The organism is Enterococcus bulliens (genome assembly GCF_053761865.1).
In genome coordinates, this window is sequence record NZ_JBSMXK010000004.1 from 1 (window position 1) to 57,671 (window position 57,671).

The following is a 57,671-nucleotide window of genomic DNA, read 5'->3' on the forward strand; positions in this document are numbered from 1 at the left end:
ACAAGTGCCTTTAAGAAACTAAAAGAATACGGCTTTTATCAAGGGACAGAACATCGTACCATTAAATACCTGAATAATTTGATTGAACAAGACCATCGTCCAGTAAAGAGACGCAATAAATTCTATCGAAGTTTACGCACTGCCTCTACCACGATTAAAGGTATGGAAGCCATTCGAGGATTATATAAGAAAACCCGAAAAGAAGGCACTCTCTTCGGGTTTTCGGTCTGTACTGAAATCAAGGTATTATTGGGAATCCCAGCTTAAATCATAGATACCGTAAGGGATTTTATTCTTTATTTAAAACTTTGCAACAGAACCCTCTGATAAAAGCAAGTCGAGTATTCTTTTTTCTTGTTATTTTAGCTTTGTTATTTACAGCTTACTGAACTTAAACACTTATTAAGTAGGATTTTTGATCTTATTTTCTTTTTTTTATTCACTATATGTTTTTTTATTCAATGATATACTACATGAAAAAAATTTTTTTATTGACAATAAATAGATCGTTATCTATATTTAAAAAGAATTCATTACATAGATAATGATCTATCTATAAAAAAGGAGACGAATTATGGATTACATCTTACAAGCAAAGCTTTTTAAGGTATTAGCAGATGCAAATCGTTTAAAAATTATTGACCTACTCTCTTGTGGCGAGTTATGTGCTTGCGATTTATTAGAACATTTTACCTTTACCCAACCGACACTCTCGCATCACATGAAATTATTAGAACAAGCAAATTTGATCCTGATAACAAAAAAAGGAAAATGGTGCTATTATCGTTTGAATGATTCCGCATTCTCTAAAATTCAAACCGATATGAATCAGTTAGTTTCGAATTCGACACATTGTGTGTGTCACACAGAAACATGTCAGGAGGAGCAACATTGTGACTAAAAAATTAAGTTTTTTAGACCGTTATCTTACCTTATGGATTTTTTGTGCCATGGGCATAGGGATTACAATTGGCTATTTTTTCCAAAGCGTTCCTAAAACGATCGATGCACTCTCACTTAGTACGACCAATGTTCCTTTAGCTATTGGATTAATTTTGATGATGTATCCTCCTTTAGCAAAAGTGAATTACCGAAAGATCGGTCTTGTCTTTAAAGATTGGAAAACATTGCTCCTTTCTTTGGTTCAAAACTGGATCATTGGTCCTTTTTTGATGTTTTTCTTGGCTATTATTTTTTTACGTGATTATCCAGAGTATATGGCTGGTTTGATTATGATTGGTTTGGCACGCTGTATTGCGATGGTCATTGTATGGAGCGACTTAGCTCAGGGCGATCGTGAATATACTGCAGGCCTAGTTGCGTTCAATTCACTGTTTCAAATTTTCTTTTATCCTTTATTTGGCTTTTTCTTTTTGACTTGGCTACCGAATTTACTTGGTTTAGAAGCACATGCCTTAAGTATTACTATGATTGAAATTGCAAAAAGCGTCTTTTTCTATTTAGGGATCCCTTTTCTAGCAGGTTTTTTGACCCATATTGTCTTAACTAGAATCAAAGGGGATGAATGGTACTACCGTGTATTTATTCCTAAAATCAGTCCAATTACCTTAGTGGCGCTTTTGTTTACGATCGTCATGATGTTTTCGGTAAAAGGCGATAAAATTATTGAGCTACCACTTGATGCACTACGTATCGCCATTCCGTTATTGCTTTATTTTATTTTGATGTTCTTTGTCTCTTTCTTTTTATCCAAACGTTTGGGGACAACTTATCCTGTGGCTGCTTCGTTATCCTTTACTGCTGCAAGTAACAATTTTGAACTGGCAATCGCTGTCGCAGTTGGGGTATTTGGTATTCATTCGGGTGAGGCTTTTGCGGCCGTGATCGGACCTTTAGTCGAAGTGCCCGTATTGATCGCCTTGGTCCACGTCGCCTTAAAATTAAAAACAGTGTTTACACCAACTAGGAGTTGATTCTATATGAAAAAAATCTATTTTTTATGTACGGGAAATTCATGTCGCAGCCAAATTGCAGACGGTTTGGCACAAAAAATTTTCGATCCTAACATTTGGGAGATTCGTAGTGCGGGAATTGAAGCTCACGGACTCAATAAACGAGCGATTCAAGTCATGGCAGAAATCGGTATCGACATCAGCCAAAACAAATCAGAAGTCATTGATGTAGACTTTTTAAATGATGCACAATACGTGATTACCTTATGCGGCAATGCTTTAGATAATTGCCCTGTTATTCCAGCTCATATCACACATGAGCATTGGGATCTGCTTGATCCGGCAAAAGCCGTGGGTACAGAAGAAGAAATCATGGAGGTTTTTCGCACTACACGTCATGAGATCCAATCACGTTTAAATCGATTAGCCGAAAAGACTCAAGCGTGACATCCAGTTAGTTGCAGCTTTCATCAAAAAAATGTATAGTAAAGACGTAATGTATAGTAAAGACGTACTTGATTTCATGATTTAGGAGGGATCCTTGATGACTATTTCATCATACATCGTACGGCCAAAGAATGCTTTGGCTAACAAATCAATTCTTTGATGGAAATATTTCCTCAAAGAAGAAAAGAGGAAATTATATGACAACAATTACCCCCGCTGAATACTGGTACGCGAAAGAACAAATCAAATCTTTGATTGGCGCGTATCATTCTGTAAATGATAAACGCACGATTCAAACACAACAAGCCTTGATCTATGAACGTACTGCAGCAATTTTTGAGCGTTCTAGCGAGTTGGCACCCTTTTGGGATAAATTTTTGGATATTACCACAACTAGAGAACAAGCTGAACAGTATTTTGAAGACATGAAACATTACGTGATTCCGATGGACTTACCATCTACGAAACAAATCGATAAGTTGTTTCGTAAAGTTAAAAAAATGCACTATCCTGATTTTGAGCAGCTAGATGCACGCGAGTTATCGTATCTTGGCTGGACAGAACCGGGAACCAATCGTAAATTTATCGTCCGCAAACGTGACGGTCGTTTTGAAGGGGTCTATGGAACCTTTAGTACCGACATCAAAAAAGGACACTGTGCGATTTGCAACCATATTAGTGCTGTGGGCTTCTTTTTGGCCACAACGAAAACTTCTGGTGATGGCACGTACACGAAAAACGGTAACTATATTTGTAGCAATAGCGAGCAATGTAATCGCCAAGTGACCCAACACGAAACGTTTGATCGTTTCTTTGAAAGTGTTTCATTGAAAAAATAATTAAAAGCGTTCCTAATGATTAGGAACGTTTTTAATTTTTCGTAGACTTCAAATGAAGAGTAAGAAAAGAGCGAAAAACTTATGACAAAAGAACCAATTTTAGTTTTTGATGTGAATGAAACATTACTCGATATGCAACCTGTCGCGACCATCTTAACCCGAATCTTTACACGTCCAGATGCCTTTCGTTTATGGTTTGATCAATTATTGATCTATTCTGAGACCTTTGCTTTAACAAAAGAACCTGTTTCTTTTTCCGAAATGGGCAAAGCCACATTTTTGATGTTAGCTGATTACTATGAAGTCACGTTAACAAAAACCGAAATTACCGAGTGGCAACAAGCTTTTGCTTCGATGCCTCCTTATGCGGAAGTTACACAAGCATTGTCTACTTTAAAAAAAGCTGGATTCAAACTCTTTACCTTGACCAATAATCCAGTCAGTGTTCAGAAACAACAATTGTCTCACTGTGCGATTGAACACTATTTTGATGGCTTTTACTCTACACAAGCAGTGGAAAGCGTGAAACCTGATCCACTAACCTACCACCATGTAGAAGCAGCCTTACAGATCCAACCTAGTGATTTTATGATGATAGCTTGCCATATTTGGGATACGATTGGTGCTGCAAAAGTTGGATGGCAAAGCTGCTTTATCAAACGACCAAATAATGCGTTGCTTCCACTTGGTCCACAGCCCGACCTCGTTTTTGAAACGTTAGCAGAGTTTGCTGAATTTATGATTACTACTTATGCGTAATTCTAGTTTAGATTACTCACATCATTTAGTTAAAAGGAGCTAAATCAAATGAACTTAGAACAACTCAAAATGCAATTTCAATCAGGTATCATCGTATCGTGCCAAGCTTTACCTGGAGAAGTCTTTTATAATGAAGAATTTAGTTTGATGCCTTATTTTGCTCAAGCTGCTGAACGCGCGGGTGCTGTGGGCATTCGTGCCAACTCCATACGTGATATCACAGCGATACAGCAAGTGACAAAATTACCGATCATTGGGATCATTAAGCGTGACTACCCACCGCAAGAACCTTTTATTACCGCAACGATGAAAGAAGTCGAAGAATTAGTGCAACTTGATCTAGCTGTTATTGCGCTAGATTGTACACTCAGAGAACGCTTTGACGGACTTCATGTATCCACTTTTATCCAAATGATCAAACAGCGTTATCCAAAACAAATCCTCATGGCGGATATCGCGACTTTCAACGAAGGCGTAAATGCCTACCAAGCTGGTGCGGATTTTGTCGGTACAACGTTAAGTGGTTATACAAAAGACCGTCCTTATCAAGAAGGACCGGATATTGAATTGATCACACGATTACTCGATGAGAATATTCCCGTAATTGCTGAAGGTCGGATCCACACCCCGTCGCAAGTTCAACAAATCAAGAATCTTGGTGTTTCTGGTATTGTTGTCGGGGGTGCGATTACACGTCCAGAAGAAATTGCTACCCGCTTTATTTCAGCATATAATACCCGTTAGACTAAAAAAATCCCCAACGTTGATTCGTTGGGGATTTTCGTTACCGCTGAATATTAAGCTTAGGATATTGATGTTTTATTTGATTGATTGCTTGTTGTAACGTTTCTTTTCCAGTTTTGTCTAACACATATAGATCAGTTAGATCCAATGATTCATAAGGAGCAAAATTAGTATCTGCTAAATATTCTGTGAGTGTGTGGGTCGAAGCAAAAAACAATTGTCCTGAAATGTGAACCTTTTTTTGTTCTTCATGGATGTGTAATTTTGAAACTTTGCTAATAAATACTAAACTACTTGTGATCACTCCAACTAAAATACCAATAGCTAAATTATGCGTATAAACGACAATGACGACCGTTAACACCATCACGATCGTATCCGTCAACACGATTGTTTTAAGTGAACGAATACTATCCCAATCAAAGGTTTCAAACGCAACAGTCATCATGATTCCAATCAATGCTGCTGTCGGAATTTGAACCATAATACTTTTTAGGCCTACTACCAATACGAGTAACGCTGAACCAGCAACAAACGTCGACAATCGACCTTTCCCACCTGATTTGACATTGATTACTGCTTGCCCGATCATCGCACAACCAGCTTGTCCCCCGAAAAAGCCAGTAATCATATTGGCAATTCCTTGAGCTTTTACTTCTTGTTGACTATCTCCTTTTGTCTGCGTCATGTCATTTACTAAAGGTAATGTCAACAATGATTCGATCAAACCAACCATTGCTAAAGCCAATGATGTCGGCAAAATAGTCCACAGTGTTTCAAAAGTAAACGGCACTTGCGGTAATCCGATCTGCAGTCTCATTCCATTCATCTCTCCAAGGTCACCCACTTGTTGTAGAGGATAGTTTGAAAACATCGCAATCAAAGTCATCGCTACGATAATAATCAATGCTGGTGGAACGATCTTGATCCATTTAGGTAAACTAAACATCAACACGATCGTCACTAATGCCATAATATACGTAGCAGTCGTTTGATTAGCTAATTGTTGGACTTGTGCTAAAAAAATCAAAATTGCTAACGAATTGACAAAGCCTAACATGACTGACTTTGAAATAAATCGCATCAATCGATGAATCCCTAAATACCCTAATATGAGCTGGATCCCTCCAGCTAAAATCGTTGCAGCGATCATATAAGATAACCCATGATCTTTGACTAAACTGACCATTACCAAAGCCATAGATCCCGCTGCTGCTGAAACCATGGCTGGTCGCCCACTCGTAAACGATGTGATCAAACATAGCAACACTGAAGCAAACAGCGCTGTAATTGGGTTGACACCTAAAATAATAGCAAATCCAATTACTTCCGGAATTAATGCTACTGCTGTGACTAATCCAGCAAATACATCTTCTTTAACTTGACCAAACCAATCATCTTTTTTTAAATAAATCACTATTTTTCCCCTTATTTTACAATTAATACTGGAGTGTCTACATGGGTCGATACTTCATGACTGACACTTCCTAAAACAATTTCTTTTAACCGTTTACGTCCTCTAGTTCCCATAATAACTAAATCAAAGGTATGCTCTTGAACGTATTCAATAATTTTTTTTGCTGGGTCCCCCACTACAATATCAATTGTATCGTGTTCAACTAAATCAGCCAGTTCTTTTTCAACGGTTTTGATGCGAATCCGTTTTTTTTCTTCAATGGTTAATGACAAATCAAGGCACTCATCTTTTGCCTTGGCAACTTTCAATACTTTTAAAATCGTAACCCGTACTTCGGGAAACACACGCTGGAATTTCCGAGCTTCTTTAACGGCATTCAATGCGTGTTGTGATCCATCAAATGCAACTAAAATTGTTCTCATTTTGCTAGCTCCTTTAGACTAATAGAAATATCCTACCACAGAACGTTTCAGTTTCAAACCTTAATTTCTAAAAATCTTATTTTTTTCAGAAAAGAAATGAATCTGTCCATTTTGGGATACGATTTCTGTATGTAACGTATGCTTTTAAAGAATTGGTTTATCCTGTAGACAATCGCTATACTAATAAATAGAACTAGGAAAGGATGAGTAAGATGAGTTTAACTGTCATGATTACCTATACTGGAAAGGAGCAAGCAGCAAAGCAATTTATGGAGGAGATGTTAGCGAGTGGTTTAGTAGAGCAAATCAAAGCACAACCTGGAAATGAGCGTTACGACTACTATCTTCCTGTCAATCAACCAAATGCTGTCTTATTGATCGATCGTTGGACAACTCAAGAAGCATTAGATCTTCATCACCAATCCAATATGATGCAAAAAATCGCCGCCTTACGCAAAAAATATCACTTGCGCCTTCATGTTGAAACATTTACGTCAAAACCTAACTAAAGTGACAGCAGTACGCAGTCCCAAGAAATAAGCCGAATCATTCCGATAATAACTTCTCTTTGTCTATTTCAGTAATGATTCAACTCATTAAGAATGAAATACCTTTATGCAATTGTTAAAGGGATATGACAGTCTATTGTCATATCCCTTTTTTAAATCGTGTCTAAATGTGTCAGCAAACAAAATTCACCTAGTTCGTTCCCCTCTAAAATAATTGGTTCGCAATTGTTTATTTTGATTTGCGTTGTTTGTTCTTTTGATAACCCCAATAATGCACGTAGCATCAGTCGCGTTGCTACAAAATGTGAAAAGACACTAATCGTTTGTTCACTCGATAGTGGCAAATCGGATAAAAAGGCTGTCACACGTTGATCCACTTGTGCATAGTTTTCGCCTTCAGGTGCTGCAGTCGTAAAACTATGTTTGAATTCTTCAGTATTGATAAACGTACGGTACTCACTTAATTCGAGTTCCGATTTCCCATTAAATCGTCCCAATGATCGTTCATTGATCCGTTGATCTCGTTTTATATCCATTCGATTTGTTGCTAGCTGTGCAGTTTCAAAAGCACGTGTCAAATCAGACGAAAAAATCGCAGTACTTTGTTGAATCTCTGGATGTTTTTGTAAAGCTCGTGCTTGTTGTTGGCCTTTTTCAGTGAGTAAAATATCCGCTTGTCCGGAAAAAACTCGGGTATGCGGCTGTTCTTTATTTAACGCATTGAATTTCGATTCACCATGTCGAATTAAAATTAATTTCATGATACACTCCATTTCGTTTTGCTGTTCCTATGCTAACCCTAGCAAACTTTTTATTTGATTTCAATCTTTTTCATTGTGTTTGCGATAATATAAACCAAATTTCAATCGACTTAAAGATTTTTCTTCCTTATTTAGGATAAAAAATTAAATAATATCGTTATTTAATCTCATCTATTCCCTAGAGTTTAAATTGTATCTTTCTTTAATTTCTGTGTTAGAATGGGATTGAAAAGTGGAGTATCAAAGCACACTAGATTTAAAAATACATAATAAACGTTATATATACATAGGCTTCTTCATTTTTCACAAGAAGACAATGACTCTAAACATGTTAATAAGAAAGGAGAAAATAGCGTGAATGCCTTTAAGTTAAAACAAGGATTGGATGTGGAAAAACCTGGGATCGTCAATTGGTTTAATGTGAACGGCTACGCACTTGATGACTATAAAACTGGACGTGTTCAAATCGAAGACAAGCAACAATTCATTAAAGAACAACTCCATCGTTTTGCAAAAAATGAGAATTTTGTCCTTTTTTCAAATTCGATTCAAGATCTTGACTATAGTTTTATTATTATTGACAACGACGACGAACATGGATCATTTCAGTTATTTAGTGATTTTTCAGAAGTCGTAGCGGTGTTTGATAATGTATTGGCAAAAATGAGTTGATGAGGCTCAAGGGGGATATTATGGAACAATCAAGCTTTGATCCGATACTACCAGATGAGATGCACACACTGATTTTAGGAAGTGCACCTGGAAAACGGTCTCTTATAAAACAACAATATTACGCTCATAAAGGAAATGCCTTTTGGCCGTTGGCATTGAAATACTGGCAACAAGAACCTACGCATGATTATTCAAAAAAGATCATGCTATTGACGGATCATCGTATTGGATTATGGGACGTTTTTGGTCAATTTGTACGTAATGGCAGTATGGATCATCAATTTCAACAAGTTACCTTACAACCATTGGCACAGCTATTTGAAGCTTTTCCGATCTCACTTGTGATCCTCAATGGGAAGACCGCGACAAAAACGTATCAAACGATCACAACCACTATCCCTACTCAGTGGTTGACCTTATCGTGTCCTTCTACAAGTGGGGCCAATAACCGACAACAAGAATTACGTCAAAAACAATGGTTCCTAGCTTATCGTATCAGCGAATTACTCGATGATTTCAATAGACAAGGCTTACGGGTCTATTTTGGTCATACACCTTTTATATGGCAATATGTGAAACACTTACGTACACTCGTCTTTATACAAGAACAAAATATCGATCCTCAAGATGAATTTGACGAGTTAACGTCAGATGAACACTACGATTATTTTTTAGTGATGGATCAAGAACTGCCTGTAGCGACGATTCGCTTCCAATTAACAGACACTACAATCCAGCCTGATCGCTTTTGCATCGCAAAAACATACCGCAACAAAACAATCGGTACTCGTTTGTTATCCTTATATGAAACATATGGACATTTTTTAAACGCTACGAAAAGTCAGTTGATTGCAGAATGTCAAGCGCTACCTTTTTATCAAAAAATGGGCTATCAAGTCATCGATGCTCCTCATGTTGTAGATGGGATCTTATGCCAAATGATGCAAAAAACATTATAAAAAACAACTAACAGAAGTGGCTAGCTAAAAGAACGACTTTTGTTATAGCTTTTAATCAAAAAGAGGGTGTGACCAAATTTGGTCACACCCTCTTTTTTGATTAACCTTGACTTGAATTTTTCTTATGTTTACGAGCTTGTCTTGTTTGTTGACGACGTTCGATTTTACGTTTTTGTTGCTTCGTTTTATCAATTTCCCATTGGATTTTTTTCTTATAGCCCGGTTTGATTTTTTTCTTTTTCTTTTTGACTAAACCAATCAACGTCGGGTCTAGTTCGTCGGCTTTTTTCTGTTCGCGTTTTTTACGGCGATTGCGATCATAAGTATCTACGATCTCATCTTGTTTGATTTCTTTTGGTTGGAAGTCAACACCTAGATCTTCAATCGCACTGATCAACTCATCTTGGCTTGGTTCGTACAACGTAATAGCTGTTCCGTGTAATTGATTGCGTCCTGTACGTCCTACACGATGGATAAAGAAATCTAAATCTTCAGGGATATCTGCATTGATGACGTGAGAAACTCCTTCGATATCGATGCCACGTGCAGCAAGATCCGTTGCTACAACGAATTGATACTCTAGATTTTGAACTTGACGCATCACACGTTTCCGCTCACGTGGTGGAATTCCACCGTGGATTTTTGCCACTTTCAAGCCTTTTTCACGCAAATACGTCGTGATCTCGTCTGCTCGTTGTTTCGTATTGGCAAAGACGATCGCTAAGTACGGTTGGCCGGTCGTTAAGAGTTGATAAATTAAACGGTCAGGGTTTTTCCCTTTTGTGGAGATCAACCAGTTCTCAATTGTATCGGAAATGACCGCTTGTGCTTTAATCTCTTCGATTACTGGATTTTGCATGTATTTTTTTAAAAATGGGCGTAATTTTTCTGGAATTGTCGCTGAGAATACAAGCATCTGAAGTTTTTCAGGTAAATGAGACGCAATCTTGTCGACTTCTTCTAAAAATCCCATATCTAATGTCATGTCCGCTTCATCGACTACAAACACCGATGCCGTATGTACTTTTAACGCACGTTCATTGATCAAATCTAAAATTCTTCCTGGTGTTCCAATTACAACTTGTGGTTGATGGCTAGCTAAACGCTCAATTTGACGTTTTTTATCTGTACCCCCGACAAAATTCGTAACACGAATCTCTGGTGTAGCATGAGTAGCCAACTGTTTCGCTGCTGCATAAATCTGCGTGGCCAATTCACGACTTGGTGCAGTAATCACTAATTGAACTTCTTCTTTATTCGGATCAATGTTATCAAATAACGGCAATAAAAATGTATGTGTTTTTCCACTCCCTGTTTGGGACTGACCAACAACACTTTTGCCTTTTTGGATCACTGGAATCAACTTTTCTTGTACTGGAGTCGGTTGTGTAAATTTCTTTTCAGCAAGTGCTTCGTAAATAAACGGCTGAAATGCAAATGTTTCAAATGACATTTGAGCACCTTCTTTCTTTTAACATCTTTTGGATTATACCATATTCTCAAACAACTTCCTATTTTGTTTCCAAATTGTTCATACTTATCTCGCTTGTCTGTGATTTTTTCTCATAAAACAAACGACGTTCTTTGTTCAAAATCGCCCAACCAATCGAACCTACAAATAAAAGTTGGATAAGCAATAAAAAGAGCGTCATCATGAGTAAAATCACTAATCCCATTCCCTCAGTCGTAGGGATATAAGGATTAATCAACAACAATAGTTGTGCCAAACTACCATAAACCCCATAAAGTAAGCCATAGCGAACTACACAATCTTTTAAGCTAGGAGGTGTGCCTGTTGTCGTTACAACACGAATTTTGACGATCTTTTTGCCGAGCGTATACCCTTTAGTCAGGTATGTGACTCCAACAAAATACAACATGATCGTACCCAGATACGTCCAGTAGCTCGTCGTCCAGTTCTCATTCGTTGTCAGATGGGTCACATGCAACACGATCGCTAAAAGTGTACGAACACTATAAATCGTTCCACAATCGATCAAGAAGGCAACAAAACGTCTTGGATACGTCACAATGTGCCCTAATTCTTTTGACTTTTGATCCATTTCCTTGCGTGTTGGGAATAAGATCATCACAAGTGGTGCGCAGAAATAGCCAATCACACCGCCTAACGTATTGTGAAGTAGATCATTGACGTCAAACAAACGATAAGGTCTTGGATAGATGAAATACAGTCCTGTCAATTGAGTCGTTTCAAAAAATAGCGACCACAAAAAAGAATACACGATGACTTTTTTCAATGAAAAGCGGAAGTAATAACGTAGATAAACACCTAACGGGAAAAAGAATAATAAGTTAAACAAAGGTTCCAACGTTACCGATTGTTTTAAAGCGGGTAAATACGTATGAATATCTGTCGGTCGCCACACGGTTTGTGCTAAAAAGTCTTGCAGTGATTTTCCTAACATCAACTCATATTTTGGAGTCGTTAGTTGCGCGACTGCTTCTCGACTTGGTAGGGGCAAGATCGCTAAAAAATAAGAACATAGTAGATAAAAGACAAATGAATACAACACGACGGCACGGATAAACAAAAAGCGACCGTACTTGCGGTATTGTAAAATAAAAAACGGGAACGAAATCAGAAATGCTAGAATCGGGAATACAAAAAGTGCAATCTTAATTGGTTCAGCATACGCAGTAAACATAAGCTTCCTTTCTATTTACAGAATTCACAAGGGTTTTCATTTTTACAAAAAAAGAGTATTCTTATACTGGAGGTGTTGGCATGTTATATCCTATTTTTGCATTTGGAATCCCAGTTTTTCTGTTGGGGTTGTATTGTTTATTTTTAGGGATCCGTCATTATTCAACGATTCCTTATTTGAGTTTTGTCTTAGTGATTATTTCAGGCTTTTTAATCGTATTGAGTATTCAAATTTTAAATGAAGCAGATCGCATCAGTAAACAACACGCTATTGCTACATATGGATACGACCCTTCGCTGTTATGGTTGGCATTGATTACAGGGATCGTATTATTCGTGATTAGTTGCGTGATTGTCTACAAAGAGTGGCGCACTACGTAATACATGGAAAAACCAGACTAAACATAGTCTGGTTTTTTTAATTCTCGATAAACTCATAATATACAAGTTCTAATGATTGAATCGTAGGCAACACCGCTAAAACAGATAGGTCGACTTGAATCAGCCATTCTGCTAAGGTACGATACAAATTGTCTTCTAAAGCTTGTTCGATAAAAGGCAACAGCTCTTCTTCATCTCCTTGCGTTTGGTTGACAATTGCATATACTTGGTGAAACACACGCATATCTTGAATACGAAAATAACTTTCTTGATATTTGTAAACAGCTAATTGATACGTACGATCTAGTAATTGTACATTGACAACAAAGAAACACTCGGACACATGCGGCAATACAGACAATAATTCTTGGGGCTTCATCGCTTGTTGAAAAAACATGGTATCCTCTCCTTACTTCCATTATATGAAAAGCGTGAAGAAAAGAAACTAAAGTGACTTATATTCTTATCTTTTTAATCGAAATCGATCTCATGATAAAATTCTGTTAAAAATTCTTGCATGAATCGTTCGCGACGTTTTGCCTCTTTTTTTCCAGTTTGTGTATTCATTTGATCTACTAGTAAAAAAAGTTTCTCATAAAAATGATTGATCACCGTTGTCTCCTTGCGATACGTAGCTTTATCTTGATGCAAATTGACTGCAATCGTTTCATCATAAATCGGATGACCGTTGCTTCCCCCATAATAAGCCGTTCGTAAAATACCATATGCTCCCAACGCATCCAAACGATCGGCATCTTGAACAATTTGTCCTTCCATTGTCAATACGTGTTTTTGAGCTAAATTCGCTGAAAATGACATGTGTTCAATAATTGAAAAAATAGCAGCTATTTCTTGTTCTGTCGCAATCGTTGCTAAAAATACGCGTAAGTGCTCTTTAGCGACGACACTATCTGATACGACTTTATCATCGATCACATCGTGCAAATAGGCTGCACTTAGTGTGATAAAGTGATCTGCTGTTAGATTGTCTTGATCGAGGATTTTTTTCGCCCAATAGGCGACACGCGACACGTGCGCGTAGTCATGTCCTGTCTGATCGTGTGCCAACTGTTGTTTGGCATAATCTTGGACTGCTACTAATCGCGACATGAATCATTTACCTGATACACAGTAAAGTATAAGTCACGCATATAATCTAGTAAATACTGTGGATTTAATGGTTCCTTTGTGGCATTGACAATCAGCTCATTTGGTTTTTTACTTGCACCGTACTGATGGATATGCTTTGTTAACCAATTTTTGATCGGCGTATAATCGTCTGATGCTAACACAGCATCGATTTCTACTTCTTGTTTCATCGCATGTAACAATTGTGCGGCATACATGTAGCCTAAAGCATAAGAAGGAAAATAGCCAAAACTTCCACCAGACCAATGGACATCTTGTAAAATCCCTTCAAGATCAGTCTCTGGTCGAATGCCTAAATATTCTTCGTATTTATCGTTCCAAATTGCTGGTAAGTCATCGATTGCCACTTCTCCATTAAACAGCATTTTTTCGATTTCGTAACGGATAATGATGTGTAACGGATAAGTTAAACTATCTGCTTCGATACGGACAAGGCTAGCTTTCGTTTTTTTCAATGCCGCATAAAAGTCATCAAATGAAACATCGTCGAATGTTCCTTCTGTACACTTTTGGAACAAGGGGTATTGCTTTTTCCAAAATGCACGATTGCTACCGATAATAATTTCATTAAATAGCGATTGTGATTCATGGATCCCCATCGATGCTCCCTCATGAGCTGGCGTGTATTCATATTTTTCCGCAATATTTTGTTCATACATCCCGTGACCTGCTTCATGAATCACACCAAATGTCGCCATCGAAAAATCATGCTCATTCCATCGCGTCGTAATCCGGACATCGCGATGATTGATTCCTGTAGCAAATGGATGAATCGTATCATCTAGGCGGCCGCGAGTAAAATCATATCCTAATTGCGTAATGACTTGACGAATAAAAGCTTCTTGTTGTGCTTTTGGCACATAGCGTGACAAGATCGTAGTATCTGGTTCTATTCCTTTTTTGGCTAACGTTTGTCTAATATCCATAATACCATCTCGTAAGCGTGTAAACACATCATCCAAAATCTCTGTGGTCATGTTTGGTTCATATTGGTTCAATAAGACGTCATACGGTGTTTTTTCTGTACGTTGCCAATAAGGGATCAACTCTTTTGTTAAACGGATATTTTCCGCTAGAGCTTCTTTAAAGACCTCAAAGTCGTTTTGCTCACGACTGTTTAACCACGCCGAGTGGGCTTTAGATGTCGCGGCAGAAAATTGTGCCATCAATTCATTTGGAACAGCATGATTGAGATCATAGTCTTCTTTGACTAAGCGATACGCTACTTGTCCCACTTCAGATAACTCTTCAGGATGAGCCGCAAAATGATCCAGTGCTTCTTTAATTTTCGGCCCGACTTTTTTCTCAAAATAAATACTAGATAAATAGCCCATCGTTTCACCACGATACTCACTACTTGCTTCGGGCATTCCCGTTTGCGAATCCCATTCAATGATCGTCATCGCTTGTTGCAATAAATCTAATTCTTTTAATTCTTGTAAAAAGAGTTGTTCATTCATCGTTGCTCATCCTCTCGACTATTCTGTTGGTTTTGTAGGTCTTGGTGGGCGTTTACCCCAATATTGGAAAAGATCCGTACGTAAAGCACCATTATAAAGTTTGCGTTTCTTCGTCGCTTTTTGACCATAGAACTCTTCAAATAATAAATCACTCGTTAAGATATATTTACTCCAAGTATCCAGCGGTTTAAACGCTTGTCCCATTTCTTTATACAGTTGACGCACCGTTTCTTCTTCGCCTAAACGTTCTCCATATGGTGGATTGGCTACGATCACACCATACTCTTTTTCGGTTTTAAAATCTTTTACTGCTTGCTGTTTAAAGACGATCGAATCACCTAGTCCGATCTCATCAGCATTCGCTTTAGCAATCTCGATCATCCGGCCATTGATATCTGAACCCATAATATCTAATTCGATATCATAATCGGCTTGAGCTTCGGCTTCTTCCCGCACTTTCGCAAAAATGTCTTTATCGACCCAATCCCATGCTTCACATGCAAAACTACGGTTGAATCCTGGTGCAATATTATGGCCGATCAATGCGGCTTCTATACAAAGTGTCCCAGAACCACAGACTGGATCGACAAAAGGACGATCTTTACGCCAATTGGTCAGCATCACTAGTGCTGCGGCCATATTTTCTTTTAACGGTGCACCCCCTTTATCTAGACGATAACCACGTTTAAATAAACTAGGTCCTGTCGTATCAAGTGTGACCATCACATGATCTTTTAACAGCGCGACTTCTAATTTAAACAAAGCCCCAGTTTCTGCTAATGGCACACTAGCCGGGCGATGGTAATATTCCCGTAAACGATTGACAATCGCTTTTTTAGTGATCGCTTGACAATCTGGTGTGCTGTATAAAGTCGACTTGATCGATTTTCCAGCAACTGGAAATTCTGCATCTAGTGGCAAATAATCTTCCCAAGGTAAAGCGTTGACTCTTTGGAATAATTCGTCAAACGTCACGGCATCAAATTCTCCAACAACGATTTTGATCCGATCCGCTGTACGTAACCATAGATTGGCTTTAGCAATCGTCTCGATCGTGCCTTCAAAGCGTGCGCGGCCATTTTCCACGACACATTCAATTCCCATATCTCGTAATTCTTTTCCGACTAATGCTTCTAATCCGCTTGCTGCTGTTGCGACTAATTGAAATGTTTGTTTTGGATTCATTTTTCTCTCCTTAATGATAAAAAAAACCTTCCAATTTGGAAGGATTTCCCTGATTTGTGTGATTTTCTATAAGCCATGTTTTGTCCAGTCAAATTACAGGGAGCAACTCAACTTGGATAATCATCTATCTGCAATTTCTTGCCTCTTTGGTTCCGTTCTTTATCTTTCCGTTCCAAAAAGCGCCCCGACCATTGTTTGGGTTGCTCGCTCGAGGGGTTTACCGCGTTCCACCGATAAGATTTCTCCGATCGCTTCGTCACTGTGGCACTTTCAAGGGTACTCAAGCATAGCAAATGCCTTAGCTTTTTTTCCTGCCGTTACATTACTGTACTCTGGCTTATGGTTTCGCCAGACACGAACACTACAAGCATCGCAGCTTGTGCGAGCATGGACTTTCCTCAGCCTACATCAAGTAGACCGCGATTATCTAAAAATCACAATTGTATCGAATTGAATCAATATGTACGCAACAATTAAAACTGACGCGTACGCTCGTTGTCATCTTCTAAATCAGCTTGTGTATAATTTGATGTGATGACAGGTTGAACCGGTTCTGTTTTTTCTTCAATTTTGATTTCTTTTACTGCACTCGTTTCTTGTTGTAACTTTTTACCAAATACTTCTTTTTCAAGATTTGATAAACGTTTTAAGATGTCAAAATTTGTAACAGTTTGACTTTTTGGTTGTTCACTTACTTGCGCACGTGGTGCTGGTGTTGCAACAGGATTTTTACTCATCTGTGCTACCTTTGCATGTAGGCGATCATTTTCTTCTTGTAAGGCGACAATTTCTTTTGCATATGTTTCATAATCTTTGATAATGTTATCTAAAAATTCATCTACTTCGACTGGATCATATCCACGCATTTTATTTTTAAATTCTTGCTGCAAGATATCTTTCGGAGAATAGATCAAATTTGCCATGTTTACACCTCTTTTAAATTGAATACAATTTCATACTCCCCTATCATATCGAAAAATGGCGCAGAAATCAAACACATTTAGTCAGAATATGCGGCATTTTGCAAATCATCCATCGTAATATAAAGAATTTCATAAGAATGGCATTCTTGATACTGTGTTGCATCGCGAATAAAGAATTGACTTTTCCCTGGATACTCTGGGTCATATACCAATACACAACCCATTGTATGCGCCAATACGAATTGTGTATGATTTTTTAACTGTTGTGGTGAAGTATAAGGTTGACGACTCACCGCATCGACAAAATCGGCTTGTTCTAAAATGGTCTGCATCGCTTGTTGGTTTTGTTCATTCCATTTGGCAAAAAATTCGGTATAAGCTGAAATTACCGCTAAAGAGACTTCATATTCTTGCTTTAATTCTAGAATTACTTGTGCAGCCCATAATTCTACGCCAAGAGAGCCTGAGATCACAAACCACGTAGCCCCTTCTTCGATTAATTGAATGCAAGTCGATTTTAAACTTTTTTTAATGACTGCAATTTTTGGATCTTTTTCTTGAAAAATACCGATTTCATAGTTGCGATACCCACTAATAAAGATCGTCTTGACTTGCGTCATGACGCTCCCCCTTTTCTTTATGAATTATTTTTTGGTATAATACATCTAGGAGTGTGATTTTATGGTCTTTCGTTATCCAAACGGTCAACCTGCGTACGTTCCGACTTCTAGTATACCATCGAAAAAGCGAAAACCCAATTTTGCCAATCGTGGGATGGTATTAGAAGAAGCGATCAATACGACAAACCGCTACTATGCCCAACGCAATCTTGCTGTTGTACATAAAAAGCCGACTCCGATTCAAATTGTAGCTGTGGATTATCCAAAACGCAGTGCCGCAGTAATCAAGGAAGCCTATTTTAAGGAAGCCTCGACAACGGATTACAATGGAGTATACCGAGGATATTATTTAGATTTTGAGGCAAAAGAAACGAAAAATAAGACGTCTTTTCCTTTAAAAAACTTTCACCAACATCAAATTGATCACATTCGAGCATGTTTAGCACAGCAAGGGATTTGTTTTGTGTTATTATGGTTTTCTAGCTTAGAACGTTGTTTTTTTCTAGATGGTGAAACATTACTTACGCAGTGGACATCTACTACACGACAGTCGCTGCCACTGGCACTTTTAGAAGAAAAAGGAATCGAGTTGCAACTTGGATTTGCACCACAAATCCCTTATCTTTTAGGTGTTGATCAGTATTTACAAACAAAGGAGCAAACTACACATGGCAAACGAGTCACGGACATCGCGACGACAGACAACTAAACGACCTACTTCAAAACCGTCAAAGAAGAAAAAAACCAAAAAACATATTTGGCGAAATCTGATTTTAGGTGGGATTTTTGCTGTCTGTTTACTTTTTTTAATCGGGATCGGTATTTTTGGATTTTATGCAAAAAACGCCCCTGCTTTAGAAGACAATAAGTTAGACGCGACAGTTTCATCTAAGTTGTACTCATCAAATGGTGAAAATTTCATTGATATCGGTTCAGAAAATCGAGAAAAAATTTCAGCGACAGAAGTCCCTGAGTTATTGGAAGATGCAATCGTGTCGATTGAAGATCGTCGCTTTTATAAACACATTGGGATCGATCCGATTCGAATCGTCGGTTCAGCGATCAACAATATTTTTCATGGTACGAAACAAGGCGGAAGTACACTGACGCAACAATTGATTAAGTTATCGTACTTTTCAACTAATGAGTCTGACCAAACCTTAAAGCGTAAAGCGCAAGAAGCTTGGTTGTCGATCCAATTAGAACGAAAAAAATCAAAACAAGAAATCTTAACGTATTACATCAATAAAGTCTATATGGCAAACGGCCTTTATGGAATGGAGACGGCTAGTGAGGCCTATTATGGAAAGTCATTAGACAAACTTTCACTTGCACAAACTGCACTCTTAGCGGGTTTACCAAATGCCCCTTCTTACTATGATCCTTACGTGAATAAAGAGGCTGCTAAACAACGTCGTGATTTGGTCTTAAAAGCCATGCTTGATAACGATAAAATCAGTGAATCACAATATCAAGAAGCTGTGGCAACAGATATCTCAGATGGCTTAAAACCATTGGATACGGAAAATAGCGAATGGAAATATTACGACAACTACATTACAGAAGTCAGCGCTGAAATTAAAGAAAAAACGGGCAAAGACCTCTATACAGATGGCTTAGAAGTTTATACAAATCTTGATTTAGACGCACAAAAAAAATTATATGATATCGCCAATACCCAAGAGTATGTCGATTATCCAGATGATGAAATGCAAATCGCCTCAACAGTTATCGATGTTGATTCTGGAAAAGTCGTTGCCCAATTAGGTGGACGCAATCGTCAAGTCGGCGATCAAAACTTAGCAATCAATACGGCACGTGATTTTGGTTCAACGGTTAAGCCAATCACAGACTATGCACCTGCTTTTGAACATTTACATTACTCGACTGGAAAATATATCGCAGATGCACCTTACGACTATGAAGGCTCTGATATTGCTGTGAATAACTGGGACAATTCATATATGGGAAATATCACGTTACGTACAGCCCTTTCTGAATCACGAAATGTTCCTGCAGCAAAATTATTTATGGAAGTAGGTGCTTCTGATGTTGAGAAATTTTTAAAGAGTCTAGACATCCAATATGAAGACTTAACCCAAGCCAATGCCATTTCAAGTAATACCAAACAAGATGGTACAAAGTATGGTGTTTCTAGTTTAAAAATGGCAGCAGCCTATGCCGCATTTGCCAATGGTGGAACGTATTATGAGCCACAATATGTCAACAAAATCGTTTACCAAGATGGTACACAAGAAACGTTTGAATCAAAAGGCGTGCGTGTGATGCAACCAGGAACTGCTTATATGATCACAGATATTTTAAAAGACGTTATTACAGGACTAGGTAACAATGCGGCAATCGAAGGATTGTATCAAGCTGGAAAAACGGGAACATCAAATTATACGGAAGAACAATTAGCTAAAGTCGATGCGCCTTATGGCTTATCGGTTTATCCAGATACGACGTTTGTTGGGTTTACTCCCCATTACTCGATGGCTGTTTGGATCGGCTATTTAGATCCGCTAACGCCGGTAACAAACTTATCATCCCACGTCGCAACAGATGTCTATCGTGAATTGATGAGTTATATCTCAGCTTCATTTGATACACAAGAAGACTTTGTACAGCCAGATGATGTCGTTCGAGTAGGAAATGAATTATACTTTAAAGATAGTTATAGTTCATCGAACACGCAAAACAATACGACAAAAAATAATGCAACAACAAAACAAAGTAGCAAAGAAGAAATACCTGCTTCGACTTCAAAAACAAAAGAAACTAGTTCGACTACAATAGAATCAAGCTCTTCAGTTCCTGAAGTTTCGGCAAGTATTTCTTCTGAAGAAAGTCAAAGTAGCGAAGTTTCTAAAGAAACGACACCAAGTCAAGAAGAACTCCCTACTTCAAGTGAAACACCAGCCACACCGCAAAACAATGCAAATGGAAACACGAATGCAAATAATGCACAAACAGGTAATGGACAAACAGGTAATGGACAAACAGGTAATGGACAAGCTGGTAATGGACAAGCTGGTAATGGACAAGCTGGTAACGGCCAATCCAATACACCATAAAAAAAGGCTCTAGCTAATTTCTAGCTGGAGCCTTTTTTTCGCATCCGGACTTTACCTTCCTGACAATACGTCAACACAGGACACGTCTCGCATTTTGGTGAGCGTGCCGTACAATGATAACGACCAAAAAAGATCATGGTATGATGTGTTTTGATCCAAAGTTCTTCAGGTATTTTCTTCATCAACGTCTCTTCTACTTCTAGTACTGACGCATCTAAACGACAAATCCGTAAACGTTTACTAATCCGTTCAACATGTGTGTCCACTGCAAAGGCTGGAATCCCAAACGCATCTGCTAGTACCACATCTGCTGTTTTACGACCAACCCCTGCAAGCGACATCAACTCTTCACGTGTTTTTGGAACTTGACCGTTGAACCGTTCAAGTAATGTTTGACAACAAGCATAAATATTTTTGGCTTTATTGCGATACAAACCAATCGAGCGAATATAGGGAATGATTTCTTCTACTGAAGCTTCAACAACTGCTTCAGGCGTATCAAAACGCGAAAATAAAGCGGGCGTTACCTTATTTACTGAAACATCGGTTGCTTGTGCACTAAGCATTACGGAAATCAAGAGCTCAAACTCATTTTTAGCAACCAGTTCCCCATGTGCTTCTGGAAACAATTGAAACATTTCTTCGATTACAAGACGTGTTTTTTCTTTACTGATCATCTTATTCTCCTTCTAACCAATTGTGCAAGGTTACTTTCGGCAGTTTACGAGGAGTCGGGTCGTTGGTTTCTTTTTGCATCAAATGACGTTGTCGATCATTTTGTGCAGCTTGAACTTGCTCTTTGGTACGGATATTTTTCTTTTCCCATGCCAATAAAATACGGTCAATATAATTTAGATTATAGACTTGATTTAAAATCGCTTCTTTTAAAGCCAATTCAATCAATTCGATCGTGTAATGATCTTCTTGGACCCATTGTTTGATACGTTGAAATTCGATACTAGATAATGGTCGACCGAACTCTTCTTCAAACATACGATACAGTTGACTCATGTGCATGCCTTGTTGGTTTTGTGTTGCTTTTTGTTCTAACTGTGTCGCCAATTGTTCCAATTTTTGGTACATCAATTCAAAGGATAACTCATCATTTAGTTGGCCATAATCAGAACGTTTGGCTTGAATACTAATCAATTGTTTTGTGATCAATTGATTGAGCAACTGGTATACTACTTGAATATCCATTTGTAAATCTTCAGCGACTTCTTTTAAATCAGGAAACGCCTCACCTTTTTGATGACGGGCATATAGTTGGATCCATAATACAAATTCTTCATGTTGCATCCCAATTTTTGGATAATGTTGAAGCAATAAATTAGGTAAGACCGTCTGTCCCATCAAATAAAATGCCGTTAATTTCATACTATTCCTCCTAGATAAAGAAAAGAAAAAGAAGTGACGTGAGGTTCCATCTACTTCTTTACTTTATAGGTCTATTCGATTTCTGTTGCCGTTTTTTGGCATGTTGGACAAAGTCCATATACTTCTAAGCGGTGTTCCTCGATCGTATACCCTGTCAGTTTACTTGCTGCAATCTCCACATCGTCTAATTGAGGATATTTAAAATCTGTAATTTTGCCACATTGAGTACAAATTGCATGGTAATGCGGTACAGTCGTAAAATCAAACCGGCTCGCACCATCGCCGTATTTCATTTCCGTTACAAATCCTAATTGGCTAAATAAACGTAAATTATTGTATACTGTCGCCACACTCATTCCCGGAAAATCTGGGGCGATCGCGCGGTAGATTTCTTCTGCTGTTGGATGAGTATGTTGATGAATCAACACTTCTAAAATCGCTGTACGTTGGGGCGTGATACGCACATTGTCATGTTTTAATGCATGAATCGCTTGTTCTAATTGTTCAACCACGAGACATTCACCCTCTCTTTCCTTTCTATCATACTATGTTTTATTGTTTTTTTCTAGAATTTTATCAAAACAAAAACCGTGCTTAGCCACAAAGAATGACTAAACACGGTTTTTTTATGCTTCATATAATGGAGTCGATAGATACCGCTCGCCGTTATCAGGAATGATTACAACGACATTTTGTCCTGACTCTAAGCCTTTTGCTACTCGAATCGCTCCAGCTACTGCAGCTCCTGAAGAAATTCCAATTAAAATTCCTTCTTTTTTCGCCACATCACGTGCAACTTGCATCGCTTCTTCTACTGAGATAGCTAACACTTCATCTACTAGCTCTTGATTCAATACCTTTGGAATAAATCCTGTGCCGATCCCTTGGATTTTATGAGGTCCAGCGGCTTGCCCAGACAATACTGCGGACTCTGCAGGTTCTACTGCTACGATTTGGATCGTATCAAAGGCTTCTTTTAATACTTTCGCACTTCCCGTGATCGTCCCCCCAGTTCCCACACCGGCCACAAAAGCAGCCAATCCGATGTCTTTAAAGTCACGAACGATCTCTGGTCCAGTTGTTTGCTCATGAATCGCTGGATTGGCTTCATTTTCAAACTGTAATGGCATAAAATAACCATGTTCTGCTGCAAGCTCACGCGCTTTGGCAATCGAACCTTTGATTCCTTCACTACCTGGCGTTAAAACAAACTCTGCCCCATACGCAGCCATTAATTTTCGCCGTTCGACACTCATCGTCTCAGGCATCACCAAAATGACACGATAGCCTTTCGCAGCACCAATCATTGCCAGTCCGATCCCAGTGTTTCCTGACGTAGGTTCAATGATTGTTCCATTAGGAGGTAGCGTACCAGAAGATTCTGCAGCTTCGATCATTGCAAGTGCAATCCGATCTTTGACACTACTTCCTGGATTAAATGCTTCTAACTTTAAATAAACTGTTCCTTCATCTTCTTTTGTCAAATGAGGTAAGGGAACTACTGGAGTGTTCCCTACTAATTCTGTGATAGATTGATAAATCGTCATGTACATAACTCCTTTTGTCTTTTACTTACCCTATCGTATTTGATAAATAAATACCAATACTTTTTTTGGATCACCGGACTGAATTTGAACGCATATTATAAAAAAATCTCTATAGAGCAAGCTCTATAGAGATAGAAAAACCAAAACAGGATTTAGCTCATACTAGTCACTGCAAAATAATTCCCATCTGGATCAGCAAAATTAAAGACCAATTGATTTTCCAATTGGATCAGATCGCCCACAGCGACTTCGCTATCTAATACGCTTTGATATAAAGCATCGATATCTTCTGTAGTAAACATGATCGAAGGAGCACTAGTCACGACTTCTGGCGAGTGTTGTTCGAAAAACTCTCGATCATATAACACAAAATGCACACCGGAAGTTTGGTTCAACGCTAATTCAATAATCGTCGTGCCTTCCATTTCTTGACGACTGACTTCAATACAGCCTAAAGATTGCCAAAATACAGCTGCTTGTTCGACATTGGTTACATATAACATAAATTGCATCGTATTTGAAAACATGGACTACTCCTTATTACTCCACTTGTGAGTTGAAATTTAATTTGATTCCTGGTTCATCGGTGACGATTTCAGTGACTTCATACGTTAAACGTTGCACTAAATCAAATAATGGAGCTACTAGATCATCTGCTTCTTCTTTTGAGATGTCTTCAGCTTTTGTAATTTGATGGTTTACAATATGGTTCACTTGGCCTACAGCACCGCGTAAAACGAATTCTGGAAAATCGATCGTAAACTCTAAACGTGCACCGATAATACTATTTTCTTTAGGATAATCCGCATCTGGTGGGGTTAGTGGCATAAAGCCGACTTGCAATGAAGTCTCTACCTTTTCTTCTGGATTTTTCATATCAAAGTGATATTGTTCTACAATTGGTTTTTGGCGTTTTACTTCCACACAATCACGTCCTTCTCTCGTTTTTTTTAGTATAACACACTTTTTTCATCACGTTAGCGCTTTTAGATAATCCAGCGCATCTTGCACCGTTTTGACCGGAATGATTTTCATATCCGTACCCAGTTTTTTCGCTGCAGCTTTTGCTTCTTCATAATTTGACTGAATCGTAGGATCACTTGCTTTTTCCTCACTTGTAATCTCGTCATCTGGTGCAAAAAAGAATTCAAAACCTGCTTTACTCGCACTTGCAACTTTTTTATCAATCCCACCGATACGACCGACTTGACCTGTTTCATCAATCGTTCCTGTTCCAGCAATCTTTTTGCCTTTTCGCAAGTTTTCCTGAGTGAGTTGTTCGTAGATTTCCAACGTGAACATCAACCCTGCAGAAGGTCCCCCGATGTTTTCGATATGAAACGCGATCGGAATACTAGAATCGATTTCACTATGATCGACTAACGTGATGCCGATGCCAGCTTTTTTCGTTTCGCTTAATTCAATTAGTTTTCCTGTCGCTTCTAAACTTTTGCCGTCATGAAGATAGGTGATCGTCACCTCTTCACCGACTGTTTTCGCTTTGATGGCATCAATGAAGGCTTGACTGTTTTCAAATGCTTGACCGTTAACTTTTGTTACAGTATCGCCAACTTGAATTTTTCCATAAAAACTAGAATGTGTATCGATCGACATGACATAAACACCTTTATACGACCAAATATATGGTTTTTTAGCTAAAGAGAGTGCTTGTTGGATCGCGTTGTTTTGTGCTGACTGCATATAGTACTTTTGCATTTGATCATACTCTTCACTAGTCGATTCTCCATAAAACTCTTTTTCAGTGACGATTTCATCAAAATCGGAAAATTTTGCCAATACAAATCGCAATGGTGTTGCTTGACGTACTCCGACAGAAGTCAATGCGAATTCACCAGACTGCTGGTCACTTTGATTATTGACAGTAATTAACTCTTTTAAGTTGATCGTAGACCCTGGCTCTTCGATATAATAAGGTAACGGGAAAAAAATAGCCAAGACGATGAGTAAAAGTCCCCCGACTAAGGTCCCATTAAGTAGCCATTTATTTTTTCTCATCGCATTTCTCCTCTATTTTTTAACAGTTGTTGCACGCTTTGTGGCACAAAAGGATCGATGTTTCCTTTAAAATGCCAAATTTCTTTTAAAATACTTGAACTAATATGTGCAAACTCTGGTTTTGAGATCAAAATCATCGTTTCGATTGTAGGATTGAGCTCGTGATTCATCAGTGCAATATCACGTTCATATTCATAATCTTTCACACTACGTACCCCGCGAATCAATAGCGTTGCCTGTAAAGAGCGGGCAAAATGGATCGTCAACTCCGAAGTTTGAGTCACAACGACCACGTTTGGAATATCCGCTACACTCGCTTGAACTGCGGCTACTTTTTCTTCATTGGATAAAAAACCGACTTTTGCTGTATTTTGAAACACCCCCACATATAAACGATCCACTAATTTTGCACTACGGCGAATCAAATCCAGATGACCGAGTGTAATCGGATCGAAACTTCCAGGGAATAATCCAATTGTTTCCAATAGTTCCACCTACTTTTCTACGATGTAAATATCGATTGCTGTCGTTCCATATTCTTGGTGGCGTAACAATCGATATCCCATAATCTCTTTAGGCAATTGAACATTGCGATCGGTCTCACAGACGATACGGCTTCCGTTTCGCACCAAGCCTAGCGTGAGAAATTGTTCCATTTGCTTGATGATTTCTTGCTTGGCATAAGGAGGGTCAAGTAAGATCAAATCAAATAGGATTTGTGATTCTTCAGCTTGTTTTAATGCACGTTTGGCATCCATTTTCCAAACCGTAAATTTTTCAACTTCTTTCGTAATGGCAATATTCTCATTGATGACCTTGACAGCTGGATAATGCCGATCGACACAATACGCATGATCCATCCCACGTGAGACTGCTTCGATCGCCAAGCCACCGCTTCCAGAAAATAAATCCAGTACGAGACCTCCATCAAAATAAGGTCCGATCATATTGAAAATCGCTCCCTTCACTTTATCTGTAGTCGGACGTGTGTTCGAGCCTTCTAAACTCTTTAATTTTCGCCCACCATATTCACCTGCTACTACTCGCATTACCTTGCTCCTTTTCTCAAATGAAAAAGAGTTAGGAATCCTTCCCAACTCTTTTATACATGTTCTGCCAAACGAATTTGGGTGTTTTTTTCTTCAACTTCAAAGCCATCATCCATCATTGGATAAGCTTGCTTGGTACCGATTTTCTCTGAAAAATTCATTTCGATTTCTGGTCGATGAGAAAGCGACACTTCCCGAACAAAATGCAAGCGTTCGATCTTTTGACAAACCGTTTCGACATCGCTCTCATTTACGTATAACATGACGTATTTCATTGATTTCGATACATAATGCACGACACCGTAACGACGTAGATTACGGACTTGCCTTAACGAGTAAACAAAGACGACGATCCCTCGACGCTTGACTGGTTCAAATGTTGATTCAGCTGACATGACAATTCCCTCCACAGCCAGAACTTGTCGTAAAAAACGGACTACCGGCATCTACTTTTATTTCTTTGGAAATTTGATGTGCAATCGTTAAACACGTTTCATCTAAAATGGCTTGAACGTCGTTTTCACTTAGACGAAACAACGCCACTTCTTCTTGTATATCTAATGCGCGCTTGGCTTTACGCAAGGCACGCTGTTTTTCTTTATAATCAGGAGCAAACTTTCCAAAACGTTCAATTTGCTCAAATGACATTTTCGCTTGAATGAATTCATTGGCACACTCTTGGACTACAGGATTTTCGTGCATCTGACGTTTGGCTTGTTGATACTCGTGAAAAGTTTTGCTTTCTATCAATGTATCCACTAATTTATCGATTTGATCTTCAATGGCAAAAAAATGATCATCATAAATCATTTTGCATCACTTTCCTCACTTTTAGTTTCCATTTCTTGTATTAAGACTACCATATTTTCCTTGGAAAAGACAACACTCATTGCTCGTGTCACAGGACGATCATACAGTGTAAAATAAGCACTACTCTTCCATGTCAATAGGGTAAACGTAGGATCGTAGACTGGCGTTTCAAAAAAAACTTGTAGCGTTTTATCATTTGATACTTTCGCTAAAGTAAGCCATTCGTCTTCTGTCAATAAAAACCGCTCGTGAGTATCAGGATCTTGCGCTCGTTTTAGGGCTAATGTTCGTTGCGTAGTCAAATAATCATCTGGATGCAGCAAAAATTCCGTAAGCCATTGCGTTGCCTTTTGATCAAAATTTGGTGAAGTTTGATAGGCAGGTATGTTCTGCTCATAATTTAGTAGTGAAAAAAGATAGACGATCATTGCTTGTTTTGCCGTATTAATCGATTGCCAATCCATAGATTCATTTACTGTAAATGTCGGCAGCTCTTTTCCAGTCAGCGTATAGGGGGCTAGTTTTAGTAAAAGTTCTTTTGAAAGATACATTAAACTATATAGTTTTCCAGTCGTTTGATCTAAAAACAGCATCACAAAGTTGCCATCATCTAGCGCAATCAACGGTCGATAGTTCATGTCTTCTTCACCTAGTTCTAACGTGACTTTTTTTTCATGATATGTAAAATCAAAATTTGGTGAGATGGTAACCAATTTCGTTACATCATTCATCTCCATGCCAAGCGAAAAAGGTGCCATATCAGCTTGTTGTTTTCCCAATAATTTGATTCCTTGAATCGTTTTTTTTGCGACGCTCACTTCTATGTATCCATTTTTAGTAGATGGATGGTAAAGATAGAGTTCATAACCAAACCCAGTTTCGACAATATTTGTTGGCTGGCCATACGTTTCCATAAATTGGTTCACATCTTTTCCTACAAACGTCGCCATACCCTGACTTTTTAGCGTTTCATAGCTATTTTTTGTTGTATGAACCGCTGTCGTAGGTACGGCTGTTGTAGGTTTTCCCGTAGAAAAGACCGGTTGTGCGTATACGATGATCAAAGCTAAGATCAACATGATCCAAAATAATACTCCGCGATACTTCACACCGGTCACTCCTCTACTTATTTTTCAGTTAATTCTAACAGTAAATCACCAGAACTGATTGCATCACCATCAGCGACATAAACATGTTCAACAATCGCGTCAAAACGAGCTTCGATCGTCGTTTCCATCTTCATGGCTTCTGTTACGATCAATGTATCTCCGCGTTTAATGTGATCGCCTTTTTTCACAAGAACTTGCAAGACAGAACCTGCCATCGTTGCACCAACATGCTCTTTATTGGTTGGCTCAGCTTTTTTGCGCGCAGTCACGCTGCTAATGATCGAAGCATCATGAATGACGATCTCACGACGTTGCCCATTTAAGTTAAAGTATAAGACTCGATTGCCTTCGATATCTGGTTGCCCAATTTCATCTAAACGAATGATCAAGACTTTTCCTTTTTCAAGTTTTACTTCGATTTTTTCACCAACACGCATTCCTTCAAAGAATGTCGGCGTGTCTAGTACATGGATATCTGCAAATTGATCATAAGCTTTACGATAATTTAAGAAGACTTGTGGATACATGATGTAGCTTAAGACTTCTTTTTTCGTTGGTGTATAGCCGATCAATTGCGCTAATTCTTGCGCAGTTTCATCAAAATCAACAGCCTTGGCATACACTCCAGGACGATCGTTTAATGGTGTACGCTCTTTTAAAATCACGTTTTGTAAACGTTCAGGGAATCCTCCGACTGGTTGTCCTAGATCACCGCGGAAAAATTGAATGACTGATTCAGGAAAGTCGATGGTATCGCCTTTTTCATAAATCAATTCTTCCGTTAAATCGTTTTGGACCATAAATAAAGCCATATCGCCTACTACTTTTGAAGAAGGTGTTACTTTTACAATATCGCCAAACATCATATTGACATGGTGATACATCGTTTTGATTTCATCCCATTTGTCTTCTAGACCAACAGCTTTTGCTTGTTGCTGTAGATTTGAATATTGTCCACCTGGCATTTCATGGGCATAAACTTCTGTTTGTGGTACACTCACGCCATTTTCAAATGAATGGTAATATTTACGAACATCTTCCCAATAGTGATTGAGTTGTTGCACTTGTTCAATCTCTAATTTTGGCGCACGTGGCGCATCCAATAACGCAAAGTATAAACTGCTGATACTTGGTTGACTCGTGCTGCTACTCATCGCACTCATCGCGACGTCTACGATATCCACCCCTGCATTCACAGCTTCTGAATACGTCATAATCCCATTCCCACTTGTATCATGTGTATGCAAGTGGATCGGTACAGAAACGGTATCTTTTAATTCACTGATTAAACGATACGCCGCTTGTGGTTTTAATAACCCAGCCATATCTTTGATGGCAATGACATGAGCACCAAGTTGTTCTAATTCTTTTGCTAATGCTTTGTAATATTCGATCGAATATTTGCCACGGGTTGCATCATTGATATCTCCTGTATAACAAATAGTCGCTTCAGCAATTTTCCCTGCATCACGGACAGTTTGAATACTTTTTTCCATTTGTGGTACCCAGTTTAAACTATCGAAAATTCGGAAAACATCAATTCCTTGAATCGCTGCTTCTTTGATAAATTCTTGGATCACATTATCTGGATAGTTTTGATACCCTACAGCATTCGATCCTCTAAAGAGCATTTGAAGCAAGGTATGAGGCATTTTTTTACGCAATAGACGCAAACGTTCCCATGGATCTTCGTTTAAGAAACGATAGGCTACATCAAACGTAGCACCGCCCCACATTTCACTTGAGAATAATTCTGGAATAGCCGCTTCTGTCTCGCTAGCAATGGCCACAAGATCACGTGTACGCATACGTGTTGCCAGTAAACTTTGATGTGCATCTCTAAATGTCGTATCCGTCAATAAGACTTCTTTGGTTTGTAAAACAGCTTGACTCACTGCTTGTGCGCCCTCTTGATCTAATAGTTGCTTAAACGAAGTTCCTTTTTGAGGAACAATCAACTGTTTTGGCATACGTGGAGTGAGATAGAACGCTTTTTTCGTTTTTTCCACTCCAGGAAATCCATTTACTGTAATCTCAGAAATATATTTCATCGTTTTGTTTCCGCGGTCGCGCACTGCTGGGAAGACGAATAATTCTTCTGTTTGATCGATAAATGTTGTTTTCGCAAGTCCTGAACGGAACGTTTCATGACCGACAACGTTTGCCATAAACGGAATATTGGTTTTGACACCACGCACCCGAAATTCTTTTAAGCAACGTTGCATTTTTTGGATCGCTGCATCAAACGTTTGAGCATGTGTACAGACTTTTACAAGCAATGAATCAAAATAAGGCGTTACCACAGCGCCCGCGTAAGCATTGCCGACATCTAAACGAATACCAAATCCACCTGGTGAACGATACGTATCGATTTTTCCAGTATCGGGCATGAAATCTTGGATCGGATCTTCTGTCGTTACCCGACATTGGATCGCTACTCCTCGATAGTGGATATCTTTTTGTTGTGGAATTCCGATTTCTTGATGCAACTCTTTTCCTTGTGCTACTAGGATTTGCGTCGTTACGATATCGATATCGGTAATCATTTCTGTGATCGTGTGCTCAACTTGGACACGAGGATTCACTTCGATAAAATAAAATTGATCGCCCTCAACTAAGAATTCTACTGTCCCAGCATTAACATAGGAAACATGCTTCATCAATTGAACGGCTGCTTGACAGATTCTCTCACGTTGAGCATCGTCCATTGAGACACATGGGGCCACTTCGACCACTTTTTGATGGCGACGTTGAACGGAGCAATCTCGTTCAAACAAATGGACGATATTGCCATGTGTATCTCCAATAATTTGGACTTCGATGTGCTTTGGATCTTGAATATATTTTTCGACGTAAATTTCATCGCTACCAAAAGCCGCTTTGGCTTCACTTTTTGCACGTTCATAACCTTCACGAGCTTCTTTTTCAGAGTGTGCCACACGCATTCCGCGTCCGCCGCCGCCAAGTGCTGCCTTGATCATGATCGGATACCCAAATTCCGTACCAAAAGCGACCACTTCTTCCACGCCAGAAACAGGACCATCTGTACCTGGAATGGATTGAATCCCTGCAGCAAGTGCTGTTTCTTTTGCTTTGATTTTATCCCCAAAAATATCTAACTGATGAACAGTTGGACCAATAAACACGATACCTTCTTCTTGGCAACGTTTAGCAAAAGCTAAGTTTTCTGATAAAAAACCATATCCGGGATGAATTGCTTGGGCACCTGAATCTTTGGCAATTTGAATGATACTCTCAATATCCAAATAAGCATCAATTGGTTTTTTACCCTTACCAACTAAATAGGCTTCATCCGCTTTAAAGCGATGAACAGAATACTCATCTTCAGCTGCATAAACCCCAACTGTTTGAATACCCAATTCTGCGCACGCACGAAACACACGTACGGCAATTTCACCACGGTTTGCTACAAGAACCTTGTTCATTTAACCACTCCTTCAATCAAAAAACTTTATCTATATCACAAAAAACTTTATTTATATCAGCTGCAAACGTTTTTTCTTTTCGTCTGCACTAATATTCAATACAAAACCGATACATACTGAAAACATCAATAAACTCGATCCACCTTGACTCACAAAAGGAAACGTGATCCCAGTCAAAGGAATCACTCCAGTAATGCCGCCAAGATTAATAAAGATCGAAATTAAAAATAGCGATCCAATCCCGATACACATTAATGAATTAAATGGATTCGATGACCGAATGCCAATTAAAAAAATGCGGGCGATCATATATAATAAAAGAGCGAGTAGCAAAATTGCTACAATCAACCCTAATTCCTCAACTAAAATAGCAAAAGCGTAATCTGTCTGCGCTTCACTCAAAAATCCTTTTTTCTGAATACTATTGCCTAAACCACGACCAAACAATCCACCATTGAACATCGCGTAATACCCTTGAACGGCTTGGTGACCTAGCCCATATTCATCACTAAATGGATCTCTGTAAATCAAGAAACGATTCACGACATGACTTGGTAACAGTCCCGATAACAAAGGAACCAACCAAATCACAATAAAACTGCCGACAAGCATAAAACCTGCTGCACAAAGCGCATATAAATAATTCAATCCACTACCTAAGAGCATCATCAAGACAACAAGCAGTAAGACCATCATATTGCCGTAATCGGGATAGAGGGCCAATACAAAAATACTAAATAGTGGCCAGACCAGATGATACGTGTGATAAATCACACGGCTTTCAAAATGCTGGATGATTGGTTGACGATTGGCGATCCGACTAGCTAAAAACCAGATCGTGACGAATTTTAAAAATTCAGCTGGTTGCAAAGTCCCAATTCCAATATTGATCCAACCAAATGACCCATTGACCCTAGGAAAAGCAAACACAATAAACATCAATGGGGTCAAACACGCCAATACGAGTGCTGATAAGCGTTGATTACGTAAGACGGTAGTTTTCATGCGGTAAATCGCAGCCATTAGCAACAAGCTGATGACCCAAAAGAAAAATTGGAGTACAGCTTGCTTGGCTGGATTGATATTATTTTCTAATAATTCATACGAAGTAGTACTATAGACCATCATTAATCCCACAATACATAAAATCAGGTACGGGATCAAGATCGAAAAATCTAATAGATGACGTTTTTTTACTTTGACAGGCAAAGCCTAACCCTCCTTGCCCTCAACATTTTTCTGTTCTGCATATACATCGGTATACAAGACATTTAAATCTTGTTCTAATTGACTTAATAGCTGATGTCCCGTTTGAGTTGAAATCACGCCTAATGTAGTCGCAAAGGCAATTTGTCGGGATAATCCATACATTTGTGTATCCACAACTTCTTCAAAAGCCTTACATTGTGAAATACATTGACGATTCTGTTGATTTTTAATCAACATCCGAATCCGATCCGCTTCCTGTAATAAAAGCGAATAGGCCATTTCTGGAGTAATAGTTTCCATAAGACTTCCTCCTATCTAATTTCAATATTATAGCATATTTTCAAAGAAAGAATGCATTCTCTTTCAAGTTTTATTTTTCACGATAGAAAAAAGAAGCACAAAAATGTGCTTCTTTGATTTGTTTTATTTACGTTTCTTTTGAGATTTTTCACGTTCGTTTTTGTTTAAGATTTGTTTACGTAAACGAATGTTCTCTGGTGTTACTTCACAGTACTCATCGTCGTTTAAGAATTCTAAAGATTCTTCTAACGTTAATTTCTTCGGACGTTTGATGACAGAAGTTTGGTCTTTATTCGCTGAACGAACGTTTGTCATTTGTTTTGCTTTTGTGATGTTTACGGTTAAGTCGTTATCACGAGAGTTTTCTCCAATGATCATCCCTTCGTAAACTTCAGTTGTTGGTTCAACAAAGACTGTTCCACGCTCTTCAACACTCATGATTGAATAAGTCGTTGCTTTACCTGTATCGATCGATACTAAAGCACCGTTATGACGTCCACCAAGTTGACCTTTGATCATTGGTAGATATTGATCAAACGTGTGGTGCATGATTCCATATCCACGAGTCATTGATAAGAATTCCGTTGTATATCCAATTAATCCACGTGCTGGTGCTAAGAAGATGATTCGTACTTGACCATTTCCTGTATGGATCATATCTTGCATTTCTGCTTTACGTGTTCCTAAAGATTCAATGATTGACCCCATGTATTCTTCAGGTGTATCGATTTGCACACGTTCAAAAGGTTCACATTTCACGCCATCGATTTCGCGTTCGATGACTTCAGGACGAGATACTTGTAGCTCGAATCCTTCACGACGCATGTTTTCGATCAAGATCGACAAATGCAATTCTCCACGTCCAGATACGATCCAAGAATCTGGTCCAAGTGGTTCTACACGTAAAGATACGTCTGTCTGTAATTCAGCCATTAAACGTTCTTCGATTTTACGAGACGTTACCCATTTTCCTTCGCGTCCAGCAAAAGGTGAGTTGTTTACTAAAAATGTCATTTGTAATGTTGGTTCGTCAATGTGTAAGATTGGTAGCGCATCTTGATGGTCAAATGGTGTTACCGTTTCTCCAACGAAGATATCTTCCATACCAGATACGGCAATCAAGTCTCCAGCTTTTGCTTCTTGGATTTCTTCACGTTGTAATCCAAAGAAACCAAAGATTTTTGTAACGCGGAAACGTTTTACGGTTCCGTCTAATTTCATTAAAGCTACTTGGTCACCAACACGGATTGTTCCACGGAACACACGTCCGATACCGATACGACCAACATAGTCATTGTAGTCTAATAAAGACACTTGGAATTGTAATGGCTCATCGCTATTGTCCACTGGTGCTGGAATATGTTCCACGATCGTGTCAAAGATTGGTGCCATTGTTTCTGTTTGATCAGCAGGGTTATCTGATAAACTAGAGGTTCCATTTAATGCTGATGCATAGATAACTGGGAAATCTAATTGCTCATCGTCTGCTCCTAATTCGATAAATAATTCCAACACTTCATCAACTACGTGTTCTGGACGTGCTGATGGTTTGTCGATTTTATTTACAACTACGATTGGGACAACATTTTGTTCCAAAGCTTTTTTCAATACAAAACGTGTTTGAGGCATTGTTCCTTCGTAAGCATCTACGACTAAGACAACTCCATCAACCATTTTCATGATACGTTCTACTTCTCCACCAAAATCGGCATGTCCAGGGGTATCTAAAATGTTGATACGTGTTCCATTGTAGTCTACAGCCGTGTTTTTAGCTAAGATTGTAATCCCACGCTCTTGTTCTAGTGCATTTGAATCCATTGCACGTTCTTGTAACTGTGTACGGGCATTTAAAGTCGTAGATTGTTTTAATAATTCATCTACTAAAGTTGTTTTACCATGGTCAACGTGGGCAATAATAGCGACGTTACGAATATCATTTCTATAATTCAATTGTATTAACTCCTTCGATTTTAACATTTACTCAACAAGTCATTATAACAGAAAAATAATCTGAAATATAGTAGAAAGTTTTCATTTTGTTCTAATTTTCTTGTTTTGTCAATGCTATCATTTCTGTATAGGCTTTTTTAGTCCCCGCAATAAAATATTCTCGACCAGAAAATGAGAGTGGTTGCCCATCTAAGCGGCTCATCTTCATCCCAAATGTTTCTAATAACACTCCACCTGCAGCATAATCCCATGGCGATAGATTCGAGATGTACCCAATCCGTTGCCCTAATAACAAAGCACTCAATTCTATTCCTGCGCAACCTAACATTCTAACGCCCATCGCTTGTTGTCCTAAATCACGCGCATGATGAAAATTGGCCGCATACATCCCGGAATTCAAGCCTAATAAACCTTCACTAAGTCCAAGATCTTGCGGTGCATTTATTTTTGTTCCGTTACAATACACACCCTCACTAGGTCCTCCACAAAGCATTTGTTCTTTGACGACATCGTAAATAAATCCTAGTACTGGTCGTTTGTCTTCATAGATGCCCACCATCACACAAAAATTTTCTTGTTCTAGAACAAAATTTAATGTGCCATCGATTGGGTCGATAATATACACTCTACCAGAAAAATCATTGAGTTGATCGCGACCATTTTCTTCTGCCATAATTTTTGCATCAGGATCTTGTGTTAAAATCGCGTCGATCAAAAAACGTTGAATCTCTTTATCCATATTGGTCACAAGGTCTTTGCGATCGGTCTTTGTATCGACTTGAATGTTTGTATTTGCTGACGCTGCCTTGATTTTTTCACCTGCTTGTCTAAGTAACTGTTCGATATCAGCCATCATATTCATTAACGGCGTACTCCTTTCATCGAAAATTTCCCTGTTTGGAGCGCTTTGGCATGTTTTACAGCGTGATATAAGGAATATCCTGAAGCAGCTTCAAATTCACGTCCTAATTTTCGTTCCTCACCGATTGAACGTACGACCGTTTTAAATTCTTGATATGCTGCTAAAAATTGTTCTACGGTCACATTTTGTTCGTAACTCTTTTCTAAGATTTCCCACATCTTAACGACTTTTACCATTTCAGCTGTCGTCCATTCCAGATCTAGCGGATATTGATACTCTTCCATCGACTCATTCCTTATCTATTTTTAGTCTATGCTTTATTTTACTACAAGTAAAAAAAATAGACCAATCGATTCCTCGATTGGTCTATTTGAAATTACGCGTGAATTGGTAAGCCTAATGCTAATTCAGAAGCATCCATCACGATTTCACCTAAAGATGGGTGAGGGTGGATAGTTAATGCGATATCTTCAGCATTCATACCAGATTCAATCGCAAGCGCTAATTCAGAAATCATATCTGAAGCACTTACACCGGCGATTTGAGCTCCGATGATCACATTATCGTCAACAGAAGTCACTAAACGGATAAATCCTTCAGTTCTTCCTAATGATAATGCACGGCCATTTCCAGCAAATGGGAATTTCACCGCTTTTGCTTCGATTCCTGCAGCTTTCGCTTCAGCAATTGTCATTCCAACACTTGCTAATTCAGGATCTGTAAAGGCTACAGCTGGCATTGCTTTGTAATCGATCGCTACTTTTTTACCAGCAATCGCTTCAGCAGCAATTTTTGCTTCATAACTTGCTTTATGCGCAAGTGCAGCACCAGGTGTGATATCGCCAATTGCGAAAATGTTCTTCACATTTGTACGGCCTTGGTTGTCTACTTGGATTAATCCACGTTCGCCCACTTCAACACCAGCTTGTTCTAAGCCCATGTCATCAGTGTTTGCACGACGACCAACTGTTACCATTACGTAGTCAGCAGTAACAGATTCTTCTTTACCGTCTACTTCGTATTTCACAGTTACGCTATCGCCATTGTCAATGGCTTCTTTAGCCATTGCTTTAGTGACAGTTGTAATGCCTTTTTTCTTAAAGTCCGCTTCAACAAGTTTTACCATGTCTTTTTCATACGTTGGTAAAATTTGAGGAGAGCCTTCAAGGATGGTTACGTCAGAACCTAGGTTTGCATACGCACTACCTAATTCTGAACCGATAACACCACCACCGATGATCACGAATTTCTTCGGAACTTCAGTCAAGTTCAAACCGCCAGTTGAATCTAGTACGCGGCCGCCAAATTTAAATCCTTTGATTTCGATTGGACGAGAACCTGTTGCGATGATCGCATTGTTGAATGAATACGTTTGAGCAGAATCTGGGTGGATCACACGTAATGTATGGTCATCCACGAAGAATGCTTCTCCTTCGATTACTTCAACTTTATTTTTTTTCAAGAGCATGCTAACACCTGAAGTTAATTTGTTCACTACTCCATTGTTTTTCCAGTCTTGTGTTTTTGTAAAGTCTAAGTTTACATTTTCAGCAGTCACGCCAAACATTTCTGATTCTTTTGCTTCTTGGAAATGATGACCAGCAGAAATCAAAGCTTTTGAAGGAATACATCCAACGTTTAAACAAACGCCTCCGATATATTCACGTTCAATGATTGCTACTTTTTGACCCATTTGGGCAGCACGGATGGCAGCTACATAGCCACCAGGTCCTGCTCCAATTACAACTGTATCTAATTCTACAGCGAAATCTCCAACTACCATTTGTTTATCATCCTTCCATTAATAGTAACTCTGGATCTGCTAACAGACGTTTAATGTTGTTCATCGCTTTTTGAGCAGTCGCTCCGTCTACGATACGGTGGTCGAAACTAAATGATAATTTCATCATACGACCAACAACGATTTCGCCTTCTGCATTTACAATTGGTTGTTGAACAATTGTACCTACACCTAAAATCGCAACTTCAGGGTAGTTGATTACTGGTGTGAACCAAGTTCCACCAACTGAACCGATGTTACTGATTGTAATACTTCCGTTACGCATATCTTCAGCAGATAATTTACCTTCTTGTGCTAGACCAGCTTTAGCATTGATTTCATCTGCGATTGCAAATAATCCTTTGCGGTCTGCGTCTTTCACATTAGGTACATATAATCCGTGATCTGTATCGGTTGCGATACCGATATTGTAGTAATGTTTGAAGACGATCTCTTGAGAAGCGTCGTCGATTGAAGCATTTAAGATCGGGAATTTTTTCACAGTAGCCGTTAATGCTTTGACTACGTATGGTAAGAAAGTTAATTTCGTGCCGTTTGCAGCAGCCACTTCTTTAAATTTCTTACGTTGATCCCATAATTTAGATACTTCAACTTCATCGTGTAATGTCACGTGAGGCGCTGTTTGTTTGCTGTTTACCATTGCTTTGGCAATCGCACGGCGAGTTGGTGTCATTTTTTCACGAGTTTCCATTTCAGCTACGTTTGAAGTAAATGCTTTAGCTGGTGCTGTAGCTTTTTCTTCTTTCGCTTCAGCTTTAGGTGCTTCTTGAGCAGGAGCTGCAGCAGCCGGAGCGCCACCAGCCATAAAGCTTTGGATATCTTCTTTTGTCACGCGACCGTTTTTGCCTGTAGCGACTACTTGTGTAATGTCTACATCGTTTTCACGAGCAAATTGGCGTACTGAAGGCATTGCCAACACGCGTTTGTTTGGATCTTGAGCTGAAACAACTGAAGCATCGCCAGTAGATGCAGCTGCTTTAGGAGCTTCTGCTTGAGCTGGTGCTGCAGCTGGTGCGCTATTGTGGCCTGGTGCGTCGATTTCAACTAACACGTCACCAACGTTTGCTACTGTACCTTCAGCTACCACGATTGTTTTGACAGTACCAGTTACTGGAGAAGGGATCTCTTCAACTGATTTATCGTTTTGTACTTCTAGTAATGTATCATCTTCGTTGATAGTATCGCCAGCTTTAACGAACCATTTTACGATTTCGCCTTCTGCGATTCCTTCACCGATATCAGGTAATTTGAATTGGAAAACACCTTCGCTTGCAGCAGCTTGAGGTTCTGCAGCTGGAGCTTCTGGAGTTTGTTCTTGTGCAGGAGCTGCAGGGGCATCGTCTTCGTGACCAGGTGCGTCGATTTCAACTAACACATCGCCTACGTTTGCTACTGTACCTTCTGATACAAGGATATTTTTTACTGTTCCAGTTACTGGAGAAGGGATTTCTTCAACTGACTTGTCATTTTGTACTTCTAATAACGTATCGTCTTCGTTGATTGTGTCGCCGACTTTAACGAACCATTTTACGATTTCGCCTTCTGCGATTCCTTCACCGATGTCTGGTAATTTAAATTGAAATGCCATGTTTGCTTTCGTCCTTTCTGATTACCTTAGAAGTTTGCGATTTCTCTTACTTTAGCTTCGATATCTGCTGCGTTTGGTAACCAAGCATTTTCAGCTTGACCAAATGGGAAGACAGTATCTGGAGCAGAAACACGTCCGATTGGTGCTTCTAATGATAAGATCGCACGTTCAGCGATTTCAGATGCCACTTGTGCACCAACGCCGGCTTGTTTTTGCGCTTCTTGAACAACAACAACACGGCCTGTTTTTTCAACAGAGTCAATGATTGTTTTGATATCTAAAGGAGCTACAGTACGCAAGTCGATGATTTCAACACTGATGCCGTCTTTTTCAACTGCTTCAGCCGCTTTGATTGCTTCACGAACCATTGCACCATAAGTGATGATCGATACATCAGAACCTTCACGGGTAACTGCTGCTTGATCTAATGGTACTTCATAAGCTTCTTCTGGCACTTCTTCACGGAAAGAACGGTAAAGTTTCATGTGCTCTAAGAAAACAACTGGATCATTGCTACGGATAGAAGCAATTAATAATCCTTTTGCATCGTATGGATTTGATGGAATTACAACACGGATACCAGGAGATTGAGCGATCAATCCTTCTAAGTTATCTGAGTGTAATTCTGGAGTGTGTACTCCACCACCAAATGGTGAACGTACAACGATTGGAAGATTACGTGTGCCACCCATGCGGTAACGAGTACGCGCCATTTGAGCTACAACTTCATCCATTGCTTCAAATACAAAACCGAAGAATTGTAATTCTGGCACTGGACGGAATCCTTCAAGTGCTAAACCGAATGCTAAACCAGCAATACCTGATTCTGCTAATGGTGTATCAAATACGCGGTCTTCGCCATATTTTTCTTGTAATCCTTCAGTTGCGCGGAAAACTCCACCATTATTACCAACGTCTTCACCAAATACTAGGACGTTTTCGTCATTGCCTAATTCAAGAGCAAGGGCATCAGTGATTGCTTGGATCATTGTTTTTTGTGCCATCTGTTATTTCGACTCCTTCGCTTCGTAGAATTCAATTTGTTCTTTAATTGATTGTGGTTGAACTTCAAACATGCTCTTCAAGAAATCAGAAACTTTTTGTTTTGGAACTTTATCTGCTTCTGCAACAGCTGCTTTGATTTCTTCTTTAGTCGCATCGATGATTTCTTGTTCTTTTTCTTCAGACCAGATTCCTTTTGCTTCTAGGTATTTACGGAAGCGAATCAATGGATCTTTTAATTCCCACTCGTTATCCATGTCTTTTGTACGGTAACGGGTTGGATCATCACCTGAAAGTGTATGTGGACCGTAACGGTAAGTTAATGTTTCGATTAACACAGGACCGTTTCCAGCTACTGACCATTCTCTAGCCATTTTAGACACAGTGTAAACTGCTAATGGATCCATACCATCTACTTGGATACCAGGGATTCCAGCTGCTACTGCTTTTTGTGCAAGTGTGTGTGCAGCAGATTGTTTTTCACGTGGAGTCGAAATCGCAAATCCATTGTTTTGGATGTAGAATACTGCGTTTGCTTTGTAAGCTCCAGCGAAGTTGATTGCTTCGTAGAAATCTCCTTGTGAAGATCCTCCATCACCAGTATAAGTGATTGCTACGTTTGGTTTGTTACGTTTTTTAAGACCTAAAGCAACACCAGCTGCTTGCACGTATTGTGCACCGATGATGATTTGTGGTGGTAAAGCTTTTAGGCTTTCAGGATATAAGTTTCCGGCAACGTGTCCACGAGACCATAGGAAAGCTTCTTTTAAAGGTAGGCCGTGTTGGATCAATTGAGGTACATCACGGTAACCTGGTAATAATACGTCTTCTTTTTCAAAAGCAAAATGACTTGCTAATTGGCTTGCTTCTTGACCAGCAGTTGGTGCGAAGAATCCTAGACGACCTTGGCGGTTCAATGCAGTTGAACGTTCATTTAACACACGAGACCAAACCATACGAGTCATTAAATCTACTAATTCCTCATCACTTAAATCTGGTACTAGAGCTTCATTTACAACATTTCCATCTTGATCCAATGCTTGGTAAGTTGGGAAATCAGCGTTGATATTTTTTAACAAAGCTTCAAAGTCAATTGTTTTTTTCTTTGCCATCTTGTCACACTTTCCTCTCTTAATTCTTCTTGAGAATCTTTCATTATCAAATATAACAGTACACATTTCTGTATTACTGCAAAAATGATTTACATGTATAAATTATCATCTTTAGCAAAATAAGACAAGTAAAATGTTTTTATGACTTTCTTTATTTAATTATTTAATGAGGAAGTAAGCGTATGTCATCTCTACAAAAGTGATTGATTTCACATATTGAAATGATTATAAAAACAGAAAAAAGGAACAAATTATAACAGAAATAACAGACTGTTTCGTATATTTGTGATTACTTGCATTTGTTTTTTTAACGTAAAATGAGATTCATTAAAATTAGACTATAAAAAAGCGCTTTATATTCATAGTGTTTTCTTTTATACTGAACTTAACTCCACCATCGGCTTTCAACACGCACCTCTAGCTAACTTTCACATCTGTATGTGACACAACACAAATTATACTATAACAGAAAAAAGGAGAGCGCCATGTTTCCCATCCGTCAACTATTCACTTCATCGATTTATGACTGTTTCTCTTTTATCGATCACTTATCTCCAGCTGCTTCTGGAACAAATTTAGAACAATTGTGTCTGGATCATCACCTTTCTTTACTTTCAGGTAAGAAAATCATCGAGCAAGCAAACCTTGCAGCAGGCATCCCTTTATTTTTAATCCAGAAAAACCGTTTTTTTATGACAAACATGCCAACTATCACCTATCACGCACAGTATGCATTTGCATTTAAAGAGAAATATGAAATCATGATCTTTAAACAACTCTTGCACCACCCCATCTTGACACAACAAAAATTGGCCGTCCAATATGCTGTAAGCGAAGCAACGATCAGCCGTTTGATGCAATCGATTCAACGCTATTTTTCTGATTTTAAAGACATTCACTTTACTTCCTCCCCAATGTCGTTTTCAACCACAAAGACCGGAACGATTCAGCGCTTTATTCTCTATCTTTCTCTCACACTAGAAGAACACTTTACAAACGATCGCACTGTTGGCTCCTTTGAGCAACGATTTATCCAGCTACTTACGCTATCTCTTAAACAATCAGTACCTGACTCCTCTATTATTGAGAACATGGATTGGTCAACTGAGAATCCTTCTTTACCACCGCTTTTTGCTTCACTTGGACTCCCGACTTTTTTACAGTCAACCAACACTATCGCCTTTTATCATTTTTTACAAAGGCGATTGAATATCCACTCCACTTTTTCAGAACATCTATTGATCATCAGCGGGTATTTTTTCTTATTATGGACACTTGAGTTGCCATTGTTTCAAGTGTATGACTTTGTCCGTATCCACGAACAGTATCAAAATCCTGATCCGACAAACTGTGCACGTGTACTTGTTCAAGATATGATGTTATCCTTCAATCTTTCTTTACGAGACGATTGCATCTTTTTTTTCGAAGGACTCTTTACATGGTATTTCGAAAAGACAGGCTATTACAACTAAAAAAGGATAGAACAGAAGTCTGTCACAACTCTTTAGAAGGAATACACGGTGTTTTATTAAAAAAATAAGCCGAATCATTCCCAAAATAGGCGAGCCTATTATCGGAATGTTACGGCTTATTATTTGAAGCTGTCCATTTCTGTCACAGCCTTCTTTGTTATTAAATCGTATCTCCATTGAAGATCGAATTTTTTACAATCACGTAATCCACTTTACGGATCGCTTCTAAATCTTTTCCACCTGCATAAGAAATTGAAGATTGTAAATCTTGTTGCATCTCAATCAATGTATCCTTTAATGATCCTTTATAAGGCAACCAGATTTTTTTACCTTCAACATTTTTCTTTTCACCTTTTTGGAACTCAGAAGCTGAGCCAAAATATTCTTTCATTAGTACGCCATTTTCTTCGATGGTTTCACCTGGAGATTCTTCATGACCTGCAAAAAGCGAGCCGATCATTACCATCGTCGCACCAAAACGAATCGATTTTGCGATATCCCCGTGTGTTCGAATCCCACCATCTGCAATGATTGGCTTACGTGCAGCTTTCGCACACCAACGCACCGCAGCTAATTGCCAACCACCTGTTCCAAAGCCTGTTTTAATTTTTGTAATACATACTTTACCAGGTCCGATCCCAACTTTCGTCGCATCAGCTCCAGCATTTTCTAATTCACGTACTGCTTCTGGTGTACCTACATTTCCGGCAATAACAAACGTTTCAGGTAGTCTTGATTTGATGTATTGGATCATCTCAATCACCGCGTTCGAATGCCCATGCGCAATATCAATCGTGATGTAATCAGGAATCAACTGTTCATTAGCTAGTTGATCAACAAAGGCATATTCTTCAGGTTTGACACCCACACTGATTGAACTAATATATCCTTTTGCTTGCATCTCTTTGACAAATTGGACACGCGCTGCTTCATCAAAACGGTGCATAATATAAAAATAGCCATTGGCTGCTAAAAATTCAGCAATTGTTTCATCAATGATTGTTTGCATATTTGCTGGCACAACTGGCATCTTAAATGAATGCTTTCCTAAAGTAACTGTCGTATCACATTCTGAACGGCTCGTTACAATACATTTATTCGGTACTAATTGGATATCTTCATAATCAAATACTTTCATCTCAAACATAAATATACCTCGCTTATTTATTGTCCGTTTTATCGTGTCCGTACACGCACACTCAACGGTAACAATTTACGCTATTTACGCAAGAAAAACAAGATATGCCAACCTTTTCTTAAACATTATTCGATAATTGTTCGTCTTTTGGCAAATCGATCACCGATATCGCGACGATAACGTAAATTTGTCCAGTTATTTTTTTCTAACTCTTGATATAGCGATGCACGAACTGACGCTAATGATTCTCCTAGTTGTTGAGCTACAAAAATACGTCCACCATCTGTATATAATGTTCCTTTTTCTTTACTTAAATTTGAATAGAACACTTGGCTAGTGGGTAATACGATTGTAGGAAATGGCTGTTGTGGTGTTGGCTGTTCTGGATATTCTTTACGCGCGACAACAACTGCTACGCTCGTTTGATTTGAAAAATGCACTTCAGGTACTTCGTGATGAAGGAGCGAGCGAATAATTTGCACCAAACTACTTTCTAATAAAGGCAACACGACCTGTGCTTCTGGATCACCAAAGCGCGTATTAAATTCAATGACATACAACCCTTCTTTCGTTTGCATCATCCCTGCATACAAAATTCCAGTAAATGGCATCCCTTTATTTGCCAGATGCGAAACGACCGGCTGCATGACCGTTTCTACAACTTGCTTTGTGATCGTTTCATTAAATTGTGGCAGCGGTGCATACGCGCCCATCCCACCAGTATTTGGACCTTGGTCATCATCATAGGCTTGCTTGTGGTCTTGAGCTAATACCATTGGATAGATACGTGTTTTGTCAACGAAGGCCATCAGTGTGAATTCTTCTCCTTCTAAATACTGTTCGATAACAACTGTTGTAGCCAATTTGTCAAATAGCATTTCTAAAACCTGACAACTTTCTGTGAAATCCTGACAAATAAATACGCCTTTTCCTGAAGCCAAACCATCTGCTTTCAATACAATTGGAAAAGTTTGCGTTTTAAGATACGCTTTTCCTTGCTCAACATTCGTACAGATTTGATAAGAAGCAGTTAAGATCCCTAATTCTTTCATGATGGCTTTTGCAAACGATTTTGAACTTTCTAACTGTGTCGCTTGTTGACTAGGACCAAAAATCAATTGCCCTTTAGCCTTAAAATGATCCACAATCCCAGCTGAGAGTGGTTGTTCAGGACCAACGATCGTAAACTCAACTTGATGCTGCTGCGCAAACGCACTTAATCGTGCAAAATCCATCGCATCGATTGCCACGACTTCGATCCCCGCTTCTGTCATCCCACAATTTCCCGGGCAACAATAGACAGTAGTGACTTGCTGATCTTGAAGCAGCGTTTTTGCAATCGCATGTTCTCGTCCACCTTGACCTACAACTAATACATTCATCGACTTCTCCTCTTAATGACGGAAATGACGAGAATGGGTAAAGATCATCGTCACTCCATATTTATTGGCCATATCAATCGATTCTTGATCTTTGATGCTTCCTCCAGGTTGAATAATGGCTTTGATGCCATTTGTCGCAGCAACTTCCACGCTATCAGACATCGGGAAAAAAGCATCACTTGCAAGCGCGATCGTTGTTTGATCCATTTTATCTTTTGCTTGGTTCAACGCGATTTCTACGGATCCCACTCGGTTCATTTGTCCTGCTCCGATACCAACTGTTTGTGTGTGGTCAGCCAAAACGATTGCATTTGATTTCACGTGTTTTACCGTACGCCATGCAAACAATAAAGCCTCAATTTCTGCTTCTGAAGGATTACGTTTGGTCACGACTTCCCAATCGGAGACTTCTGTTTTTTGTGCGTCCACTGCTTGTACAAGCATTCCACCACTTACAGAAGTATATTCCCAGGCCTCTGTTTTTTTCGTTTTTAATTCAATTTGAAGCAAACGAAGATTTTTTTTCTTTTCTAATAATGCTTGTGCTTCTGGAGTATAGCTTGGTGCTAAAATTACTTCTAAAAACAATTGACTCATCTGTTGTGCTACCTGGACATCCACTTCACGATTACATGCAATGATTCCACCAAAGATTGAAACTGGATCCGCTGCATAGGCTTTTTCAAACGCTCCAGCTAACGTGTCGGCACTGCCCACACCACATGGATTCATATGCTTAACCGCCACGACTGTTGGTTTTTGGAATTCCTTAGCAATTTCTAAAGCAGCATCTGCATCTTTAATGTTGTTATAAGACAATGCTTTCCCGTGTAACTGTGTCGCTCCAGCGATCGTATCTTTTGTCGCTTGTTCTTGCACATAAAAAGCCGCTTCTTGATGAGGATTTTCACCATAACGTAACGGTTGCTTTTGAGTGTAAGAAAGCACTAGTTTTTCAGGCAAATGTGCTTCTTGAGCGATAAAATAATTGGCGATCATCGCATCATAACTTGCGGTATGTTGAAACACTTTCATCGCTAAATTCCGGCGTGTTTGATAGCTTGGTTTGCCGATTTCGTTGATTTCACTAAGCACGTGCGCATAATCTTTTTGATCTACCACGACGGTAACGTGCGCAAAATTTTTGGCTGCTGAACGCAACATGCTTGGACCACCGATATCGATTTGTTCGATTGCTTGCGCTTCGATCACATCAGGGTTGGCAATCGTTTTCGCAAAAGGATATAAATTCACCACTACGAGATCGATCGGTGTGATTTCATTTTCTGCTAAAGCTTCTACATGTGAGGCTTTGCTTAGATCTGCTAATAACCCAGCATGAATCATCGGATGCAATGTTTTTACTCGTCCATCTAACATCTCTTTGAATCCCGTTACCGCATCGATTTCAATCGTTTCCACTCCAGCCTGTTGCAACACAGCTCGAGTGCCTCCTGTGGAAATGATTTCAAAATCTGCTTGTCGTAAGGCTTTTGCAAAGTCTATAATCCCGGTTTTGTCTGATACACTGATTAATGCACGTTTTGTCATATCGTTTTCTCTCCTTTAAGTAAATCCTGGATAACTTTTGGATAATAGTGATGTTCGACTTCATGAATTTTTGTCGCAAATTGCGCAAGAGATTCGCCTTCATCTAAAGGCACTTGTTTTTGAAAAATGATTGGCCCAGTGTCCATCCCAGCATCTACATAATGGATCGTAATTCCAGAATAAGCGACTTTTTCTTCGAAGGCTCGTTCGATACTGTCTTTTCCAATAAATGCTGGCAATAAAGATGGATGAAGATTGATAATCTTATGCGTATAAGGTTGTAAGATGGTCTTACCAATCAAACGCATGTAACCAGCTAAGATGATCCAATCGATCGCGTGTTCATTCAAATAATAAAGGACCTGTTTTTCATATTCTACTTTAGTGGCAAAATAACACGGCTCAATAACGTAATAAGGAACAGCTAAACGTTCCGCTCGTTCAACTACTTTAGCATTCGCTTTATCACAAATTAAACAACCGATTTCTGCTGGAAAGTCTTCCTCTAAGCTAGCCTTGACGATCTCTTCAAAATTCTGCCCATTTCCAGAAGCAAAAATAGCGATTTTCATAGCGTCTCCTCAAAAACTAGGTCGTCTTGGTGTTTTTCTTTTACAGAACCAATGACATAAAACGGAGTAGCACAAGTATTAAACTGCTCTGCTAACGTTTCGAATTGATCTTTTGCAATGCACACGACCATCCCGATCCCCATATTAAAGACGTGAAACATCTCATTTTGCTCTAGGTTACCTAACTGTTGGAGATAATCAAAAATTGGCAAGATCGGCCAACTTCCTAAAGTGATATGTGCTGCTAAATGCTCTGGTAGCATCCGGGGAATATTTTCATAAAAACCACCTCCGGTAATATGCGCTAGACCTTTGATTTGCTGATGCGCTAAAGGTTCTGCTAACTGATCAACATATATCGTGGTTGGCGTCAACAATTCTTCTCCTAATGTATGCGTTAAAAAGGGTTGCGTATAGTCGACTTGATTCGTTTCTAGAATTGAACGAACTAGTGAATATCCATTTGAATGCACCCCACTAGAAGGCAAGCCAATCAATAGATCTCCAACTTGAATATCAGATTTTGGCAAGAGCGCTTCTTTTTCAGCAACCCCTACACAAAAACCAGCTAAATCAAATTCATCTTCTGTGTAAAGCCCAGGCATTTCTGCAGTCTCGCCGCCAATCAACGCCATCTGACCGTTACGACATCCTTTAGCAATTCCTGAAACAATCGTAGCCGCCTGTGTAGGATCTAATTTTCCAACGGCTAGGTAATCTAAGAAAAATAACGGACGTGCACCTTGTGCGATGACGTCATTAACACACATCGCCACACAATCAATCCCAATAGTATCGTAAGTAGCAAGTGCTTGTGCCACTAATAATTTTGTCCCCACGCCATCTGTTCCAGAAACCAAAACAGGTTGGTTGATGTGATAGGCACTTAAATCAAATAAGGCCCCAAAGTTTCCTAAACCACCCATTACACCTTTAATCTTGGTTTTATCGACGACATCTTTGATTTTTTCAACCGTTTCATATCCTGCTTTGATATCTACGCCTGATTTTAAATAGGCTTCACTCATTTTACCTCTCCTAACACGATTGGACGCAGTTGCGTTTTATTTTGTAAAAATTCCGCTTCATAATCATATAACGGTGTGGGATAGTCTCCATTGAAATACGCCATACACAACCCTTGATAAGGAGCGCTTACTGGTAGATTAATGGCCGCAATCAACCCTGCTTCACTTAAAAAGGCTAACGAATCTGCCCCGATTTTTTCAGTCATTTCAGCAAGCGTATAGTTCGCTGCGATCAACTCTTGTTGCGTTTGAATGTCGATTCCATAAAAACAAGGATATTTTAATGGCGGAGCAGCAATGCGCAAGTGGACTTCTTTTGCTCCGGCTTCTTTTAGTAACGAAACAATCCGTTGACTAGTCGTCCCCCGAACTATCGAGTCATCAACTAAAATCACGCGCTTGTTTTCCACTACTTTACGAACTGCCGACAACTTCATCCGTACACCTTGTTCACGTAACGCTTGAGTTGGTTGGATAAACGTTCGGGCTACATATTGGTTTTTGATCAAACCCAATTCATAAGGAATATTCGCTTCCTCAGCATAACCACTGGCAGCTGATAGTGACGAATTCGGTACCCCAATGACCATATCCGCTTCGATATAAGCTTCTTTAGCTAATAATTTCCCCATCGTTTTTCTCGCTGTATGGACATTGACACCATAAATATTAGAATCTGGTCGGGCAAAATAGACAAATTCCATCGAACAAATCGACAATTGTGTTTGATTTGTGTATGAAAAAATTTCAATGCCATTATGATCGATCCACACAACTTCACCTGGCAATACATCACGATAAAACGTCGCTCCGATCGCATCTAAAGCGCACGTTTCTGAAGCAACCACAAATCCTTCGTTAGGCAGCACTCCGATCACCAAAGGACGAAATCCATTTGGATCCAGCGCTGCAATCAATGCTTGGTTCGTTAGTAACACGTAAGCAAATCCACCTTGTACTAGATTTAAAGCTTCTACAAGCTGTTCTCTCAAAGTAGGTTTTTGACTACGTCGAATCAAATGCGCCAAGATTTCCGTATCTGAATTCGAATGAAAAATGGCTCCTTCTGCTTCTAACATTCGATGCAGACTTTTGGCATTGGTCAAATTGCCATTATGCGCTAACGCCAATTGTTCATATTCAAATTGAAATAAAAATGGTTGAATATTTTCTAATCCCCGATTTCCGGAAGTCGCATAGCGTACATGTCCGATTGCAGCTTGTCCTGCTAGTTGTTCCATATACTGTTCATTCGAAAACACATCTGATAATAACCCTAAACCGCGATGGCCTACTAAATGACCATACTCATCTCGAGCAACGATCCCCGCACCTTCTTGTCCTCTGTGTTGTAGAGCATGTAGACCAAAGTACGTCATTCTAGCAGCATCTGGTGCATTAAATACACCAAACACCCCACATTCTTCATTTAAGCTTTTAGGTTCAGTAAATTGCACAACGCACCCTCCCAGATTTCTAACATATCGTGTACTTGAAATTGGTAATGATTGCTTGGTGTTTTGATGTTCATGACCGGATCTTTTGTTACGGTTCCAATACATGTCGCACTTGTCTGCGCTAACGCCTCAAACTGAGCTTGCTGTGCCTTGTTCACACTGACGATAAACCGAGAAGGTGTTTCTGAAAACAACCAAGCATCTGTATAAGACCAATCAATCGTAAACCCTAATTGACTTTGCATGCTAGCTTCTGCTAAGGCAATCAACACCCCACCTTCTGCACAATCGTGCGCACTTGAAAGTAGCTGTTGATCGATCGCTTTTTTGACAATCTGCTGATGGGCGACTTCTTTGTCTAAATCAAATGCACCTAACGTCCCAAATTGACTTCCCGTCAACCATTTTTGCAGTTCACTACCGGCAAAAAAGGCGTCTGTATCGCCAATCACATAAATCAAGTCATCTGCTTCTTTGAACCATTGTGTTGTGGTTTGTGCGACGTCTTCAATCAATCCGACCATTCCAATAATTGGAGTAGGATAGATCGCTTGACCGTTCGTTTCATTGTACAATGAAACATTACCTGAAATAACTGGTGTTTGAAGTGCTTTGCATGCTTGAGCAATTCCTTTTGCAGATTCTTGTAATTCATGAAAAACTTCAGGATTTTCTGGCGAACCATAATTTAAACAATCGGTGATCGCTAACGGAGTTGCACCACTTGCCACTAAATTACGTGCTGCCTCTGCTACAGCTAATTGACCACCAACTTCAGGATCTAAATATAAGTAACGCGCATTGCAATCCATGGTCATCGCTAACGCTTTTGTAGTGCCTTTGATCCGCACTACTGCAGCGTCGCTTCCTGGTGTGACAACCGTATTCGTTAAAACTTGACTGTCATAAGTTTCAAAAATCGCACGTTTAGACGCGATCGTCGGTTGTGCTAATAAAGCAGTCAGCGTCTGTTCTACGTCACAATCTAAAACACTATAAGGTGTCGCCTCCATTAATCGTGCAGGTTTTGTTGCTGGTAGTTGATATTCTGGTGCTTCATCTACTAAAGCAGAAACTGGGATATCTGCTACACAAACCCCTTGATGATACAAGCGATAGTCGTGATCATCTGATACATGACCAATTTCGACTGCTTCTAAATGATAACGTGAAAAAATCGCTTTTACAGTTTCTTCATGACTTTTGTTGACGCAAATCAACATCCGCTCTTGTGATTCAGAAAGCATCATTTCATAAGGTGTCATATTGGTTTCACGCTGTGGTACATCATCTAAATATAAGACTAAACCTGCATCAGCCTTTGAAGCCATCTCTGCACTAGAAGAAACGAGACCCGCAGCACCCATATCTTGGATCCCCACAATCGCTTCGCTATGATGATGGATCAGTTCTAAGCAAGCTTCTAATAATAGTTTTTCCATAAATGGATCCCCTACTTGGACAGCGGAACGATTTTGCTCTTTTTCATCAGTAAACTCTTCTGAAGCAAACGTTGCCCCATGGATACCATCACGTCCGGTTTTTGCTCCTACATAAAAAATCGGATTGCCGACACCTTTTGCTTGTCCTTTTTGGATCTGATCGTGTTCGATCAAGCCAACACACATCGCATTGACTAAAGGATTGCCTTCATAACACGCATCAAAAGCTACTTCACCACCTACTGTGGGAATCCCGATACAATTTCCGTACCCACTTATACCAGCGACTACTTGTTCTAATAGATACTTCGTACGTGGTGTCGTCAATTCACCAAAGCGCAACGAATCTAATAAAGCAATCGGGCGTGCTCCCATACTAAAAATATCACGAATGATCCCACCAACACCTGTCGCAGCTCCTTCATAAGGCTCGACTGCTGATGGATGATTGTGACTTTCAGCTTTAAACACGACCGCTAGACCATCACCGATATCTACGATTCCAGCTCCTTCACCTGGACCTTGCAAAACTTGCGGTCCTGTCGTTGGGAAGGTTTTTAAAATCGTTTTTGAATGTTTATACGAGCAATGCTCACTCCACATTACGGAAAACAATCCGGTTTCGGTGTAGTTTGGTCGGCGATCAAGTAAACGACAAATGAGTTGATACTCTTCATCCGTTAATCCCCATTGTCGGTACCATTGCTTTTCAAAAATTTCATCCGCCGTATACTCGCGCTCAATTGTGCTTGGCATATTGACTCTCCTTTTGGTTGGATTCATTTGGTGCTAATGATGTAAAGAAACGTTGACCATCGATAAACCCTAAAATCGCTTCTACCGCTCGTTCAGGATGGGGCATCATTCCAAGTACATTTTTTTCTTTGTTTGTCACACCTGCAATTTGCGCTACACTACCATTTACATCAGTCGTATAGGTAAATGCGATCTGATCATTATCTTTTAATTCAGCTAACGTTTCTTCATCACAGTAATAATTCCCCTCACCGTGTGCCACAGGTAAGGTAATGACTTCGTTTGGCTCATAGGCATTTGTAAACGGTGTGTCTACAGAAGTTACCGTTAACGTTACGGGTTTACAAATAAATTTTAACGAAGTGTTTTTTCTCAATGCGCCTGGAAGTAACCCTGCCTCAGTCAAGATTTGAAAGCCATTGCATGTACCAAAAACTAATTTTCCTTCTTTAGCAAATCGTGTGACTTCACTCATCACAGGTGCAAAACGTGCAATCGCACCACAACGCAAATGATCCCCATAAGAAAAACCACCTGGTAAAAACACTGCATCAAAACCAGAAAGAGAAGTGGCTTCATAAGAAACAAGTGTTGCATCTAATTGCGGCTGTTGTTTGATCGCATGATACAAATCTTGATCACAGTTTGATCCTGGAAAGACAATAACGGCAATCTTCACGCGTGCACCTCACTTAATGGTACGATTTCATATTCATACGTTTCCATTGTGTGATTGACAAGCAGTTGTTCACATAACGCTTCGATCATCGGTTCTAATTCACTTGCTAGCGAATCAACGGTTACCTCAAAATATTTTCCCATGCGAACTTCGTTTACTTCCATAAATCCTAATTGATGACACGCTTGGCAGATGGATTGTCCTTGAGGATCTAAAATTGATTCTTTATACGTTACATTTAATTTAATAAGATACATGATGAACGAGCTCCTTTGTCTGATTGATTCGTGCATAAACTTCTTGATACGCTTTTAACACATCGCCTGTTTGTTTGCGATAAAGATCTTTGTCTAATGATGCACTCGTTTTAACGTCATGCAAACGACAAGTATCTGGTGAAATTTCGTCTCCTAAGATAATGTTTCCAGATGTATCAAAGCCAAATTCTAATTTAAAATCGATTAAATCTAAATCGAGTGTTGCAAAATAAGAAACCAATACTTGATTGATGTTTAGAGCGAGTTGGCGTATGGTCGCCAGTTGATCTTTTGTGACTAATTTGAGATGGAAAATATGATCATCATTAATAAAGGGATCGTCCAAACGATCATTTTTATAATAATATTCAATGATTGGGGTCTGAAATGAAATGGGTTCTGTAAGTTGAAAACGTGTCATAAAACTCCCAGCACTAACATTACGAATTACGACTTCTAACGGAATCATATCTAATTTTTCAACTAATTGTTCGGTTTTTGACGTTTTTTCGATAAAATGCGTTGGGATGTTTTGATCAGCAAGTTGTGTAAACAATACACTCGTAATCGCATTCGTTAACTCACCTTTCCCTTGACACTGATCCTTTTGTTTACCATTCAAGGCGGTCAATTGATCTAAATACTCAACTAACACTTGATTTTCTAAGCTTGTTTGATAAATTTTTTTGGCTTTTCCTTCGTACAGTAACCCTGTATTTTCCATGCTACACCTCATTTAGATTTATTTTCCTGTTATCCTGAATTCTACGCATCTTCTTTTTCATCGTCAACGAAATATTTACAATTATTTAAAAAACATTTGTTAACGTTCGTATTTTTAAAATAAACAAAAAAAGATAACGTTTACATTTTTAGAATTTGGTGCTACACTACAAAAAAAAGACTAAAGGAGTATACATCATGGTGCCAGACAATCAATCTATCATCCAATTTCTCACTTATCTTTCTGCAAATACTCGGATGCGCATGCAAGAAGATCTGCAAGCGATTTCGGAGCTAGATCGTCTATCAAAGCTCAATACAGCTGCGATTATCAAATCGCATCGCTTTTCTTTTCGCCTAAAACGCACATCGCATTACCGGATCTTTCAATATACGAATGTCCGCAACAAAGAATTGATCATTAAAGTCAATTACACCAGACACTTTTTTAGCGAACAGATCAAAATCGATGCTTGGTTTGATTTTTCAGATGTAGATATCTCGTTTTTAGAAACTTTAGTGCACTATACCAAACAACTTCCACCTACACCGACTTATTTAATCTATGCCTCATAAAAAAAGAAGCTGTGACAGAAGTGGGCAGCCCAAAAAAATAAGCCAAATCATTCCGACAATAGGTTTGCCTATTTCGGTAATGATTTGGCTTATTTTTCGAAGGAGTTACTTCTGGAACACCGTTTATTCTATAGAGGGTGTTCCAGACTTTTGTTACACCCTATTTTTATCCATTCTTTTTATGTTTGACTTGTTTAACCATTCCCATCAAAAAATCGAATTGCCCTTTAAAAGACATTGCTTGATCAAATAGATCTTGGCCATTAGCCAACATATTGACGGTAACCCAACCCATTACTTCAGTGATCGTCAACGCAACCGTTGCATTGATCGCGCCACCGGCTACAGTTCCGACACCTGGGACAAATTTTAACATATTCCCTACCACACTACGACCAAACCCGACAACTATAATTTCTTTCCCTACACTTTTGGCGATTCCTTCTGTCCAAGATTGACCAAAAACTTTATGCAAACGTGCCATCATCACTAATTGTACTGGAACCAATAAGGCAGCATCTGAAAATGGAATCGGCGAAAATCCGATAATTGCAGCACTCAATGCGGCAGCGTGGATAATTTGGTGGCTTTTCTTTTGCTGTTCTTTTGAAACATTTGTTAAAAACTCCCGAAAGATCGGTTCGTATTCGGCCTGTTGTTTCGCCACTAGTTTTTCAGCTTGCTGTTTAGTAGCAGCCAAACTATTTTGAATCACTGCAGCTGTCTTTTTAGGGAATTTTTTTAGCACCTCTTTAAAAAACGAATCAAATTCCGCTTCATTACTTGATTTCAGTAGCAGATCTTCTGAATGATCTACTTCTTGCTCTTGTTCGGTTATTGGCTTTTCTTCTTTGCTTAATGACTTGGTCGATGTTGAGGAACTTGTTTTTTTACGTTGATAAAATTTCATTTTGCTACTCCTTTATTTTTTTGTCACTACTGGATCTAAACGTTTTTCGATTTGGCCTAATACAAAATCAGAAATAATCGCCATTAACGCAGTAGGTAAAGCACCTGCTAAAATAATCGAGGCTCCATCTGTAGCATTCGTTCCACGAATGATAATATCACCTAGACCACCTGCTCCTACGAAAGCCCCGATAGCAGTAATTCCAATCGCAACGACTAGCGCATTTCGAATCCCTGCCATGATGACTGAAATCGCTAAGGGCAATTCGACCATATATAGGCGTTGGAATGCCGTCATTCCCATGCCTTTTCCGACATCTAAAATGGCACGATCAACTTGGACCATTCCCGTATACGTATTTTTGATAATCGGTAGCAATGAATATAAAAAGACGGTAATAATGACGACACTTACCCCTAAACCAAAGGCAATCATTAAAATTGAAATCATTGCCAAAGAAGGAATCGTTTGGATGATATTAGCCAAACGAATAATCCAATTTGCTAAACGACGTTTTTTAGAAATCAAGATCCCGATTGGAATCGCAACGATCGCTGCAAACAATACTCCGTAGATCGAAATCAAAAAGTGGCGTAAAAATTGTTCAAAAACATATCCGCCATTTTCATTGAAATAATAGATAAATTGTTCGAAAACATTCATATTTTGTAGATCCATTTACTTGTCCTCCTCAAAATAGTCATGTTCTTTTAAGAAATTTTTTGCGACAATACTGGGTTCAACCAAGTTATTGTCGGCTTCATAATTGAGTTTTTGCATTTCTTCAGTAGAAATTTTGCCACCGAGTTTATCAATAATCTGAACTAATTCTGGCATTTCTGCTACTAATTGATCGCTAATGACTGGCACTGCATCATAAGGCGGGAAGAATTTACGATCGTCTTCTAGCATCACTAGATCGTAACTAGCAATTCGACCATCCGTTGAATAACCAAGTACCACATCCATTTTCCCCGCAGCAACTGCATCGTAAACTAAGCCAATTTGCATTGGTAAAATCGTTTTAAACGAAAAGCCATACTCTTTTTGGAAGCCTTCATATCCATCTCCCTTACGTGTGATCCAAGAGGTATCGACACCAGCACTCAATTGATCGGCAACTTTTTTTAAGTCACTGACTGTTTTCAAATTATATTTTTCTGCTGTATCTTTACGGACTAAAAAGACATACGTATTGTCAAATCCATAAGGCGTTAGCCAAGTTTGATCAAACCGCTCTTTGAATTCTTTTTTCACCGTATCAAGTGCTTTTGTGGGATCTTTTAATGGATCTAGACCCAATGTTGTGGTCAAATCTGTCCCCGTGTAACGTGCGGCAGAAATCTGAGCATCTTGATTGATCATCGCTTGATGATTGATGGTAGTCGTGGCTAAATTATTAATGACAGTAGTCTTTTTATCTGTATAATGCTCAATCATTTCAGCTACCATACTCCCGAGTATTTGTGACTCCGACGTAATCCCACCTGTAATGGCAATCGTATCTTCTGATTGATTTGACGCTAATCCTGGAAATGAACAGGCACTAAATAAAAAACTCATCCCAATTAAGCTAAGCACTATTCCGATTCTTTTTTTCATCTCTACACCCCCTCAAAGCTTTTGGTGTAAAGAGGTGTTCTGCTCC

62 protein-coding genes and 1 other RNA gene (1 of these 63 running past the window's edge) are annotated in these 57,671 nt (G+C 39.1%); 15 read left to right on the forward strand and 48 right to left on the reverse strand.

Annotated features, from left to right (window positions below):
* The 7 genes from ACWOEC_RS03140 to ACWOEC_RS03170 all read left to right on the forward strand — a co-directional run.
* The coding region (locus ACWOEC_RS03140; RefSeq protein ID WP_010815277.1) for a DDE-type integrase/transposase/recombinase at positions 1-267 on the forward strand (267 nt) is incomplete at its 5' end.
* Between the two features lie 307 nt (positions 268-574).
* A complete protein-coding gene (locus ACWOEC_RS03145) occupies positions 575-901 on the forward strand; it encodes an ArsR/SmtB family transcription factor (RefSeq protein WP_455305905.1) in 327 nt (108 codons plus the stop codon).
* Positions 894-1,934 carry an ACR3 family arsenite efflux transporter gene (gene arsB / locus ACWOEC_RS03150; RefSeq protein WP_455305906.1) on the forward strand — a complete coding sequence of 347 codons (1,041 nt, stop codon included), beginning with the start codon at positions 894-896 and terminating at the stop codon, positions 1,932-1,934. Before ACWOEC_RS03145 ends, arsB begins: the two co-directional genes overlap by 8 nt.
* Before the next feature lie 6 nt (positions 1,935-1,940).
* Positions 1,941-2,360, forward strand: a complete 420-nt coding sequence (arsC, locus tag ACWOEC_RS03155) for an arsenate reductase (thioredoxin) (RefSeq protein ID WP_455305907.1) — start codon at positions 1,941-1,943, stop codon at positions 2,358-2,360.
* A 197-nt stretch (positions 2,361-2,557) separates the two neighbouring features.
* Positions 2,558-3,199 carry a FusB/FusC family EF-G-binding protein gene (locus ACWOEC_RS03160; RefSeq protein WP_455305908.1) on the forward strand — a complete coding sequence of 214 codons (642 nt, stop codon included), beginning with the start codon at positions 2,558-2,560 and terminating at the stop codon, positions 3,197-3,199.
* Between the two features lie 81 nt (positions 3,200-3,280).
* A complete protein-coding gene (locus ACWOEC_RS03165; protein WP_455305909.1) occupies positions 3,281-3,958 on the forward strand; it encodes a haloacid dehalogenase type II in 678 nt (225 codons plus the stop codon).
* A gap of 48 nt (positions 3,959-4,006) precedes the next feature.
* Complete coding sequence (locus ACWOEC_RS03170) at positions 4,007-4,702, forward strand: N-acetylmannosamine-6-phosphate 2-epimerase (protein WP_455305910.1); 696 nt, start codon at positions 4,007-4,009, stop codon at positions 4,700-4,702.
* Positions 4,703-4,742: 40 nt separating this feature from the next.
* On the opposite strand, the gene ACWOEC_RS03175 is transcribed toward ACWOEC_RS03170, so the two are convergent.
* On the reverse strand, positions 4,743-6,122 hold the full coding sequence (locus tag ACWOEC_RS03175) for a SulP family inorganic anion transporter (RefSeq protein WP_455306020.1): 1,380 nt from the start codon (positions 6,120-6,122) through the stop codon (positions 4,743-4,745).
* 8 nt (positions 6,123-6,130) lie between these two features.
* Positions 6,131-6,541, reverse strand: a complete 411-nt coding sequence (locus ACWOEC_RS03180) for a universal stress protein (RefSeq protein ID WP_455305911.1) — start codon at positions 6,539-6,541, stop codon at positions 6,131-6,133.
* A gap of 212 nt (positions 6,542-6,753) precedes the next feature.
* On the opposite strand from ACWOEC_RS03180, the gene ACWOEC_RS03185 reads away from it, so the two are divergent.
* Positions 6,754-7,050, forward strand: coding sequence for a putative quinol monooxygenase (locus ACWOEC_RS03185; protein WP_455305912.1), 297 nt, complete (start codon positions 6,754-6,756; stop codon positions 7,048-7,050).
* Positions 7,051-7,202: 152 nt separating this feature from the next.
* On the opposite strand, the gene ACWOEC_RS03190 is transcribed toward ACWOEC_RS03185, so the two are convergent.
* The gene (locus ACWOEC_RS03190) at positions 7,203-7,811 is read right to left on the reverse strand and encodes a histidine phosphatase family protein (protein ID WP_455305913.1); all 609 of its coding nucleotides are present in this window, start codon (positions 7,809-7,811) and stop codon (positions 7,203-7,205) included.
* A 354-nt stretch (positions 7,812-8,165) separates the two neighbouring features.
* Here ACWOEC_RS03190 and ACWOEC_RS03195 point away from each other — a divergent pair, with 354 nt between their 5' ends.
* Complete coding sequence (locus ACWOEC_RS03195; RefSeq protein WP_297079153.1) at positions 8,166-8,483, forward strand: hypothetical protein; 318 nt, start codon at positions 8,166-8,168, stop codon at positions 8,481-8,483.
* 20 nt (positions 8,484-8,503) lie between these two features.
* A complete protein-coding gene (locus tag ACWOEC_RS03200) occupies positions 8,504-9,442 on the forward strand; it encodes a DNA-deoxyinosine glycosylase (protein ID WP_455305914.1) in 939 nt (312 codons plus the stop codon).
* A gap of 100 nt (positions 9,443-9,542) precedes the next feature.
* Here the strand turns inward: ACWOEC_RS03200 and ACWOEC_RS03205 are convergent, their stop codons facing one another.
* Both ACWOEC_RS03205 and ACWOEC_RS03210 read right to left on the reverse strand, forming a co-directional pair.
* On the reverse strand, positions 9,543-10,895 hold the full coding sequence (locus ACWOEC_RS03205; RefSeq protein ID WP_455305915.1) for a DEAD/DEAH box helicase: 1,353 nt from the start codon (positions 10,893-10,895) through the stop codon (positions 9,543-9,545).
* Between the two features lie 58 nt (positions 10,896-10,953).
* Positions 10,954-12,108, reverse strand: coding sequence for a VanZ family protein (locus tag ACWOEC_RS03210; protein WP_455305916.1), 1,155 nt, complete (start codon positions 12,106-12,108; stop codon positions 10,954-10,956).
* Positions 12,109-12,188: 80 nt separating this feature from the next.
* Here ACWOEC_RS03210 and ACWOEC_RS03215 point away from each other — a divergent pair, with 80 nt between their 5' ends.
* Positions 12,189-12,488 carry a hypothetical protein gene (locus ACWOEC_RS03215; RefSeq protein WP_455305917.1) on the forward strand — a complete coding sequence of 100 codons (300 nt, stop codon included), beginning with the start codon at positions 12,189-12,191 and terminating at the stop codon, positions 12,486-12,488.
* A 37-nt stretch (positions 12,489-12,525) separates the two neighbouring features.
* On the opposite strand, the gene ACWOEC_RS03220 is transcribed toward ACWOEC_RS03215, so the two are convergent.
* From ACWOEC_RS03220 to ACWOEC_RS03250, 7 genes are all read right to left on the reverse strand, one after another.
* The gene (locus ACWOEC_RS03220) at positions 12,526-12,885 is read right to left on the reverse strand and encodes a hypothetical protein (RefSeq protein WP_455305918.1); all 360 of its coding nucleotides are present in this window, start codon (positions 12,883-12,885) and stop codon (positions 12,526-12,528) included.
* A 74-nt stretch (positions 12,886-12,959) separates the two neighbouring features.
* Entirely contained in the window at positions 12,960-13,598 is a 639-nt protein-coding gene (locus ACWOEC_RS03225; RefSeq protein WP_455305919.1) for an HD domain-containing protein, read from the reverse strand.
* Positions 13,586-15,097, reverse strand: a complete 1,512-nt coding sequence (locus ACWOEC_RS03230) for a carboxypeptidase M32 (protein WP_455305920.1) — start codon at positions 15,095-15,097, stop codon at positions 13,586-13,588. Before ACWOEC_RS03230 ends, ACWOEC_RS03225 begins: the two co-directional genes overlap by 13 nt.
* 18 nt (positions 15,098-15,115) lie before the next feature.
* Positions 15,116-16,282, reverse strand: a complete 1,167-nt coding sequence (locus ACWOEC_RS03235) for a THUMP domain-containing class I SAM-dependent RNA methyltransferase (RefSeq protein ID WP_455305921.1) — start codon at positions 16,280-16,282, stop codon at positions 15,116-15,118.
* A gap of 64 nt (positions 16,283-16,346) precedes the next feature.
* Positions 16,347-16,717: RNase P RNA component class B (gene rnpB, locus ACWOEC_RS03240), an RNA gene on the reverse strand.
* Positions 16,718-16,755: 38 nt separating this feature from the next.
* Positions 16,756-17,205 (reverse strand): cell division regulator GpsB, encoded by a 450-nt coding sequence (gene gpsB, locus ACWOEC_RS03245; RefSeq protein ID WP_297074506.1) that lies wholly within the window; start codon positions 17,203-17,205, stop codon positions 16,756-16,758.
* Positions 17,206-17,282: 77 nt separating this feature from the next.
* Positions 17,283-17,825 carry an SLOG family protein gene (locus tag ACWOEC_RS03250; RefSeq protein WP_455305922.1) on the reverse strand — a complete coding sequence of 181 codons (543 nt, stop codon included), beginning with the start codon at positions 17,823-17,825 and terminating at the stop codon, positions 17,283-17,285.
* A 61-nt stretch (positions 17,826-17,886) separates the two neighbouring features.
* Between ACWOEC_RS03250 and recU the strand changes: the two genes are divergently transcribed.
* Positions 17,887-18,534 (forward strand): Holliday junction resolvase RecU, encoded by a 648-nt coding sequence (gene recU, locus ACWOEC_RS03255; protein WP_297074510.1) that lies wholly within the window; start codon positions 17,887-17,889, stop codon positions 18,532-18,534.
* Complete coding sequence (locus ACWOEC_RS03260; RefSeq protein WP_455305923.1) at positions 18,494-20,902, forward strand: PBP1A family penicillin-binding protein; 2,409 nt, start codon at positions 18,494-18,496, stop codon at positions 20,900-20,902. Before recU ends, ACWOEC_RS03260 begins: the two co-directional genes overlap by 41 nt.
* 20 nt (positions 20,903-20,922) lie before the next feature.
* On the opposite strand, the gene nth is transcribed toward ACWOEC_RS03260, so the two are convergent.
* From nth to pdhA, 22 genes are all read right to left on the reverse strand, one after another.
* Positions 20,923-21,579: an endonuclease III gene (nth, locus tag ACWOEC_RS03265; protein WP_455305924.1), complete on the reverse strand. Its 657-nt coding sequence runs from the start codon at positions 21,577-21,579 to the stop codon at positions 20,923-20,925.
* Between the two features lies 1 nt (position 21,580).
* On the reverse strand, positions 21,581-22,279 hold the full coding sequence (locus ACWOEC_RS03270) for a DnaD domain-containing protein (protein WP_455305925.1): 699 nt from the start codon (positions 22,277-22,279) through the stop codon (positions 21,581-21,583).
* A gap of 71 nt (positions 22,280-22,350) precedes the next feature.
* On the reverse strand, positions 22,351-22,791 hold the full coding sequence (locus ACWOEC_RS03275; protein WP_455305926.1) for a Fur family transcriptional regulator: 441 nt from the start codon (positions 22,789-22,791) through the stop codon (positions 22,351-22,353).
* A 114-nt stretch (positions 22,792-22,905) separates the two neighbouring features.
* A complete protein-coding gene (gene cysK / locus ACWOEC_RS03280) occupies positions 22,906-23,826 on the reverse strand; it encodes a cysteine synthase A (protein WP_455305927.1) in 921 nt (306 codons plus the stop codon).
* Positions 23,827-23,978: 152 nt separating this feature from the next.
* Positions 23,979-24,353 carry a VOC family protein gene (locus tag ACWOEC_RS03285; protein ID WP_297074519.1) on the reverse strand — a complete coding sequence of 125 codons (375 nt, stop codon included), beginning with the start codon at positions 24,351-24,353 and terminating at the stop codon, positions 23,979-23,981.
* Positions 24,354-24,366: 13 nt separating this feature from the next.
* A complete protein-coding gene (locus ACWOEC_RS03290; protein ID WP_297074520.1) occupies positions 24,367-24,750 on the reverse strand; it encodes a DUF1149 family protein in 384 nt (127 codons plus the stop codon).
* A gap of 48 nt (positions 24,751-24,798) precedes the next feature.
* Positions 24,799-25,842: a SepM family pheromone-processing serine protease gene (locus ACWOEC_RS03295; RefSeq protein ID WP_455305928.1), complete on the reverse strand. Its 1,044-nt coding sequence runs from the start codon at positions 25,840-25,842 to the stop codon at positions 24,799-24,801.
* Positions 25,839-26,327 (reverse strand): pantetheine-phosphate adenylyltransferase, encoded by a 489-nt coding sequence (coaD, locus tag ACWOEC_RS03300; RefSeq protein ID WP_455305929.1) that lies wholly within the window; start codon positions 26,325-26,327, stop codon positions 25,839-25,841. Before coaD ends, ACWOEC_RS03295 begins: the two co-directional genes overlap by 4 nt.
* Before the next feature lie 9 nt (positions 26,328-26,336).
* Positions 26,337-26,930: a 16S rRNA (guanine(966)-N(2))-methyltransferase RsmD gene (gene rsmD, locus ACWOEC_RS03305; RefSeq protein ID WP_455306022.1), complete on the reverse strand. Its 594-nt coding sequence runs from the start codon at positions 26,928-26,930 to the stop codon at positions 26,337-26,339.
* Positions 26,931-26,944: 14 nt separating this feature from the next.
* Entirely contained in the window at positions 26,945-27,286 is a 342-nt protein-coding gene (locus ACWOEC_RS03310) for a YlbG family protein (protein WP_297074524.1), read from the reverse strand.
* Entirely contained in the window at positions 27,276-27,701 is a 426-nt protein-coding gene (locus ACWOEC_RS03315) for a YlbF family regulator (RefSeq protein ID WP_297074526.1), read from the reverse strand. Before ACWOEC_RS03315 ends, ACWOEC_RS03310 begins: the two co-directional genes overlap by 11 nt.
* The gene (locus tag ACWOEC_RS03320) at positions 27,698-28,810 is read right to left on the reverse strand and encodes a CAP-associated domain-containing protein (protein ID WP_455305930.1); all 1,113 of its coding nucleotides are present in this window, start codon (positions 28,808-28,810) and stop codon (positions 27,698-27,700) included. The genes ACWOEC_RS03315 and ACWOEC_RS03320 overlap by 4 nt, the downstream gene beginning before the upstream one ends.
* Positions 28,811-28,827: 17 nt before the next feature.
* Complete coding sequence (locus tag ACWOEC_RS03325) at positions 28,828-32,256, reverse strand: pyruvate carboxylase (protein WP_455305931.1); 3,429 nt, start codon at positions 32,254-32,256, stop codon at positions 28,828-28,830.
* A gap of 51 nt (positions 32,257-32,307) precedes the next feature.
* A complete protein-coding gene (locus ACWOEC_RS03330; protein WP_455305932.1) occupies positions 32,308-33,465 on the reverse strand; it encodes an FtsW/RodA/SpoVE family cell cycle protein in 1,158 nt (385 codons plus the stop codon).
* A 3-nt stretch (positions 33,466-33,468) separates the two neighbouring features.
* Complete coding sequence (locus ACWOEC_RS03335; protein ID WP_297075457.1) at positions 33,469-33,765, reverse strand: DUF1507 family protein; 297 nt, start codon at positions 33,763-33,765, stop codon at positions 33,469-33,471.
* Between the two features lie 123 nt (positions 33,766-33,888).
* Complete coding sequence (gene typA, locus ACWOEC_RS03340; RefSeq protein ID WP_455305933.1) at positions 33,889-35,715, reverse strand: translational GTPase TypA; 1,827 nt, start codon at positions 35,713-35,715, stop codon at positions 33,889-33,891.
* A 91-nt stretch (positions 35,716-35,806) separates the two neighbouring features.
* Positions 35,807-36,577 carry an inositol monophosphatase family protein gene (locus ACWOEC_RS03345; RefSeq protein WP_455305934.1) on the reverse strand — a complete coding sequence of 257 codons (771 nt, stop codon included), beginning with the start codon at positions 36,575-36,577 and terminating at the stop codon, positions 35,807-35,809.
* Entirely contained in the window at positions 36,577-36,861 is a 285-nt protein-coding gene (locus tag ACWOEC_RS03350; RefSeq protein ID WP_455305935.1) for a UPF0223 family protein, read from the reverse strand. The genes ACWOEC_RS03345 and ACWOEC_RS03350 overlap by 1 nt, the downstream gene beginning before the upstream one ends.
* A 92-nt stretch (positions 36,862-36,953) precedes the next feature.
* Positions 36,954-38,360 carry a dihydrolipoyl dehydrogenase gene (gene lpdA, locus ACWOEC_RS03355; RefSeq protein ID WP_297075451.1) on the reverse strand — a complete coding sequence of 469 codons (1,407 nt, stop codon included), beginning with the start codon at positions 38,358-38,360 and terminating at the stop codon, positions 36,954-36,956.
* A gap of 7 nt (positions 38,361-38,367) precedes the next feature.
* Positions 38,368-39,966, reverse strand: a complete 1,599-nt coding sequence (locus tag ACWOEC_RS03360; protein WP_455305936.1) for a dihydrolipoyllysine-residue acetyltransferase — start codon at positions 39,964-39,966, stop codon at positions 38,368-38,370.
* Positions 39,967-39,992: 26 nt separating this feature from the next.
* A complete protein-coding gene (locus ACWOEC_RS03365) occupies positions 39,993-40,970 on the reverse strand; it encodes an alpha-ketoacid dehydrogenase subunit beta (RefSeq protein WP_016185392.1) in 978 nt (325 codons plus the stop codon).
* Between the two features lie 3 nt (positions 40,971-40,973).
* Complete coding sequence (gene pdhA, locus ACWOEC_RS03370) at positions 40,974-42,080, reverse strand: pyruvate dehydrogenase (acetyl-transferring) E1 component subunit alpha (RefSeq protein WP_016185391.1); 1,107 nt, start codon at positions 42,078-42,080, stop codon at positions 40,974-40,976.
* 485 nt (positions 42,081-42,565) lie between these two features.
* On the opposite strand from pdhA, the gene ACWOEC_RS03375 reads away from it, so the two are divergent.
* Entirely contained in the window at positions 42,566-43,552 is a 987-nt protein-coding gene (locus ACWOEC_RS03375) for a hypothetical protein (RefSeq protein ID WP_455305937.1), read from the forward strand.
* Between the two features lie 160 nt (positions 43,553-43,712).
* Here the strand turns inward: ACWOEC_RS03375 and guaC are convergent, their stop codons facing one another.
* From guaC to purC, 10 genes are all read right to left on the reverse strand, one after another.
* Positions 43,713-44,690 (reverse strand): GMP reductase, encoded by a 978-nt coding sequence (gene guaC, locus ACWOEC_RS03380; RefSeq protein WP_455306024.1) that lies wholly within the window; start codon positions 44,688-44,690, stop codon positions 43,713-43,715.
* A gap of 125 nt (positions 44,691-44,815) precedes the next feature.
* On the reverse strand, positions 44,816-46,072 hold the full coding sequence (gene purD / locus ACWOEC_RS03385) for a phosphoribosylamine--glycine ligase (protein ID WP_455305938.1): 1,257 nt from the start codon (positions 46,070-46,072) through the stop codon (positions 44,816-44,818).
* A 12-nt stretch (positions 46,073-46,084) separates the two neighbouring features.
* On the reverse strand, positions 46,085-47,623 hold the full coding sequence (gene purH, locus ACWOEC_RS03390; protein ID WP_455305939.1) for a bifunctional phosphoribosylaminoimidazolecarboxamide formyltransferase/IMP cyclohydrolase: 1,539 nt from the start codon (positions 47,621-47,623) through the stop codon (positions 46,085-46,087).
* On the reverse strand, positions 47,620-48,195 hold the full coding sequence (gene purN / locus ACWOEC_RS03395) for a phosphoribosylglycinamide formyltransferase (protein WP_455305940.1): 576 nt from the start codon (positions 48,193-48,195) through the stop codon (positions 47,620-47,622). Before purN ends, purH begins: the two co-directional genes overlap by 4 nt.
* The gene (gene purM / locus ACWOEC_RS03400) at positions 48,192-49,223 is read right to left on the reverse strand and encodes a phosphoribosylformylglycinamidine cyclo-ligase (protein WP_455305941.1); all 1,032 of its coding nucleotides are present in this window, start codon (positions 49,221-49,223) and stop codon (positions 48,192-48,194) included. Before purM ends, purN begins: the two co-directional genes overlap by 4 nt.
* Positions 49,220-50,680, reverse strand: coding sequence for an amidophosphoribosyltransferase (gene purF, locus ACWOEC_RS03405; protein WP_455305942.1), 1,461 nt, complete (start codon positions 50,678-50,680; stop codon positions 49,220-49,222). Before purF ends, purM begins: the two co-directional genes overlap by 4 nt.
* Positions 50,653-52,878, reverse strand: coding sequence for a phosphoribosylformylglycinamidine synthase subunit PurL (purL, locus tag ACWOEC_RS03410; RefSeq protein WP_455305943.1), 2,226 nt, complete (start codon positions 52,876-52,878; stop codon positions 50,653-50,655). Before purL ends, purF begins: the two co-directional genes overlap by 28 nt.
* The gene (purQ, locus tag ACWOEC_RS03415; protein WP_297076051.1) at positions 52,862-53,557 is read right to left on the reverse strand and encodes a phosphoribosylformylglycinamidine synthase subunit PurQ; all 696 of its coding nucleotides are present in this window, start codon (positions 53,555-53,557) and stop codon (positions 52,862-52,864) included. Before purQ ends, purL begins: the two co-directional genes overlap by 17 nt.
* Positions 53,554-53,814 (reverse strand): phosphoribosylformylglycinamidine synthase subunit PurS, encoded by a 261-nt coding sequence (purS, locus tag ACWOEC_RS03420; RefSeq protein WP_297076049.1) that lies wholly within the window; start codon positions 53,812-53,814, stop codon positions 53,554-53,556. Before purS ends, purQ begins: the two co-directional genes overlap by 4 nt.
* A complete protein-coding gene (purC, locus tag ACWOEC_RS03425; protein WP_455305944.1) occupies positions 53,801-54,538 on the reverse strand; it encodes a phosphoribosylaminoimidazolesuccinocarboxamide synthase in 738 nt (245 codons plus the stop codon). The genes purS and purC overlap by 14 nt, the downstream gene beginning before the upstream one ends.
* Before the next feature lie 197 nt (positions 54,539-54,735).
* Here purC and ACWOEC_RS03430 point away from each other — a divergent pair, with 197 nt between their 5' ends.
* Positions 54,736-55,113: a hypothetical protein gene (locus ACWOEC_RS03430; protein ID WP_455305945.1), complete on the forward strand. Its 378-nt coding sequence runs from the start codon at positions 54,736-54,738 to the stop codon at positions 55,111-55,113.
* 166 nt (positions 55,114-55,279) lie between these two features.
* Here ACWOEC_RS03430 and ACWOEC_RS03435 read toward each other — a convergent pair whose 3' ends face one another.
* The 4 genes in view from ACWOEC_RS03435 to ACWOEC_RS03450 are tightly spaced (at most 12 nt apart) and all read right to left on the reverse strand, a layout consistent with a single transcriptional unit that may run on beyond the window.
* Entirely contained in the window at positions 55,280-56,023 is a 744-nt protein-coding gene (locus ACWOEC_RS03435) for a YcjF family protein (RefSeq protein WP_455305946.1), read from the reverse strand.
* A 12-nt stretch (positions 56,024-56,035) separates the two neighbouring features.
* Positions 56,036-56,701, reverse strand: a complete 666-nt coding sequence (locus ACWOEC_RS03440; RefSeq protein WP_455305947.1) for an ABC transporter permease — start codon at positions 56,699-56,701, stop codon at positions 56,036-56,038.
* Complete coding sequence (locus tag ACWOEC_RS03445; RefSeq protein WP_455305948.1) at positions 56,702-57,625, reverse strand: osmoprotectant ABC transporter substrate-binding protein; 924 nt, start codon at positions 57,623-57,625, stop codon at positions 56,702-56,704.
* Positions 57,597-57,671 carry the 3' end of an ABC transporter permease gene (locus ACWOEC_RS03450; RefSeq protein ID WP_455305949.1) on the reverse strand. Its footprint extends 588 nt past the window's final position, so only the last 75 of its 663 coding nucleotides appear in the window; the start codon falls outside the window, past its right edge; the stop codon is at positions 57,597-57,599. Before ACWOEC_RS03450 ends, ACWOEC_RS03445 begins: the two co-directional genes overlap by 29 nt.

What these genes read in the sequence shown, in the direction of transcription:
- ACWOEC_RS03145 (WP_455305905.1), top strand. Translation starts at nt 575, where the DNA reads ATGGATTACATCTTACAAGCAAAGCTTTTTAAGGTATTAGCAGATGCA.
- arsC (WP_455305907.1), top strand. Translation starts at nt 1,941, where the DNA reads ATGAAAAAAATCTATTTTTTATGTACGGGAAATTCATGTCGCAGCCAA.
- ACWOEC_RS03160 (WP_455305908.1), top strand. Translation starts at nt 2,558, where the DNA reads ATGACAACAATTACCCCCGCTGAATACTGGTACGCGAAAGAACAAATC.
- ACWOEC_RS03165 (WP_455305909.1), top strand. Translation starts at nt 3,281, where the DNA reads ATGACAAAAGAACCAATTTTAGTTTTTGATGTGAATGAAACATTACTC.
- ACWOEC_RS03170 (WP_455305910.1), top strand. Translation starts at nt 4,007, where the DNA reads ATGAACTTAGAACAACTCAAAATGCAATTTCAATCAGGTATCATCGTA.
- ACWOEC_RS03180 (WP_455305911.1), bottom strand. Translation starts at nt 6,541, where the DNA reads ATGAGAACAATTTTAGTTGCATTTGATGGATCACAACACGCATTGAAT.
- ACWOEC_RS03185 (WP_455305912.1), top strand. Translation starts at nt 6,754, where the DNA reads ATGAGTTTAACTGTCATGATTACCTATACTGGAAAGGAGCAAGCAGCA.
- ACWOEC_RS03190 (WP_455305913.1), bottom strand. Translation starts at nt 7,811, where the DNA reads ATGAAATTAATTTTAATTCGACATGGTGAATCGAAATTCAATGCGTTA.
- ACWOEC_RS03200 (WP_455305914.1), top strand. Translation starts at nt 8,504, where the DNA reads ATGGAACAATCAAGCTTTGATCCGATACTACCAGATGAGATGCACACA.
- ACWOEC_RS03205 (WP_455305915.1), bottom strand. Translation starts at nt 10,895, where the DNA reads ATGTCATTTGAAACATTTGCATTTCAGCCGTTTATTTACGAAGCACTT.
- ACWOEC_RS03210 (WP_455305916.1), bottom strand. Translation starts at nt 12,108, where the DNA reads ATGTTTACTGCGTATGCTGAACCAATTAAGATTGCACTTTTTGTATTC.
- ACWOEC_RS03215 (WP_455305917.1), top strand. Translation starts at nt 12,189, where the DNA reads ATGTTATATCCTATTTTTGCATTTGGAATCCCAGTTTTTCTGTTGGGG.
- ACWOEC_RS03220 (WP_455305918.1), bottom strand. Translation starts at nt 12,885, where the DNA reads ATGTTTTTTCAACAAGCGATGAAGCCCCAAGAATTATTGTCTGTATTG.
- ACWOEC_RS03225 (WP_455305919.1), bottom strand. Translation starts at nt 13,598, where the DNA reads ATGTCGCGATTAGTAGCAGTCCAAGATTATGCCAAACAACAGTTGGCA.
- ACWOEC_RS03230 (WP_455305920.1), bottom strand. Translation starts at nt 15,097, where the DNA reads ATGAATGAACAACTCTTTTTACAAGAATTAAAAGAATTAGATTTATTG.
- ACWOEC_RS03235 (WP_455305921.1), bottom strand. Translation starts at nt 16,282, where the DNA reads ATGAATCCAAAACAAACATTTCAATTAGTCGCAACAGCAGCAAGCGGA.
- gpsB (WP_297074506.1), bottom strand. Translation starts at nt 17,205, where the DNA reads ATGGCAAATTTGATCTATTCTCCGAAAGATATCTTGCAGCAAGAATTT.
- ACWOEC_RS03250 (WP_455305922.1), bottom strand. Translation starts at nt 17,825, where the DNA reads ATGACGCAAGTCAAGACGATCTTTATTAGTGGGTATCGCAACTATGAA.
- recU (WP_297074510.1), top strand. Translation starts at nt 17,887, where the DNA reads ATGGTCTTTCGTTATCCAAACGGTCAACCTGCGTACGTTCCGACTTCT.
- ACWOEC_RS03260 (WP_455305923.1), top strand. Translation starts at nt 18,494, where the DNA reads ATGGCAAACGAGTCACGGACATCGCGACGACAGACAACTAAACGACCT.
- nth (WP_455305924.1), bottom strand. Translation starts at nt 21,579, where the DNA reads ATGATCAGTAAAGAAAAAACACGTCTTGTAATCGAAGAAATGTTTCAA.
- ACWOEC_RS03270 (WP_455305925.1), bottom strand. Translation starts at nt 22,279, where the DNA reads ATGAAATTAACGGCATTTTATTTGATGGGACAGACGGTCTTACCTAAT.
- cysK (WP_455305927.1), bottom strand. Translation starts at nt 23,826, where the DNA reads ATGACGATTTATCAATCTATCACAGAATTAGTAGGGAACACTCCAGTA.
- ACWOEC_RS03285 (WP_297074519.1), bottom strand. Translation starts at nt 24,353, where the DNA reads ATGTTTTCAAATACGATGCAATTTATGTTATATGTAACCAATGTCGAA.
- ACWOEC_RS03295 (WP_455305928.1), bottom strand. Translation starts at nt 25,842, where the DNA reads ATGAGAAAAAATAAATGGCTACTTAATGGGACCTTAGTCGGGGGACTT.
- ACWOEC_RS03310 (WP_297074524.1), bottom strand. Translation starts at nt 27,286, where the DNA reads ATGTCAGCTGAATCAACATTTGAACCAGTCAAGCGTCGAGGGATCGTC.
- ACWOEC_RS03315 (WP_297074526.1), bottom strand. Translation starts at nt 27,701, where the DNA reads ATGATTTATGATGATCATTTTTTTGCCATTGAAGATCAAATCGATAAA.
- ACWOEC_RS03325 (WP_455305931.1), bottom strand. Translation starts at nt 32,256, where the DNA reads ATGAACAAGGTTCTTGTAGCAAACCGTGGTGAAATTGCCGTACGTGTG.
- ACWOEC_RS03335 (WP_297075457.1), bottom strand. Translation starts at nt 33,765, where the DNA reads ATGGAAACTATTACTCCAGAAATGGCCTATTCGCTTTTATTACAGGAA.
- ACWOEC_RS03345 (WP_455305934.1), bottom strand. Translation starts at nt 36,577, where the DNA reads ATGAATATGATGGCTGATATCGAACAGTTACTTAGACAAGCAGGTGAA.
- ACWOEC_RS03350 (WP_455305935.1), bottom strand. Translation starts at nt 36,861, where the DNA reads ATGGAAGAGTATCAATATCCGCTAGATCTGGAATGGACGACAGCTGAA.
- lpdA (WP_297075451.1), bottom strand. Translation starts at nt 38,360, where the DNA reads ATGGTAGTTGGAGATTTCGCTGTAGAATTAGATACAGTTGTAATTGGA.
- ACWOEC_RS03360 (WP_455305936.1), bottom strand. Translation starts at nt 39,966, where the DNA reads ATGGCATTTCAATTTAAATTACCAGACATCGGTGAAGGAATCGCAGAA.
- ACWOEC_RS03365 (WP_016185392.1), bottom strand. Translation starts at nt 40,970, where the DNA reads ATGGCACAAAAAACAATGATCCAAGCAATCACTGATGCCCTTGCTCTT.
- pdhA (WP_016185391.1), bottom strand. Translation starts at nt 42,080, where the DNA reads ATGGCAAAGAAAAAAACAATTGACTTTGAAGCTTTGTTAAAAAATATC.
- ACWOEC_RS03375 (WP_455305937.1), top strand. Translation starts at nt 42,566, where the DNA reads ATGTTTCCCATCCGTCAACTATTCACTTCATCGATTTATGACTGTTTC.
- guaC (WP_455306024.1), bottom strand. Translation starts at nt 44,690, where the DNA reads ATGAAAGTATTTGATTATGAAGATATCCAATTAGTACCGAATAAATGT.
- purD (WP_455305938.1), bottom strand. Translation starts at nt 46,072, where the DNA reads ATGAATGTATTAGTTGTAGGTCAAGGTGGACGAGAACATGCGATTGCA.
- purH (WP_455305939.1), bottom strand. Translation starts at nt 47,623, where the DNA reads ATGACAAAACGTGCATTAATCAGTGTATCAGACAAAACCGGGATTATA.
- purN (WP_455305940.1), bottom strand. Translation starts at nt 48,195, where the DNA reads ATGAAAATCGCTATTTTTGCTTCTGGAAATGGGCAGAATTTTGAAGAG.
- purM (WP_455305941.1), bottom strand. Translation starts at nt 49,223, where the DNA reads ATGAGTGAAGCCTATTTAAAATCAGGCGTAGATATCAAAGCAGGATAT.
- purL (WP_455305943.1), bottom strand. Translation starts at nt 52,878, where the DNA reads ATGCCAAGCACAATTGAGCGCGAGTATACGGCGGATGAAATTTTTGAA.
- purS (WP_297076049.1), bottom strand. Translation starts at nt 53,814, where the DNA reads ATGTATCTTATTAAATTAAATGTAACGTATAAAGAATCAATTTTAGAT.
- purC (WP_455305944.1), bottom strand. Translation starts at nt 54,538, where the DNA reads ATGGAAAATACAGGGTTACTGTACGAAGGAAAAGCCAAAAAAATTTAT.
- ACWOEC_RS03430 (WP_455305945.1), top strand. Translation starts at nt 54,736, where the DNA reads ATGGTGCCAGACAATCAATCTATCATCCAATTTCTCACTTATCTTTCT.
- ACWOEC_RS03435 (WP_455305946.1), bottom strand. Translation starts at nt 56,023, where the DNA reads ATGAAATTTTATCAACGTAAAAAAACAAGTTCCTCAACATCGACCAAG.
- ACWOEC_RS03440 (WP_455305947.1), bottom strand. Translation starts at nt 56,701, where the DNA reads ATGGATCTACAAAATATGAATGTTTTCGAACAATTTATCTATTATTTC.
- ACWOEC_RS03445 (WP_455305948.1), bottom strand. Translation starts at nt 57,625, where the DNA reads ATGAAAAAAAGAATCGGAATAGTGCTTAGCTTAATTGGGATGAGTTTT.